Origin of the sequence: Staphylococcus caprae (genome assembly GCF_002902725.1) — a bacterium.
In the GTDB taxonomy this organism is placed as follows: domain Bacteria; phylum Bacillota; class Bacilli; order Staphylococcales; family Staphylococcaceae; genus Staphylococcus; species Staphylococcus caprae.
Genome location: NZ_PPRT01000010.1, coordinates 1 through 48,615, shown reverse-complemented (window position 1 = coordinate 48,615; position 48,615 = coordinate 1). Strand labels below are relative to the sequence as shown.

The following is a 48,615-nucleotide window of genomic DNA, read 5'->3' as shown; positions in this document are numbered from 1 at the left end:
TTTTACAACCTTTGACTGTTGTAAGCTTTTGCCATTTTAGAAGAAGGACTTTTTACTACTTTTTCATTAATCGAAAGCCCACTCGTCACAATAATATACCCACTTTTTGAAGATTTTTTATAATTAATCTCTCTTTTTACGATTTTCTTGTTATGGATCACTAAAACATACTTGTTATCTACAATGCTGGATTGTGGAAGTTCAATATCGTTCGAAATCAAACTTATTTTAAAGTGTGTTCCAATAGGGTATTTGGCCTGAGTGGTCAGCACAACCTGAAAGTAAGATATATGATTTTTAACTTCAGAAGGAATCATTGAGATTGATTTAACTTTGCTAATGAATTGAGTAGCGTCACTAGTAGTTATAGAAACATTTTGATTAATTTTTAATAAATTCACTTCAGATTCTGATATATTAGCATGAATGACACGTTCCTCGCTATCAATTTGCACTACCTTATCATCTGCCTTTGCAGGATGTGGATTTATAATAGAGACATTGCCATTAATAGGAGAAACTTGTGTTGTGTAGATTGAATTTTGTTCTTGAAGAAGCTGAGAATACAGTTGTGGTGCGGATAGATAGGGGTTAGCTTTTAAATGTGAAGGGGCGTTCGTAGGGAGTTTAATTTGGTTAAGAACACCTTTAAAACTGTTTACTTTTATTTCTTTTTCAGAATTATAATATTCTAAAATCGGTCTTTTGGCGGTTATTTTTTCGTTATTTTTAACTAAGATACGGTTAATTTGCCCTAGTGAAGGATTAAAGTGGAAAGTGTAGCTTTGCTTAGGTGTTTGAATTCCTGTGGTGGAGAGAAGTATTTTGGGTTTAACTTTGATTATTTTTATGGAATTTAAGTCGTCAGTATTAGATTTTAACTTTGAATAGGTGTGATATCCAAATCCTAAACTGGTTAAAAGAAAGACTAAAATTAAAATAAATAATGTTATACGCTTTGTATTCATAGATGTTCACCTCTAGATGTGGAGTTAAAGGTATTATACAATATTAATTTAATAATAAGTAGATATTTTTAGTTTAAATGAAAATAGTTTGATTTAGACATTCTGATTTTATCAATATTTGAAAAAACATTAATACTTTACCTTTAAAAAGAAAAAATTGGGATTGAAACATTTAGCACAATATATTATGTCAATACTTCGTATTGCCTAGCTCCCTTGCCGCGGGCATGGCTTGGGAGTGATACAGAATTCTAGAATTTAAGAATTCGTATTATCACCCCCGCAAGGATGATTAGATGTTGAGCCATTTTATGAGCTCAATATCAATCAGCTACTGCGTAGCCTGTCTTTTAAAAATCAACTGACTTACAAGCATGCTATTCCTGCAGGCGTGTCGCCATCAATACTTCATTTATTATTAAGTAAAAAACTTTTTTTCTTCTACAAAATCAACGATAGCTCAGTCTACAATTTGTCCGAACTCCAAAATTGAATTTTTATAGTGTGAAATCTAAGTCTAAAATAATCTTAATAAGACGATGCCAATGGCGATACATATTAAGCCACATACTTTACGTACGGTGATTTTATTTTTAGGAGAACCGAGTAATCCGAAGTGATCGATGATGATACCCATCAACATTTGTCCTAACATTGCGACAATCGTTGTAAGCGCAGCGCCTAAGAAAGGCATTAAAATAATATTTGCTGTAACGAATGCCATTCCTAAAATGCCACCGATAAAGTAAACAGGCTTTATCTGACCTAACTCTGTATGGAAATGTTGAATTTTTAAACTACGATGAAAAATCAATGTAAGAATAAATAGAGCAGTCGTCCCGACGGTAAATGAAATTAATGATGCAAATATAGATGAGTGTGTCTGTTGAGCGAGTGCGCTATTGATTGTTGTTTGAATAGGTGGTGCAGAACCAAACACAAGACCAATAGCTAACCATAATAAAAAGGTTGAATCAGACTTTTGTTGCACCTTCTGTTTAGGGATATAATTCATCAATAAGATACCAAAAAGTAAAAATATAATACCGATACCTTTGAAAAAAGTGAATGAATGTTGCGTAGCCCCAAATAATCCAAAGGTGTCGATGATCACTCCCATGAGAATCTGACCTGTGACAGTCATCACGACGGTAAGTGCAGCCCCTAATCTAGGTAATAACAATAGATTTCCTGTTAGAAAGATGACACCTAATAATCCACCCAAGAACCATGTATAGTTGAACGATTGATTTGAGAAGAATGATGGCGTAAAAATATGAGGATTGATAATGAGATTAAGTATAAATAAACAAATTGTTCCGACTGCAAACGAAATCGTTGATGCATAGAATGTGGAACGTGTAAATTGTCCTAATCTTGAATTAATTGAGGTTTGAATAGGAAGTAACATCCCCACAAATATCCCTAAAAAGTATAAAAATAGCATTGCCATACCAACTTTCCCAAATTTAATCATATTCATGATACCATTCATTTTTAAGATTCTAAATAGCCGATGATTGATTGATGAATAGAACCTCTTCATTGATTAACACGTTTATATATGTAAATTGCATCTTTCAACACAACAAAAAACACCATCAATGATTCTATTTTTATACTCATTAATGATGTTTACTGAATTATAAATAGTGGTTAAGTTTATTTTTTATCTTCGAAAATAACTGTCGTAGTCTTATCAATCACTTGAGCTGAATAAGCTTTTACTGGCTTACCCACATTCGATTTTAGTATATCTAATTCTAGAATTTGGTTCATACTGTCTTTAACGACTTGTTCTGTTAGGACAGCATCGAATTGTGGTAATTGTAATTTTACCGGCTTGTTAAGGTTAGATTTGAAGATAAGTTCTAACGTTTTTGACATAATAATCCTCCTCTTTAAATTAATGCTTCTGTCTTTACAACTTCTACTTTGTCGTACTTTTCACCAGTTAAACGTTCAATAATTGTACTGAAAGTTCTTACTTGGTTATTAGAAGCTGATGGGTTCAAGTTTGCGAAACGACGTTTATGTTCGACTGCTTTTCCTTCAGAATTATGTTTGATTTCTGTGAAGAGTGCTGTCATTTGGTTGACTTCGTTCATCTTTATAACCTCCTTTCACTCTATATATCGTTTGAGAATGAAAAAAGGGACACCTTTTCTACAAAAAAAATAAAGCAAAAATCTTTGATGTTACATAAATATCATTTATCATTGAATGAGAAACTTAATGTTGGAGGACTTATGAATCAGGTAGAGCCAATTAAACATAAAGAAGACATTTATCAAATGTATAAAGTATTACAAGAACGGACGCAAAGGGATTATTTGTTTTTTAAATTTGCAATACATACGGGTGTTAAACTGACAGAATTATTAAATATGAAAGTTAAACATCTTAAAATGACTGAAACAGGGAATATAAAAACTGCTTGGATTGTAGATTATGAGCCCAGTATTAAAATTATGTTACCAACTGAATTGCAACTCGAAATAAAAAGTTACATAGAAGAACATCATTTAAAAGACGAAGATTTGGTCTTTCGGTCAATGAGAACACAACAATGTTTATCAAGACAGCAAGCTTATAGAATTATTCATCAAGCTGCAGCACGACTTGGAATGCGACATATTGGATTGACGACATTAAGGAAGACATTTGCTTATCATGCTTATCAATCAGGCATATCCATCTCAATTATACAGAAATATTTAGGACACCAAACGACACAAGAAACAATGAAATTTATTGGAATCAAAGATAAATCTATTAAGCGTACAGTTATCGCACTCAATTTATAAAATATAGTATTAAATAAAGGAGGCATTAAATGAGTTTGGTATACCTTATGGGCGCGCTCATAGTTATGATGGTTTTAGTGTTGCTTACACTTAGTCATCGCAAGCTTAGAAAAATAGCTGGCTATCTATCATTACTAGCGCCTATACTTTCATCTATTTATTTTATTACTCAAATACCAAATGTTGTTCATCATCATTATCCATCTGTACATATACCCTGGATGTCTTCACTAGATATCAATCTAGATATGAGATTAGACGGACTAAGTTTAATGTTTGGACTCATTATTTCACTTATAGGTGTAGGCGTATTTTTCTACGCAACTCAATATTTATCAACCCAAACAGATAATCTTCCTAGATTCTTCGTCTATCTACTATTATTCATGTTTAGTATGATTGGCATCGTGATTGTCAATAACACGATATTGATGTACGTATTTTGGGAATTAACTAGCGTTTCTTCATTTTTACTTATTTCGTACTGGTATAACAACGGTGATAGTCAATTAGGTGCAATACAGTCTTTTATCATCACAGTATTTGGTGGTTTAGCTTTATTAACCGGTTTTATCATGCTTTATATCATAACTGGTACAAATACAATCTCAGAAATCCTCGAACAACGTCATACAATTGAACATCATTCATTATTTATTCCAATGATGCTCATGTTGTTGTTAGGTGCTTTTACAAAATCGGCGCAATTTCCGTTTCATATATGGTTGCCGAAAGCGATGGCAGCACCAACACCTGTCAGTGCTTATCTTCACTCAGCCACAATGGTAAAAGCAGGAATCTTTCTATTATTTAGATTTACACCTTTATTAGGACTCAGCGATGCTTACATTTATACAGTCACTTTTGTAGGGCTGATTACAATGCTTTTCGGTTCTTTAACAGCATTGCGACAATATGATTTGAAAGGTATTTTAGCCTATTCCACAATTAGTCAACTTGGTATGATCATGTCAATGGTTGGTATAGGTGGGGGCTATGCACAACATACGTCTGATGGTTTATCAAAATTTTATGCGTTAGTGCTCTTTGCCGGCTTGTTCCATTTAATGAATCATGCCATCTTTAAATGTGCATTATTTATGGGCGTTGGAATCATTGACCATGAATCAGGAACAAGGGATATCCGCTCACTGAATGGGATGCGCAAAGTCTTTCCTAAGATGCACATAGTCATGTTGTTTGCCGCTTTATCTATGGCTGGTGTACCACTTTTAAATGGTTTCCTCAGTAAAGAAATGTTCTTTGATTCACTCGTCAAAGCGATTGAACTTGAACAATTTGACATGACACTCACAGTAATGATTGTGGCTCTCGGTGTGATTGCGAGTATTTTTACGTTTACTTATGCACTTTACATGATTAAAGAGACTTTTTGGGGAAAATTCAATTTTGAAAAGTTTTCAAAAAAACAAATTCACGAACCATGGTTATTTAGTCTACCAGCCGTTATTCTAATGGTGCTTATACCTATAGTGTTCGTTATTCCAAACGTCTTTGGACACAATGTTATTTTACCGGCATTGAGATCGGTATCAGGTGTAGGAAGCAAAGTAGATACTGTAGCACCACACATTTCACAATGGCATGGGGTAAACCTTCCATTAATTTTAAGTGTGATTGTAATTATCGTGGGAACACTTTTAGCACTTACAGTCAATTGGAAGTCTATTACGCACAAAGTGATTAAACAGGCTTCAATTACCAATGCTTATCGTAAAGTTTATAGAGAATTTGAATCTTATTCAGGTATTGGTATACGTAGTTTAATGAGTAATAAGCTTAATTATTATATTATCATTACACTCCTTATATTTATTGTGATTGTGGGTTATGGATATATTTCGGTTGGCTTTCCAAAAGTCCATGAACTGCACGTTTCGTCTTTCGGACCTTTAGAGGTAATTCTTTCAGTTGTGACTGTCATCATAGGGATTTCGCTTATATTTATCCGTCAGCGTTTAACTATGGTTATTCTTAACGGGATTATCGGCTTTGCTGTCACATTGTATTTTATCGCGATGAAAGCGCCAGATTTAGCGCTCACGCAACTTGTGGTAGAAACAATTACAACAATTTTATTTATTGTGAGCTTTTCAAGATTACCAAATATTCCAAGAGCTAAAGCAAATATGAAAAAGGAAACACTTAAAATAATCGTTTCACTTATCATGGCATTATCTGTAGTTTCACTCATCTTTATAGCACAACAAGCAGATGGAATGGCGTCCATTTCGAAATACTACAAAAATGCCTATCAATTAACAGGTGGAAAAAATATCGTGAATGCCATTTTAGGCGATTTCAGAGCGCTAGATACATTATTCGAAGGCTTGGTTTTAATCATCGCAGGATTAGGTATTTATACGCTACTTAACTATAAAGATAGGAGGGGACAAGATGAAAGAGAATGATGTTGTACTAAAGACAGTCACTAAGATTGTTGTCTTCATACTGTTAACATTTGGATTCTATGTCTTCTTCGCTGGACATAACAATCCAGGTGGCGGGTTTATTGGCGGACTTATATTTAGTTCAGCTTTTATTCTTATGTTCCTCGCCTTTGATGTTAAGGAGGTATTAACAAGTTTACCAATTGATTTCAAAAAATTAATGATACTTGGGTCATTAGTTTCGCTTGCTACGGCAATTGTTCCTATGTTCTTTGGTAAACCTTTCCTATATCAAACAGAAGCGAACGTGGCATTTCCATTATTAGGTCACGTTCATATTACGACTGTCACGTTATTTGAATTAGGCGTCTTACTTACAGTAGTAGGTGTCATTGTTACAGTGATGCTATCCATAAGTGGTGGTAAGTCATGAATTTAATACTATTACTTGTGATAGGTTTCTTAGTATTTATAGGAACATACATGATCCTATCTATTAATTTAATTCGTATCGTTATTGGTATATCAATCTATACACATGCTGGTAACTTAATCATTATGAGTATGGGGAAATATGGCTCACATGTGTCGGAGCCATTAATTCAAAATCATCATACCCATTTCGTTGATCCGTTATTGCAAGCGATTGTGCTCACTGCAATTGTCATAGGGTTTGGTATGACAGCATTCTTACTCGTGTTAATTTATCGAACATATCGTGTAACGAAAGAGGACGAAATTAGTGCATTGAGAGGTGAAGAAGATGATGAGTAACTTATTAATTTTACCTATGCTTCTTCCTTTCCTATGCGCATTGATTCTTGTATTTACGAAAAATAAAAACCAAACGTCGAAAATACTTTCTATTATGACAATGGTTGTTACAACGTTAATTTCTTTAGCATTATTAATATATGTAGTGAATCATAAGCCGATTACATTAGACTTCGGTGGGTGGAAAGCACCTTTTGGAATTCAATTTTTAGGTGATTCACTGAGCTTATTAATGGTGACCGTATCATCTTTTGTTGTGACACTTATTATGGCTTATGGATTTGGGCGTGGAGAGAAGCGGGTAAATCGTTTCCATTTACCAACATTTATCTTATTGCTCACTGTTGGTGTGATTGGGTCATTTTTAACATCAGATTTATTTAACTTATATGTCATGTTTGAAATTATGTTACTCGCGTCATTTGTACTTGTGACGTTAGGACAATCGGTTGAACAATTACGTGCAGCAATTATTTATGTTGTGCTTAATATCATTGGTTCGTGGTTATTCTTACTTGGTATCGGCATGTTATATAAAGTAGTTGGTACGTTGAATTTCTCTCATATCGCAATGCGTTTAGATCATATGGAAAGTAATCAGACTGTGACTATCATATCTCTCATCTTCTTAGTAGCGTTCAGTTCTAAAGCTGCGCTTGTAATATTTATGTGGCTACCTAAAGCTTATGCTGTACTAAATACAGAACTCGCTGCATTATTTGCTGCATTGATGACGAAGGTGGGGGCGTACGCGTTAATACGATTTTTCACATTAATATTCAATCATCATTCTGGTATTACACATCCGTTACTAGTATTCATGGCGTGTCTCACGATGATTATCGGCGCATTAGGTGTAATTGCGTATAAAGACATTAAGAAGATAGCAGCCTATCAAGTCATATTGTCGATTGGATTTATCATTTTAGGATTAGGCTCTAATACATTCGCAGGTGTCAATGGTGCAATTTTCTATTTATCTAATGACATTATTGTTAAAACGTTATTATTCTTTATTATTGGTAGTTTAGTTTATATCTCGGGTTATCGAAATTATCAATATTTAAGTGGTTTAGCGAAAAGAGAACCCTTCTTTGGTGTGGCGTTTGTGGTTATGATATTCGCCATTGGTGGTGTGCCACCGTTTAGTGGATTCCCTGGTAAGGTGCTTATCTTTCAAGGTGCCATTCAAAACGGTAATTACATTGGTCTTGCGTTAATGATTGTGACAAGCCTCATTGCAATGTACAGTCTATTTAGAGTAATGTTTGTCATGTATTTTGGTGATTCTGATGGTGAAGAGGTCAAATTTAAGAAGATTCCAGCACATCGTAAAGGCATTCTTGGTCTTCTTGTCGCAGTCGTACTAGCTATGGGAATCGCAGCGCCAGTTATTTTAAAAGTGACAGAAAATGCTACAAACCTCAATATGAAGGAACATGTTTTTCAAGAAAATGTAAATCCGCATTTGAAGGAGGTTGAAAAATAGATGAAACAAGTCGTGTTGAATATTGTCATCGCATTTCTATGGGTGTTATTCCAAGACGAAGATGAATTTAAATTTACAACCTTCTTCTCCGGATTTCTAATTGGTTTAATTGTGATTTATATACTACATCGATTCTTTGGTGAAGAATTTTATTTGAAAAAGATATGGGTAGCAATCAAGTTTTTAGCAGTTTATATATATCAATTATTAACATCTAGTATAAGTACGATTAATTACATTCTATTTAAAACGAAAGAGATGAATCCTGGTTTACTTACTTATGAAACCTCGTTAAAAAACGATTGGGCAATTACGTTTTTAACTATTTTAATTATTATTACACCGGGGTCAACAGTTATTCGTATTTCTAAAAATACTAATAAATTCTTTATTCATAGTATTGATGTTTCTGAAAAGGATAAGCAAAAACTTTTAAAAAGTATCAAACAGTATGAAGATTTAATCTTGGAGGTGACACGATGATAGAGGCGATTACACAGTTCTTTATAATAAGTGCATTAATTATATTTGGCATCGCTTTGATCGTCTGTCTCTTCAGATTAATCAAAGGGCCTACAACGGCAGATAGAGTTGTTTCATTTGATGCGACAAGTGCGGTTGTCATGTCGATTGTAGGAGTGATGAGCGTAGTGCTCAATTCGGTTTCATTCTTAGATTCCATCATGTTAATTGCGATTATTTCTTTCGTCAGTTCCGTATCTATTTCTAGATTTATTGGGGGAGGTCGTGTCTTTAATGCAAATAACAAAAGAAATCGTTAGTTTAATTTCGGCCATTCTCATTTTTCTAGGAAGCGTCATTGCGTTGATTAGTGCAATTGGTATCGTTAAATTCCAAGATGTCTTCTTACGTAGCCATGCTTCAACAAAAAGTTCGACGTTATCCGTACTCTTAACTATTATTGGCGTTTTGATATACTTTATTGTCAATACCGGGTTCTTTAGTGTTCGATTACTCTTATCTTTAGTATTTATCAATCTTACTTCCCCAGTAGGTATGCATTTAGTTGCACGCGCTGCATATCGTAATGGTGCCTATATGTACCGAAAGGATGAAGGCCCAAGACAATCGTCTATTTTGTTAAGTCAAAATGAGTTTAATTCACCCGAAGAATTGAAATCTCGTGCCAAGTTACGTGAACAGCAGAGAGAAAAACTTTATTACAAAGAACGAGAAAAAGAGAAAAAATTTGAAAATCATGATTAATTATTACCGTTAACATACTAGAGTTGGTATCTAGGTGTTGACGGTTTTTCTTTTTATTGAGACTAAAGTACGAATTATAAAAGAAAAGAGTGCGATTTATTTAAGCATTGATACGATTAGTGATAAAATTGTAGACAAGAATAATTGTAAATTTAAGTAGTAAAATGTTGATTCAATGAGATTACACATAAACATTTTCTCGTTTGAAGAAGCGAGTTCAAGTGCATAGTCGTTTAAAATGTTCATGTTTGATTTCACTGATAGTGGAATATGCATCATTAAAATTGATAAAATATTCTAAATAATTAATTTATATTTGTTGATCTAACCAATAAGAGTAAGCAATTTCTCTTCATTCTTCTTATTTACTTCCTCGTTTGTAAATCATTTAGTTGATGCACCACTCTAATTTTCAACATCGAGAGAGACATTTATATTTGATATTTATTACTTAATTTTCAATTAAAAATTAATAGAGAGGTGAAAGTTTGGAGATATTTGAAACTTTACTCATTTTTACTACAGTAGTTATTGTAAGCTCCTTTGTCCATACTTTCATACCTAAAGTACCTCTTGCATTTATCCAAATCGTTCTTGGGATGTTGTTATATCTCACTCCAATTCCAGTACAATTTAACTTTGACTCTGAGTTGTTTATGGTAACGCTTATCGCGCCGTTATTATTCGTTGAAGGGGTTAATGTTTCAAGAGTACATTTAAGAAAGTATATTAAACCCGTAATGATGATGGCCCTAGGTCTCGTTATTACAACCGTCATTGGGGTAGGTCTATTTGTACATTGGATCTGGCCGGATTTACCAATTGGCGCTGCATTCGCGATAGCAGCAATATTATGTCCTACTGATGCGGTTGCAGTTCAAGCTATTACAAATGGGAAGGTATTACCAAAAGGGTCGTTAACGATTCTCGAAGGTGAATCACTACTTAATGATGCTGCCGGTATCATTTCTTTTAAAATTGCTGTTGGCGTGTTAATTACAGGTACGTTTTCAATCTTCGATGCAGTTCAACAATTTCTTATCGCATCTATTGGTGGTGCAATTGTAGGTCTACTTATAGGTATGGCACTTGTTCGATTCCGTCTCACATTAATGCGACGCGGTATTGAAAACATTAATATGTTTACCTTTATTCAGTTATTAACACCATTTGTAACGTATATCATTGCTGAACTTTTCCATGCATCTGGTATTATTGCGGCGGTCGTTGCAGGTCTTGTACATGGCTTTGAACGTGATCGTATCGCTCAAACGCGTACGCAGTTACAGATGAGTTATAACCATACTTGGAATATTTTAGGTTACGTTTTAAATGGTTTTGTCTTTTCAATACTAGGATTCTTAGTTCCTGAAGTCATTGTGAAGATTATTAAAACTGAACCACACAATTTATTATTCTTAATCGTGATTACAGTACTTGTGGCCTTAGCAGTATACTTGTTCAGATTTGTATGGGTCTATGTCCTTTATCCTTATTTTTATTTATCAGTCAGTCCATTCCAGAAAATGATTTCTAAAGACGATGATGATAAAAAGACAGAGAAAAAACCTAAGAGAAGCTTATATGCACTGATTATGACGCTCTGTGGGGTACACGGGACAATTTCATTAGCTATCGCGTTAACATTACCTTATTACTTAGCCGATCATCACTCATTCCAATATAGAAATGATTTATTATTTATTGCATCTGGCATGGTTATTATTAGTTTAGTGATTGCTCAAGTTTTACTCCCTCTTGTAACGCCAGATAAACCTAAAGTGAAAGTAGGAAATATGACGTTCAAAGAAGCCAGAGTGTATATTTTAGAGCATGTCATAGATTACTTAAATCAGAAATCAACGTTTGAAACAAGTTATCGTTATGGCAATGTGATTAAAGAATATCACGATAAACTCACGTTCCTTAAAACAGTTGAGAAGGAAGACGAAAACTCTAAAGAGTTAGAACGACTTCAAAAAATTGCCTTTAATGTTGAGACTAAGACATTGGAAAAACTTGTTGATGATGGAGACATTACTGATAGTGTGCTTGAAAACTATATGCGCTATGCTGAACGTACGCAAGTGTATAAGCAAGCCTCACTCTTCCGAAGAATTACGGTGGCATTAAGAGGAATGTTATTAAAACGTCGTGTTAAAACGAAAATTAATTCAGCATCATCATTAAGCGTAACGGATAACTTGCTCGAATTAGGTAAGATTAATAAATTAGTTCACTATAATGTAGTAAGTCGACTTTCAAAAGAAGCGACAACAGATAACAAGTTAGAAGTAGGTATGATTTGTGATGGTTATCTCATGCGTATTGACAACTTAACGCCGAATAATTTCTTTAATTCTCCAAGTGAAGATACCATTACACGAATTAAGTTAAATGCTTTAAGAGAGCAACGTCGCGTTTTACGAGAGTTAATTGAAGATGAAGAAATTACAGAAGGTACAGCGTTGAAATTAAGAGAATCCATCAACTATGACGAAATGGTTATTGTTGATAGTAAGACATAATCTTATTTAAAAAACGATAGCTTAATCTGTAAATATTGATTGGATAGAGAAATGAATAACTATGATATGAGCAATAAGATGGTTTCAACTAGAATCCATTTTATTGCTTTTTTATACATTCAATTCTACGTTACTTATTGTATGTTTTGGCTTTTTCAAAAATTCTACTTCGTATTTTTTCAATTTATTTGGTATTTAAATTTTATGATTCACGTATAAATGCAAAATAAAAAAGTTGCACTAATCTCAACATAATTAGTGCAACTGGGTACTCCATGGGGGAGGATTAAAAATACCATGGAGATAGCTTAGTGATAGATGAAAGCTATCACATCAAGTGATTATTTGTGGCTTCAGTAACTACTCAGAGTTGAATAGAACTGATATGTACTACTTGAGGGATGTTATAGATGTTAAGTAACAGTAGTACATGTTGTTAGTAACATTACTATTGTTTATCGCTCAGAAACAAAGTAATGCTTGAGTTGTTTTCGCAGTGATTATAACTCCGTATTTTTTAGTGAGAGAGTGGGGCTCTATTATGTTTGTGCGAAATATACTCCTAACTAACACCACCATATCGTGTGTAAAAAGATGTAGTTTATATTATAGGAGGGTAATATAAATGAAAAACACACGATATGGGACTGCTAGTTATATTCTTACAACATATGTATGTTTGATACATTAGAATCACTCAGGATGAACATAATCATGGAATGGTTGTAAGTAGTCACATCACATTTTATTGTGCGTCCAGTATTAAATGTATGAACGGAAGTGATAGTGACATAGACTAAATATGTTCATCCGAGAATTCTAAATATTTCTATATACCTCTACTACTTCATGCTGCCATGAATTGTATCGATATTGGATTTCATCATTTTGTAGTATGAATCTCCTTTTGTTCCTTCTTTACCAATAGAATCTGTAAATACTTCTCCGTAAATATCTTTATTTGTTTCTTCAGATAGACTTTGCATCGCTTTTTTATCAACACTTGTTTCGACTAATAGATGTTTTAAGTGATTGTCTTTAACAAAGCGAATCGCTTGTTTCATTTGTCCCGGAGTTCCTTGTTTCTCAGTATTAATCTCCCAGATGTAACCTGGTTTGACGTTAAATTGTTTAGCAAAGTATTTAAATGCACCTTCACTTGTCATCATGGCACGTTGATCTTTAGGAATATCATCGAATTTGTTTTTACTATTTTTATTTAGTTTTTCAAGTTCAGCCAAATAGGCTTTACCATGCTTTTTAAATGTTGATTGGTGTTGTTTATCATAATGAATTAAAGTTTGTTGAATTGTTTTAACATATTTAATACCGTTATCTAAACTCAACCATGCATGTGGATCTTGTTTGCTCTTGTTGCCATTTTCACCATTTAAGTAAATAGGATCGACGTCTTTAGATGTTGCAATCACACTCTTATCTTTCGTAGACTTTCCTGCTTGTTTAAGTGCCTTTTCAAACCAACCGTTGCCAGTTTCAAGATTTAATCCATTATAGAAAATGACATCAGCATCAGTGAGCGCCTTGATATCTTTAGGTTTCACCTCATATTCATGTGGGTCTTGTCCGACCGGAACAATGCTATGAACGTCCACTTTATCGCCACCAACATGCTTAACCATGTCGTAAAGAATTGAGTTTGTTGTTACAACTTGTAACTTACCACCATGAGAGCTATGCTCATTGTGCTGATTCCCACATGCTGCAAGAATCATGATAAATGCTAATGCTAAAGCAAAGATTTTCTTCAAGTTAAAGCGCCTCTTTTCTGTCTGTTTATAATTCTAGTGCTAGCTAATGTAATTACGTAAATTGTGAATGTACAAAGGACGATTGTTGCGCCACTTGGTACGTTATAAATATAACTAAAGTACAATCCGATAATTGAACTTACTACACTAATGATGCTTGCTATAATCATCATGCTGTACAACTGCTTACTGATTAGAAATGCTGTTGAAGCAGGTGTGATGAGTAAAGCTACAACAAGGATAATTCCTACGGTCTGAATACTTGCGACTGTTACAAGTGCAAGTAAGAGCATGACGAAGTAATGAATTAATGTAGTGTTTAGTCCACTCATTCGGCTAAATGTTTCATCAAAGGTAGAAATCATTAAAGGTCTGTAGAATATAATAATGAGTGTAATCACACTTATACCGATAATGATTGTTGTCCAAAATGATTGATTCGTAATGGCAAGTAAATTACCGAATAAAATGTGATATAGGTCAGTTGTACTGTTAATTAAGCTAATAATAATGACTCCTGTAGCTAGGAAAGCTGTAAAACTAATCCCTATAGCAGCATCTGGTTTTGTCTTACTCTTAGAAGTGATAAAACCGATAAATAAACTTGCGATCATTCCTGTCACTAATGCTCCGATAAACATTGGAATATTGAAGAGGAATGATAATGCCACGCCAGGTAGTACGGCATGACTCATAGCGTCTCCCATTAAAGATAGTCCTCTAAGAACGATAATGCTTCCCACTGTACCGCACACAACCCCTACTAGAATAGAAGTGATTAATGCACGATTTAAAAATTGATAACTTAACAAATGATTAAAGAAGTCTAACATTTAACACACGCACTCCCTTGTGTAGATTCAAGTGGTGATAAATGATTATCAAAATTCATGAATGTTGCATTTAAACGTTCAGAAGATAACGCTTCTTTAGGTGCGCCTAAGTATCTTATAGTCTGATTGAGCAATAAAATACGATCGAAGTATTGTTCAGCTTTTGATAAATCATGATGCACAATCAAAATTAATTTCCCTAAATGTTTAAGATGTCTAATCTTATTCATGATGAGTTGTTCACTGTAAATATCGATGCCAACAAAGGGTTCATCAAAACAGTAGATATCACTATCACTCATTAATGCTCTTGCGACAAGTACACGTTGTAATTGTCCACCACTTAATTGAGAAATTTGCCTATGACGTAACTCGTCTAATTCTAAATCTTTGAGCAATTGATTGAGTTTAGTCTTTTCGGTGATTTCTGGTCTTTTAAACCATCCGATGACTTGATAGCAACCTGAAAGCACAACTTGTTCTACTTTGATAGGAAAATCTAAATCTAATTGTGCTTTTTGAGGAATGTATGTGATATATCTTAGTTGAGTATGTATAGGGCGGTCATATAGCAACTTTGTCCCTGTGGCTTTAAATTCCCCAATAAAAGCTTTCAGTAATGACGATTTCCCAGCGCCATTAGGACCAACGATGCCAACAATTTCACCACTTATAGGTAAAGAGAAAGAGACATTTTTAAGTACATGCTTTTTCCCTAGAAATAGATTTAATTGGTCTATTTTTAACAAAAATTATAACCTCCTAATTAAAAGTTTAGGTTAACCTAATTTATTTTATAATAAACGTTGAAGTTTTAACATGTCAAGTGAATTCATGATACAATAAGGTGAATGCGTGTGAGGTGAAATGATGTTAACTGAAGAAAAAGAGGATTACTTGAAAGCAATTTTAACGAATGACGGCGATGTATCCTTTGTGTCAAATAAACAATTATCTCAATTTCTAAATATTAAACCACCATCTGTCAGTGAAATGATAGGACGCTTAGAAAAGGAAGGCTATGTAGAAACAAAACACTATAAAGGTGCACGTTTAACAGAAGCGGGTCTTAACCAAACGCTCGATATCATTAAACGTCATCGTTTATTGGAGTTATTTTTAATAGAAATCTTACAATACAACTGGGAAGAGGTTCATCAAGAGGCGGAAATCCTTGAACACCGCATTTCCGATTTGTTTGTAGAACGTTTAGATAAAACATTGAATTATCCTGAAACGTGTCCTCATGGTGGTGTGATTCCAAGAGATCATCAATATAAAGAGTTATATACGACATCTATATTAGAATTTGAACCTGGGGATCATGTTGTAGTGAGACGTGTACGTGATAAAACAGAGTTACTTGTATATCTTTCCAGTAAAGACATTTATATAGGCAATGAAGTCGAAATCGTTTCAAAGGATGACACAAACAAAGTGATTATCATTAAACGAAACGATATAGTGACGATATTAAGTTATGAGAATGCGATGAATATCTTTGCTGACAAACAATAAAAGCTTAAGTTCTTAATGAAAAAATGTGTAAATCATTAAGAGCTTAAGCTTTTTTATAAAATCGTATATTTGATGAGTAGATAAACTGTATAGAGATTGAAGGCAATCCATAACACACTATAAATGACTGTAGGGACTCTAGTAATCTCAGTTAAAGCACTGCCATCCCAACTCGGCTTAGGACGTTGGAAGGTTAGGTTAAATATCGTCCATGAGGATTGAAGAATTTCCCCTAAAAGGACACCTAAAATGAAATGATAACTTAGTGACACAATATCATACATTATCATTTGATTATCATGTTGGAATAAAAAGTAAAGTAGTATTCCAATAAGCAATATGACTATGATAGGTGATAATTTACGAGATGTTAGAATTAAAAAGTAAATAAAAATAAATAGATATGATACTAGGAAAATACTTGGATGTTGATAATGTGCGGCTACTAAGCCAATTAAAAACATAATCGGTGGCATTAAATAGCCGCCAATGGTAGTAATGAATTGTCCAAGGTAACTTCTCGATTGTGTAATGGCGTAGCCTTGTTGCAAGGTTGATTGTCGTTCTTTAGGACTTGTAACAATAACAAGATCTTTAGCGCGTCCACCTGCAAGTCTATTAAATAAAACATGTCCGAACTCATGTGTTAAAACTGGAATATAATTAAGGTAAACATCTAAAAATTGATTGATACTTTTATGTCGATGTTGATGAATGACGATGTATACAATGCTTATCAATATGATTAAATAAATATTTAAATGAATGACTGTTGTGAAAAAGTTTTCTAGGTATGTCATGAATGTGAACCTCGTGTAATAGATTTTATTATAATCACTTAAAATTTATTATAAATGAAAATGTAGTTTATGGCTTTTGGACTTTAGATGTAAATTAGGACGTAAACATTTCTAGTTTAATTTTCGATGTGGTAAAATAGACCGTACATTTTTAAAGAGAAAGTAATTAAAATTCTAATGATAAATAATACAAATAGAATAATACACGAAGTGAAGTGGGGCTTTAGGGATGAATAACGAGCAATTCAATAACAGTAAAGTAAATATACTAGGTGTTCAATTTAACAACACGACGATGTTGGAAATGACTAAAAATATTAAATCATTTTTTGAAAAAAATGAAAGTCAAAATTTATTTATAGTGACAGCTAACCCTGAAATTGTAGATTATGCAACAGAGCACCCTTCATATATGGATTTAATCAATGAAGCAGATTATGTTGTAGCTGATGGCACGGGGGTTGTTAAAGCCTCTAAACGTTTGAATGAACCATTAAGACGACGTGTTCCAGGAATTGAATTACTTGAAGAATGCTTAAAAATTGCTAATGCTAAGCACCAACGTGTTTATTTGCTTGGTTCCAAAAATGAAATTATTGAAGCGGCTGAACGTAAGTTGAATTTAAAATATCCTGATGTCACTTTTGCACATCATCACGGTTACATCAATTTAGAAGATGAAACGGTCGTCAAACGTATAACAAGTTTCAATCCAGATTATATTTTTGTAGGGATGGGCTTCCCTAAACAAGAACAATGGATCCATAAACATCACGATAAATTTAAACAAACAGTAATGATGGGTGTTGGAGGTTCTTTTGAAGTGCTAAGTGGTGCCAAAAAGCGTGCGCCTAAGTTATACCAAAAGCTAAATATTGAATGGGTATTTAGATTACTCATTGATTGGAAGAGAATTGGAAGAATGGTAAGTATTCCAAAATTTATGCTAAAAGTATCAAAACAAAAAAGAAAAATGAAATCGAAATAATTAAAAATAGAGAGAGGTGGTTCAGGGAGGCCACCTCTCTCTTTCTATTTGAAAAGGGATAACATTATTTTAAGGTTTTGACTACTCAATTACTTCACAGGGAAGGGGTAGAAAGTAATTGAGTGTGTAATTAGATTTATAAATAATATCAAGGTTGTTGAAAGCTTGTTCAATGTCTTAGTGTAAGCGAACAGGGGAACTTACACGGCTAATAACAATTTTGATTTTTGGGAAAGGTATAACGTTAACGCATTAGCCTTCTAGACATTGACTTAAGCACAAAGAGTACATCGTAACTATTAAGTCTGATATGGCGCTTTTAATAGCCATGCCTCTTTTTAATATTTCATTTGTAGTTAGGGTTGTAATTATTGAAATAGTTGAGTTTTTATTTTGAACAAAAATGAATCAGAATAACATTTATTTTTCCGTTATAGTGCAATTATTTAGCAGTATAGCTTGAGCTTGAAATTTTTCCGCTAGAAACAATAACATCTTTGTCTTGGAATGCTTCATTATTAAAGAAACGATTTAAGATATCTTTAACACCATCTTCAATACGTTTTTGAGATTCTAAAGTCATACCTGAATAGTGAATAGTCATACCGTTTCTAGGCATAGTTCTCCAAGGGTGATCTGCTGGAGCTGGTTGTGGGTACCATACGTCACCGGCATAACCTTGAATTTGACCACTATTAACAGCATCAACTAATGCTTGTGTGTTCACGATTTTACCACGTGCAGTATTAACTAAATAGCTACCTTTTTTCATTTTGCTTAACACATCTTCATCGAATAAGTTATCTGTAGAAGGTGTTAATGGTGCGTGAATAGTGATTGCATCACTTGTTTTTACAAGTTCTTCGAATTCAACAAATTTAGAGTTTTCGTTATCTTTTTGATTGATTGGGTCATAGTGTTGCATAGTTACATTGAATGGTTTTAAGCGCTCAGCAACTAATTGACCAATACGACCGAAACCAAAGATACCGATTGTTTTATTTTGTAGTTCGCGAGCTTGGTTACCAACTTTAGATAAATCCCATTCGCCTTCAACTGATTGACGGTGTCCTTCCATAAAGTTACGTAATACAATAAGTAAGTCCATTACGGCATGTTCAGCAACACTTACTGTATTACTACCAGTTACTTCAACAACACCTACATCGTGTTTACTTGCTGCATCTAAATCAACATGGTCAGAACCTACACCAGCTGTGATAGCTAATTTTAAGTTTGGTGCTTTTTCGATTCTTTCTTTAGTCATATATGCAGGGTAGAATGGAGCACTGATAACAATGTCCATGTCACTTAAGTGTTTATCTAAATCTTCCTCACCATTTTTTAAGATAACTAATTCATGGTCTGAATCTTTTAAGAATTCTCTAAGACCGATTGCTTTGTCAGTGTTTAATAATTGGTTATCTAAAACTTCATCTGTTTCTGGGAATAATGCTACAATTTTCATAATCTATACACTCCTAAATTTAGAATTTTTTACTAAAACTTTAGTAATTCTATGATGAGAGCACTTATAACGTTTATAAAAAAATACTCAGCCTATTTGTTTTAACCACCTCCTCAAATATATGTATGACTCACATAATTATTCGAACAAAGTGGGTTAGCAAACAGCACTGAGTACCTTACACCAATCCCGTAATATTTAATTTATTCTTCAATTGATCTATCAAAAACGAAAATCGACACTACTTCGTCGTCTTCTAAATTAACATCTGTAAAAAGTTTTACGAATTTTGCTCCGACAAGTTCCTCCATCTCTACAGGAGGATTTTGTTTATATAATTCTTTAATTTCTTCAGTACGTCCGTATTTAAGCATACTCTCAAAATCTTTATTTCGCAAATAAAAATTTTCAACCTTACTTAAACTTCCAGACATATGACAAACTGCCCAATTATCTTTGAAAAAGACTTTAACTTGTTCTGGGCCTTTACCAATATAAGATTTACGGTAAGAGCGTACTAAATTCGCAAATTGTTGGGTTTTCTTATTAGATACTATCTCTGTCACCCTCTTTAATTTACGCTTTATTTGTGACAACTTTGTGTAACTCTTATTTTCATCATAATACGAGTTTCATATTTTGAAAAGGGATAAGCTCAAATTAATTGAAAATAATTATTTGACCACGAAACGTGTTTCGTCTAATTCATTTCTAAAGGCTTTTTGTTCAGCTTTTGATTTCTTCTTAAATGATTTTAAAAATTCTTCATATTTAGGTAAGACGTCCTCAAGTTCGCCAAAATCTTTAAGTTTGCCGCCTTCAATCCAAGCAATCTTAGTACAGAATTCTCTAACTTGGCGAATATTATGGCTAACAAAAAATATAGTTTTTTTAGCCTCTTTAAATTCATAGATTTTATCTAAGCATTTTTGAGTGAAAGTTTGATCCCCAACAGATAATGCTTCGTCAATAACTAAAATATCAGGATTAACAGTAACATTAATTGAAAAACCTAACTTCGCACGCATACCACTTGAATATTTTTTAACAGGTTGATAAATAAATTCGCCTAATTCACTAAAATCAATAATCTTTGGCATTAATTCTTTGATTTCTTTACGTTTGAATCCCATGCATAACATTTTAAATTCAATATTTTCAACGCCTGTCAATTGTCCATTAAGACCTGCATTAATGGCAATCACACTAACGTCGCCATGCCTTTCGATCTCTCCTGAAGTAGGGGACAATGATCCACCAATCATATTACTTAATGTAGATTTGCCTGAACCATTGATACCCACTAATCCAATGACATCACCTTCATGGGCAGTGAGTGAAACGTTATCTAAAGCGAAGAAAGTTTTATTTTTATTTTTAGGTATTAAGGCATCTTTGATACGATCTTTATTATTTCTATATATACGGTATTCTTTTGTTACATTTTCAATATTTACCGAAACACTCATTTTGGTACCTTCCTTATATACATTTGTATAGATTATAATATACAACACATCAGTTGTTAAATTTATTAACCTGGTGTAAAGTGTATAGGTGATTTTGTTAAAACTAAGTAAAATTTAAATCATCATATACTTATTTTAAGAAATATGTGAAACGAACGAATGTATTAAAAATTTTGTCATTCCTTTAAGCATCTTATTATACACATAAAATTTAAAGATGATGATCGTTACAGTTTTTAACGTAAATGATTGTATAATATAATAAGCTTGTAATAAACAATAAGCTATCATTTCAAATAAAGTTAAATTGAAAAAGTAAGTTTAAAAGACTCATTATTAAAGTTTTACAATAGATCGTGTTCTATTGCATTGAGAAAGCGTGGTTGGGTTTAATGTCAGCAGTTGGAACTGTTTTAAAAGAACATATTAAAAACTTCTATTTAATTCAAAGACTGGCACAATTTCAAATTAAAATCTCAAATCATAGTAACTATTTAGGTATGGCATGGGAAATTTTAAATCCTGCCTTACAAATTATGGTTTACTGGATTGTTTTCGGTCTAGGAATTAGAAGTAATGCACCTATTCATGGTATTCCATTTGTATTTTGGTTACTCGTAGGAATTAGTATGTGGTTCTTTATTAACCAAGGGGTACTTGAAGGTACCAAATCTATTTCACAAAAATTTAATCAAGTTGCTAAAATGAATTTCCCTTTATCAATTATTCCAACATATATTGTTACAAGTAGATTCTATGGTCATTTAGGACTGTTAGTCATTATTATCATAGCATGTATGTTTAAAGGGATTTTTCCTACCATTCATATTATACAATTATTGATTTATGTGCCTTTTGCATATTTATTAACATCATCTGTAGCACTTTTAACGTCTACATTAGGGATACTTGTTAGAGATACGCAAATGATTATGCAAGCATTAATGAGAATATTATTCTATATGTCTCCAATTCTTTGGGTACCAAAGAACCATGGTGTAAGTGGTATTATTCACAAAATTATGATGTTTAACCCAGTGTACTTTATCGCTGAGTCATATCGTGCAGCAATTTTATTCCATCAATGGTATTTTATCGACCATTGGAAGTTGATGTTATATAACATTTGCATCATCATCGTATTCTTTATTATTGGTTCAATACTTCATAAACGTTATAGAGATCATTTTGCTGATTTCTTGTAATACTATATACCAATTGCCTTGGTCCATTTAGGATCGAGGCATTTTTTGAAAATGAAACCATCTAAGACTTATTTACGAGCATGAAAGTGGCGGCTATCATTTTCTAAGTGAGAGAGAATCGTATATAATTTAGAAATACGATTGAGTAATTAAAGACGGTGAAAACATGAGAATTCTAATTAAAAAAGTATATATGATAATGATTACGTTATTAAATATGATATATAAGCCACTAAAGTTAAAGCGTGACCATATTGTTGTGATGATGACCTTCAAGCAGGATGTACTTCCGATTATCGAAGCGCTTCATCAACAGGGTTATCACTTAACAATTATTGGTAAAATACAAGATCACTCACTTATTGAAGGCTTGGAAAATACAACATTCATTCCAGCGGGGAATAAAAATATTGTGAGTCACATGAAAGCGTTAAGTACAGCAAAAGTGATTGTTATCGACACTTATTACTTAATGATGGGTGGATATCATAAGAAAAAAGGGCAAACAGTTATTCAAACATGGCATGCTTCGGGGGCACTTAAAGATTTTGGACTTACTGATCACCAAGTTGATTTGAATAATAAAGCGATGGTCGAGCAATATAAACGTGTTTATAATGCAACAGATTATTACTTGGTTGGTGGAGATGAAATGGCACGTTGTTTTGAAGCATCGTTTGAAGCTCAACCTGAACAAATGTTAAAGTTTGGACTTCCTAGATTAGTGAAATATTTGAATATGAATATTGAAAAAGAACAACAAAGATTAAAAGAGAAGTATCATATTAAGAACAAATTAGCTGTTTACGTACCGACATATAGAGAATCGAAGGTTGCAAATCGAACAATAAATAAAGAAATATTTGAGCAACAATTACCAGAATATACATTAATGAGTCACTTGCATCCTTCCATTAGCGAAAGAGATACTTCTCAAGATATAGATGTTGCTTCATTAATGGTGATGGCAGATGTCATTATAAGTGATTACAGTTCATTGCCTATTGAAGCTAGTCTATTAAATAAACCTACGTTTTTTTATAACTATGATGAGAAAGACTATGAAAAAGTAAGAGGTTTAAATCCTTTCTATTATGAAATTCCGAAAAAATATAAATTTGCTGATGAAACAAGTTTAATTCAGGCATTAGGGAAAGCGGAGAAAGAATTTCAACCTCTATTTCACTCTTGGCATCAATATAATACGAAAGCAAGTTTAAGCCAGTTAGTTAATTTTATAAATAAGTTGGTGAAACAATGAAATTAGCAATAATTATTCCGGCGTATAATGCTGAAGATACGATAAAACGTGCGATACTCTCAGTTGATACACAATCAGATTATGAAATTATATGTGTTAACGATGGTTCGACTGACAATACGAAACGCGTTCTTACAGAACTTCAAAAAGTACATCCAAATATTAAGGTCATTAATCAAGATAACCAAGGTGCAGCACGTAGTAGAAATGTTGGTTTAGATGCAATGTCTGATGACGTTGAAGGATTCCTGTTCTTAGATGCAGATGATGAATTTCTACCAAGTAGAATTGATTTATTGGTAGAAGCCTTTCAGAAAAATGAAGAAACGGACGTAGTGATAGGACAAATTGCTAGAGGTGTAAATGGAGAATGGAAAGTGATTCCTACTCATGAAGATATAGTGGAAGATGCGTTAGTTACACTTGATCGTAAGCCTGAAATTATGCAATCCATTGGCCCTGGAGCGAAGTTGTTCAGTGCTAAGTACGCAGGATTACGTTTTGATGAAGATGTCGTATTTTGTGAGGAACATACATTTATCGTGAGGGCATTTTCTAAAGCACGAGATATTCAACTCATATCTAACATCGTTTATGGATATAATGAGAGAGAAGGGTCAGTCACTGCTCAACGCGCTGATACGTTTTTACCTTATATGAAAGATGCCTTGAAGGTCCGCCAACGTGTGATGGATTTATTATTATTGACTGATGAAAAGACATATTATAGTTATCGAATGGATAATTTAATTGTCAGCTATCTCATTCAAGCGCACTTAATGAAGAATAGCCAAATGACCCAATCATTGATGGATAGCGTGATATCATATATTCATTCCATGCAACATACACATTATTCCGGAAATGCTATGTTTAGAATTGTTAGAGCTGTTGAACAAAGCGCGACAAATTGGACAAAGGATTTGTATCAACAGTGGAGGAAGGCTTTAAGTGAAGTAGGCATCGGACGTCCGGGTTACTTACGCTTTAAAGTGTCAGTGCTACCGAAACGTGTATCATTTTCAGGGAAGCAATCACTCAAGCGTGTGTTGAGAAAGTAGTCAATAAACATTAAATTTCGGTTTAGAGCACATTTATAGTGTGAAAAACCAAGTAATCAACTATTATTGAATTAATGGTAAGGGTTAAATATTTATGCTACATTAAGATTGTAAATTTTTATTAAATTTTAAGTTAAGGAGAATACGTATCATGAAACGAGTAATTACTTATGGTACATATGATTTGTTACATTATGGTCATATCGAATTATTGAGAAGAGCACGTGAAATGGGCGATTACCTTATCGTTGCACTCTCTACAGATGAATTCAATCAAATCAAAAATAAAAAGTCTTATTATGATTATGAACAACGTAAAATGATGCTAGAGTCAATTCGTTATGTTGATTTAGTGATTCCTGAAGAAGGTTGGGGTCAAAAAGAAAAAGATGTTGATCGCTTTGATGTTGATGTCTTTGTTATGGGCCACGATTGGGAAGGCGAATTTGATTTCTTAAAGGATAAATGTGAAGTGATTTATCTTAATCGTACAGAAGGAATCTCAACAACTAAGATTAAACAAGAATTATATGGTAAAGACGCGAAATAATTTAGAATATCAAACAGATGTACTATCCAAAGATGGTATGTCTGTTTTTTATTATTTAAAAGTATAAAAGAATAGGGAAACACTTTCGTCAGTTCAATCAAAAGGTGTTATAATAACAATTACGAAGAACATAGTTATAATGAACGTAGAACAAGAGGTCGGGACAAAAGAGTTTAGGATTTGATCAGGACCGAACAGTGAGTAAAATTGTTTCTCAATTCTTATCGAATTGTGAGTGTTACTGCCGAAAATCCTGCTTTTGGGACGCCGTTAATCGGTTTTCCCAGAGCATAAATGTTAAAGGTCCCAGCCTCGTATATATATGAGTAAGTGCTAGTTATTTTTAAGAATAAATCTATCCAATGAAGCTAAATGTTTTCTTTAATAAAATAAATTGCGAATCACTTTATTATTTGGGATTGAGATGGATATATAGTATGATTGAGCAAAATGAAAATATGACAATTAAAGACGAGGTATAACAAATGAAACAACAAAACCCTTTATTTTTCTTATTTAAAAGGCTTTCGTGGCCATACGGGTTAATCATTGCAGCGGTCATTATTACTTCGTTAGGAAGTTTAAGTGGTTTATTAGTGCCTCTATTTACAGGACGTTTAGTTGATAAATTTTCTGTAAGTAGTATGAATTGGGGCATGATAGCTATCTTTGGTGCAATTTTCTTAGTCAATGCATTGCTGAGTGGTGTTGGTTTATACTTACTCAGTAAAATTGGTGAGAAAATTATATATGCCATTCGATCAATATTGTGGGAACATATCATCCAATTAAAAATGCCGTTCTTTGATAAAAACGAAAGTGGTCAATTAATGAGCCGTCTCACTGATGACACAAAGGTTATTAATGAATTTATTTCTCAAAAGTTACCTAATTTATTACCATCTGTATTAACTTTAATAGGTTCATTAATCATGTTATTTATCATGGATTGGAAATTAACATTGCTAACCTTTATCACCATACCAGTATTTGTCTTTATCATGATCCCATTAGGACGTGTGATGCAAAGAATTTCTACAAATACACAAACTGAAATCGCTAATTTTAGTGGTTTACTTGGTAGAGTGTTAACTGAAATGAGACTGGTTAAAGTTTCTAATACTGAAAGATTAGAGTTAGATAATGCACATGTAAATTTAAAGAAAATCTATCATCTAGGTTTAAAACAAGCTAAAATTTCAGCAATTGTTCAACCAATCTCAGGCGTCGTGATGTTACTTACGATTGCGATTATTCTTGGATTTGGTGCATTAGAAATCGGAACAGGTGCTATTACACCAGGTACATTAATTGCAATGATTTTCTATGTGATTCAATTATCTATGCCATTGATCAATCTGTCTACTTTGGTTACAGATTATAAAAAAGCAGTCGGAGCAAGTCACCGTATCTATGAAATCATGCAAGAGCCAATTGAACGAACTGAAGCACTATCTGAGTCTGAAAATGACCTTGTAGAAGATGGTGAATTAAGCTTTGAACATGTAGATTTCAAATATGACATCAAGAAGATTCTTGATGATGTATCATTTGATATACCTCAAGGTAAGGTGAGTGCCTTTGTAGGACCTTCTGGTTCAGGTAAAAGTACTATTTTCAATTTAATTGAGCGTATGTATGAGATTGAAAGTGGTGACATTAAATATAACGATCGTAGTATTTATGATATTCCACTATCAAAATGGCGTACTAAAATCGGTTACGTGATGCAGTCTAACTCAATGATGAGCGGTACGATTAGAGACAATATTTTATATGGTATTAATAGAGAAGTAACAGACGAAGAATTAATTGAATATGCCAAATTAGCAAATTGTCATGAATTCATTATGCAGTTCGATGAAGGTTATGACACTATGGTTGGTGAACGAGGACTTAAATTATCTGGTGGCCAACGTCAACGTATTGATATAGCTAGAAGTTTCGTTAAGAATCCAGATATTCTTTTATTAGATGAAGCTACCGCTAACTTAGATAGTGAAAGTGAAGTTAAGATTCAAGAAGCACTTGAAACATTAATGGAAGGTAGAACAACTGTTGTGATTGCGCATCGTCTTTCTACTATTAAAAAAGCAGGTCAAATTATTTTCATTGATAAAGGTCAAGTTACTGGTAAAGGTACACATGGAGAATTAATGCAATCCCATGAAAAATATAAAAACTTTGTCACATCTCAAAAATTATCAGATTAGCATCAAGTCACGTTCCACGAAAATGTGGAGCGTGTTTTTTTAGTATTATTTACGTAAATATTTTGTAAAACCGTTATTTTAACCCAAATTTACAAGTGGTATAATGAATTTTGTAAGATTAAGAGAACTTTTTATATACATAATGTCAAATAGTACGGAAAACAAACGTTTTCAAAATATTAAAGTCTTATATTGTTCAATATTTATAGGGATAATTATGATTAAATATTTGATGGTCTTACAGTTTTGAGTGAGTTTTAAATAAATATATAAATGACAAATATTAAATAGGTAGGTGCCAAATGTTTTTATTAATTAATATCATTGGGTTAATCGTCTTTCTTGGTGTGGCTGTGTTATGTTCAAGAAATCGGAAAAATATCCAATGGAAATCGATATTAATCTTAGTTATTTTGAATTTATTCTTAGCATGGTTCTTTATTTATTTTGATTGGGGAAGAAATGGAGTTAAAGGCGCGGCTAATGGTATTGCTTGGGTCATAGAATCCGCGCATCAGGGTACAGGATTCGCTTTCGCTAGTTTCACATCTGGAAAGCAAATGGATATGGCTGTAAGTGCCCTGTTTCCTATCTTACTTATCGTACCTTTATTTGATATATTAATGTATTTCAATATACTTCCAAAGATTATTGGGGGAATTGGCTGGGTGCTCGCGAAGATTACACGTCAGCCTAAATTCGAGTCATTCTTTGGTGTTGAAATGATGTTCTTAGGAAATACTGAAGCGTTGGCTGTATCTAATGAACAACTGAAACGTATGAATGAAATGCGTGTATTGACAGTAGCTATGATGTCTATGAGTTCAGTCTCAGGTGCGATTGTCGGGGCTTATGTACAAATGATTCCTGGTGAGCTTGTTCTGACAGCGATACCACTTAATATTATCAACGCAATAATTGTATCGTCTATTCTAAATCCTGTTTCAGTGGAAGAAAAAGAAGATATCATCTATAGCATTAAAGATCATCAAATCGAACGTCAACCTTTCTTCTCTTTCTTAGGAGATTCAGTTTTAGCAGCAGGTAAATTAGTACTGATTATTATCGCTTTTGTTATTAGTTTCGTCGCATTGGCAGACTTAATCGATCGTTTCATTAATCTGATTACCGGTCTAATTGCTCAAGGTTTTGGCTGGAAAGGAAGTTTTGGTCTAAACCAAATTTTAGGTGTCTTCATGTATCCATTTGCTTTATTATTAGGTCTACCTTTCAACGAAGCATGGGATGTCGCACAACAAATGGCTAAGAAGATTGTAACTAATGAGTTCGTTGTTATGGGTGAGATTTCTAAACAAGTGAATTCATTCTCACCACATCATCGTGCTGTGATATCAACGTTCTTAGTATCATTTGCGAACTTCTCAACGATTGGTATGATTGTAGGTACGTTAAAAGGAATTGTTGATAAGAAAACATCAGATTTTGTATCTAAGTATGTACCGATGATGCTTCTTGCAGGTATTTTAGTGTCATTACTTACTGCAGCATTTGTAGGTTTATTTGCTTGGTAATATGATTTCTAATAAATAGAGTATGAAAAAGAGTGAACGTCGTAGGTAGCGAACGTTCACTCTTTTGTATTTTATGAGGTATATTTATATTTAGGAAAATGATAAAAACCAAGTATAGAAAGTGAGGAGACACTTCTTATACTTGGCTTTTATGGGAAATGAATATTAATGTACTTGTAACGGTAAGGACTAGGTACTGTCACAGTACTTCGAGCAAAATTTGTTTTGTTACTATAAACAACACAAAGGAGATAACTTCTCTTTCAAGAAGTTAAAATCATTATAGCAGACCTTTCTTTAAAAGTAAATTAAAAATTCAGAAAATTTAAATTTATTTGTCTATTGGCGTTTTATTAACCTGTTTTTTTACGAGCTAGCACAGTATGGATAAAAAAATAATTTATTTGTGTTCTATAATTAATGCTTTTCTTAAAAATAAAATTATTTGTGAGTATATTATTGTGAGAAATTATAAGCGTATGCTACCATTTTGATACATGAGAGAAAAACTAAAGGGGTGATTGAATGAATAAAACAATTCGAGATATATTATTAGTTATTGCTGGTTCATTCATATTCTCAGCAGGCGTTAATGCGTTTATTATTTCTGGTAATTTAGGTGAGGGAGGCGTTACCGGAATAGCGATTGTGTTATATTATGCATTCCATTTATCACCTGCGATTACTAACTTTGTAGTCAACGCTATTTTAATCATAGTTGGATATAAGTACTTGAGTAAGCGCAGCATGTATTTAACGATCGTTGCGACGATTCTTATTTCCATATTTTTAGATTTAACAGAATCTTGGCATGTTCATACTGGTAACTTGATTGTTAACGCAGTATTTGGTGGAATATGTATCGGCGTCGGTATAGGAGTTATTGTATTAGCAGGCGGAACTACTGCTGGTACAGTAATCTTAGCAAGAATTGTTAATAAATATCTGGATATTAGTACACCTTATGCATTACTATTCTTTGATTTACTTGTGGTATTGATTTCACTAACTCAAATATCATTAGATAAAGCACTTGTCACAGTGATTTCGCTATATATTGGAACGAAGGTAATGGAATATGTGATTGAAGGACTCAATACGAAAAAGGCAATGACAATTATTTCAAGTACACCTGATGAAGTTGCAAAAGCAATCGATGAACAAGTGGGTAGAGGTTTAACAATTTTAAACGGCCATGGTTATTATACGCGCGAAGAAAAAGATGTGCTCTATGTAGTGATTTCTAAAACACAAGTTTCACGTGCAAAACGTATCATTAGAAATATTGACGAAAATGCTTTTCTCGTTATTCACGATGTACGTGATGTGTATGGTAATGGCTTTTTAGTAGATGAATAAATTTAAATAAAAATGACGCTAGAATTGGATATTGATCCTGAAATATTAGCTCTAAGATGATTTTAAGAAATTGTCTTAGAGCTTAATTTTTTATCCATAATTTAATCATCTATTTAGTATTAAATTTCTCGTTGCAACTTCGTTTTCGTTAGTCTAGTTTTCGAAAAAATTAAAATGTATTAAACAATTCATATCAATATTTGTTAGTCAATCTTGAATAGAGATGTTATAATATAGTCTATGATAATGATTATCAATTACAGTTGGTAATCAAATAAACGATAAACTTTTAACGAAAATACTATGTTTTTACGATATAAATGCATTATTTATAAATGAAAGTAGGGGAACTATGAGTCGTTTAAACGGAGAACAAGTGAAAATTGGTTATGGAGACACTACGATTATTAATAATTTAGATGTAGAAATACCAGATGGTAAGGTGACTTCTATTATTGGGCCAAACGGTTGTGGGAAGTCAACATTGCTCAAAGCGCTATCTCGTTTATTATCCATTAAAGATGGCGCAATTAATTTAGATGGCGAAAGTATTCACGCGCAATCCACAAAAGAAATTGCTAAGAAAATCGCAATTTTACCTCAATCACCTGAAGTTGCTGATGGTTTAACAGTTGGTGAGTTAGTTTCTTATGGACGTTTCCCACATCAAAAAGGCTTTGGTCGTTTATCAGCTGAAGATAAAAAAGAAATTGATTGGGCGTTAACAGTTACAGGAACAAGTGATTTCCGTCATCGTTCAATTAATGACTTAAGTGGTGGTCAAAGACAACGTGTGTGGATAGCAATGGCTCTAGCACAACGTACTGATATTATCTTTTTAGATGAACCTACCACTTATCTAGATATTTGCCACCAATTAGAAATTTTAGAACTCGTCCAAAAATTAAATGAAGAACAAGGCTGTACGATCGTGATGGTATTACATGATATTAATCAAGCAATTCGTTTCTCAGATCATCTTATTGCAATGAAAGATGGAAATATCGTTGCAAATGGCTCAACACAAGAAGTACTTACGAAAGACATTTTAGAAAAAGTATTTAATATTGATGTTGTTCTTGATCAAGATCCGCGAACTGGTAAACCCCTCCTTGTTACTTATGATTTATTTTGCAAGACGTATTCGTAATAGGGAAGGCAAAAGGGATAAATAACCATGTTTGAAAAAAATAAAAATGAAAACATCAAGTTCGTTTCTCTCATAATAGGAAGTATAATAGTGCTAATTCTAGCACTATTTCTTTCTATTATATTTGGAAAAGCACATGTTAGTATTCCAACTATTTTTGATGCAATTTTCAATTATAATCCAAAAAATCAAGATCATAATATTATTAGCGAAATTAGAATCCCTAGAGATTTAGGTGCAGTATTAGTTGGTATGGCTTTAGCGGTTTCTGGTGCAGTTATCCAAGGTGTTACAAAAAATGGACTTGCTGATCCGAGTTTAATAGGTTTGAATTCAGGCGCTACGTTTGGGCTGGCGATGACTTATGCCTTCTACCCAGAAGCGCCGTTTTTATTATTAATGGTTTCAGGGTTTCTAGGTGCATTACTCGGTGGTTTTATCGTTTTAATGATAGGACGTTCTAGACGAGATGGATTTAACCCAATGAGAATCATTTTAGCAGGTGCAGCTATCAGTGCGTTGCTTACAGCTTTAAGCCAAGGTGTTGCACTCGTATTTAGATTAAATCAGTCACTAACATTTTGGAGTGCAGGGGGCGTCTCTGGTACGACATGGGGACAATTAATTTGGAGTGGCCCCATAGTTATCATTACGTTAATTTTCATCTTATTAATTAGTAAACAACTTACAATTTTAAATTTAGGTGAATCACTCGCTAAAGGTTTAGGTCAAAATGTTTCAGTCATTCGTGGGATAAGCATGATTTTATCTATGATACTTGCTGGCGTAGCGGTTGCGATGGTTGGCCAAATTGCCTTTGTAGGTTTGATGGTGCCACATATTGTTCGTTTTATTATAGGTACAGATTATTCTAAAGTCATTCCACTTACAGCATTATTTGGAGGCATTTTAGTTCTGATTGCCGATATGCTTGCAAGATTATTAGGTGAAGCCCCTGTAGGAGCGATTATTTCATTTATTGGCGTGCCATACTTTTTATACCTTGTTAAAAAAGGAGGGCGCTCAATATGATAGATCCTAGATTAAGACGCAAGCAAATCATTACTTTCATCATATTTGCTGTTCTACTTTTTGCAGCATGTACATGGAGTATCGCTTCTGGTGAATATAAAATTCCAGTGTCTAACTTCTTCAAAACACTATTAGGTCAAGGAGATTATACAGATTCGCTCATTCTTATCGATTTCCGTTTACCTCGAATGCTCATTACGATTTTAGCGGGTGCTGCATTAAGTTTGAGTGGTGCTGTTATTCAAAGTGTAACGAAGAACCCTATTGCAGAACCTGGCATTCTAGGTATTAATGCAGGCGGTGGTTTCGCGATTGCTTTATTTGTGACAATCGGTCAAGTGAAGCCAGATAACTTCGTATACGCATTACCTGTGATTAGTTTAATTGGCGGCATTGCTACAGCTTTAGTGATATTTGTGTTCAGTATCAATAAATATCATGGGCTAACTCCAGCAAGTATGGTATTGATCGGTGTTGGTATGCAAACCGCACTATATGGTGGCTCTATAACACTGATGTCAAAATTTGATGAAGATCAATCTGAGTTTATGGCCTCATGGTTTGCAGGTAGTATATGGGGAGACGATTGGACATTTGTTATCGCATTTATTCCATGGATGATCGTCATTGTTCCGTATCTTCTATTTAAATCTAATGAATTAAATATTATTAATACGCATGAACATATAGCGAAAGGATTGGGTATTAAAGTTGAACGTGAAAGAATAATCTTGTTCTTTATCGCTGTTATCTTATCTTCAGTAGCTGTAGCCGTTGCTGGTGCGATTTCATTTATTGGTTTAATGGGACCTCATATTGCTAAACGCATCGTGGGTCCTCGTCATCAACTTTTCTTACCTATAGCGATTTTAGTTGGTGCATTTTTACTTGTATTCTCTGATACATTAGGAAAAGTCATCTTACAACCATCTGGCGTGCCCGCAGGAATTGTTGTTGCCATTATTGGAGCACCATACTTCTTATATCTCATGTATAGAACAAAAAGCGTATAAATTTGTTATAGCCGTCATTAAAATCAAATCGATTTTAATGGCGGCTTTTGTATATATTTCAAACAAGATGAAATCATTTTTTAGAAAAGGTAAGTCTATTTGTGAACATTTTATAGAAGACACACATAACATTAGCGATGATATATAGACGTGTTTTATACTGATGATAAATTAATAAGGAGGGGTTTTCATGAAGAAATTAATAAAAGATAGACAACAATTTTTAAGTGACATGTTAGATGGCCTAAAAATTGCAAATCCTGAATTAGATGTAATTGAAGATACGGTAGTGGTACGTAAAGATAAAAAACAATCGGGCGTTGCACTTGTATCTGGAGGAGGAAGTGGTCATGAACCTGCACATGCGGGTTACGTAGCTCAAGGTATGTTAGATGCAGCTGTTTGTGGGGAAGTCTTTACTTCGCCTACTCCAGATAAAATATTAGAAGCAATCAAAGCAGTAGATAATGGCGACGGGGTATTACTTATAGTTAAAAATTATGCTGGCGATGTCATGAATTTTGAAATGGCACAAGAAATGGCTGAAATGGAAGGCATACAAGTTGAAACGGTTATAGTTAGAGATGATATTGCTATTAGCGAGCCTGATCAACGTAGAGGTGTTGCAGGTACTGTTTTGGTTCATAAGTACGCAGGATTTTTAGCGGAAAAAGGACTAGCATTAAATGAAATAAAAGAAAAAGTAGAAATATTGCTACCAGAAATTAAAAGTATTGGAATGGCTTTAACACCTCCAATGGTTCCTACGACAGGTAGATATGGTTTCGATATTGAAGACAATGAGATGGAAATTGGTGTTGGTATACATGGAGAAAAGGGTTTACATCGTGAATCCATCCAACCAATTAATCAAATTATTTCAACATTAGTTGAAAAATTAGAACAAGAAATCTCTGCCGATGATTATATTGTCATGGTCAATGGTATGGGAGGCACACCTCAATCTGAACTGAATATTGTAACGAAATATCTGAGTGAATTATTTAATGACAAGCATTACGGGGTAAAACATTGGTACGTAGGTAATTTCATGACGTCACTTGATATGCAAGGCTTCTCAATCACACTTGTACCTGCTAAAGAAGAATGGCTTAAAGCCTTTTTAGCACCTACAACAAGCCTTTATTTTAATGCGTAAAAGTAAATGATGAATAATTATACAATGTAGAGGTGTCAGAGATGAACGTAAAAGAAATGAAAGCACAATTGCTAAGTTTAGCAGATACTTTTAAAGAAAAAGAAGAGGAATTAACAGACTTAGATAGAGCCATTGGTGATGGTGACCACGGTGTGAATATGGAACGAGGTTTCTCTCATTTAGAGGGCAATATTGACGATAGTGACATGGCTTCACTATTTAAAACAACTGGGATGACGCTTATGTCTAAAATTGGTGGTGCCTCAGGTCCGTTATATGGCTTTAGTTTCGTCAAAATGGCGAGTGTCGTTAAAGACGAAATTGATAATGATAATTTAAAAGAGTTACTAAAAACGTTTGCGGATGCGATTGCGCAAAGAGGTAAAGTTGAATTAAATGAAAAAACAATGTACGACGTGGTTGAGAGAGCGAATGAAGCACTTCAAAAAGATGAAAAATTAAATTTAGAAAAATTACAAAGTTATGCGGATGATACTAAAGATATGGTAGCAACGAAAGGTCGTGCGTCATATTTTAAAGAAGATTCAAAAGGATATATTGATCCAGGAGCGCAAAGCATGGTTTACATTCTGAACGCTTTAATGGGAGATGAGTCGTAATGACAACGATTGTATTAGTTAGTCACAGTGCTGATATTGCAAAAGGTACAAAGGATTTACTTGAACAGATGGTAAATAATGTCGACATCAAGGCTCATGGTGGTACAGAAGATGGTTCGATTGGTACGTCATTTGATGAAATACAAAAGATGATTAATCATATAGAAGATGATGCACTATGCTTTTATGATTTAGGATCTTCGGAAATGAATTTAGATATGGCAATTGAAATGTATGAAGGTCAATATGAGATTGTTAAAATCAATGCACCTCTTGTTGAAGGTAGTTTTACCGCGGCAGTGAAGTTATCAACTGGAGGCAATATGAAAGAAGCTATCGAAGAGGTAAACAATACTCATTTTTCGAGTGAAACTTAGCTTTAAGTATGATATTATTAATATAACTGTTAAATAAAATCTGGGTAATAGGAGGACATAGCCATGCAACATCTTATAAAGAAACATGTATTGAATGGCGAATTTGAGCAGGTAAGACAATTAATGTCCGAAACAGATTTTATGGAATTTGAAGAGGCATATATTTCTAGCGCTCATGAAGTAGAAAGTATGATGTTTTACACATGTATTCTGGATATGATTAAAGTTGAAGAATCATCAGAATTGCATGATTTGGCATTTTTATTACTTGTATATCCGTTGAGCGAATATGAAGGTGCTTTAGATTCAGCTTATTATCATGCTGATTCTTCCATAAAACTCACTAACGGAAATGAAGTTAAAAGTTTACTACAAATGTTATTGCTTCATGCTATTCCTGAACCAGTCATTTCTGACAAGAAAGCATTCGATGTAGCTAAACGAATTCTTAAACTTGATCCAAATAATAATGTAGCACGTAATGTGCTTAAAGACACTGCAAAACGTATGGACAACATTGTTGTTGATATTAATGAATTAAACAAACATAGAGATGCACGTTAAGTAATTATATAACATTCTCGATATAGTCATTAGAGTTACCCAACTTTAATGGCTATTTTTATACACTTTTTCTAAGATTTATACATTTCGTTATAAGTTGATCAAGCAGGGTTGAAAATAAAAAACAGTACGTTATAATGCTCACTGTGAAAATCTAAGGAGGTTATCTTTTAAATGGGGCTGAATAAAGAAGCAATAAAAATAGGCTTTGCATACGTTGGCATCGTTGTAGGTGCGGGATTCTCAACAGGACAAGAAGTCATGCAATTCTTTACACCGTTTGGATTATGGTCGTATATCGGTGTTTTAATTTCAGGTTTCATTTTAGGATTTATTGGTAGACAAGTAGCTAAAATTGGTACAGCCTTTTCAGCTACGAACCATGAATCTACATTACAATACATTTTTGGCGAAAAATTTAGTAAAGTTTTCGATTACATTCTTGTCTTTTTCTTATTTGGAATTGCCGTAACAATGATTGCCGGTTCAGGTTCAACGTTTAACCAAAGTTTTAATATTCCCACTTGGTTAGGCGCCCTTATTATGACAATCATTATTTATTTAACTTTATTACTTGATTTTAATAAAATTGTAAGAGCTCTAGGTATTGTGACACCATTCTTGATCGTTATGGTTATATTGATTGCTGTATATTATTTATTTACAGGAAATATTTCTATAGCGGAAGTTAATAGTACGGTACCTGACACAAGCATTTGGAAAGGTATTTTCTGGGGGCTTGTTTATGGTGGACTTGCGTTTGCAGTTGGATTTAGTACGATTGTTGCTATTGGCGGCGATGCATCTAAACGTAGAGTTTCCGGTGCTGGTGCATTGTTCGGCGGTGTCGTTTATACCATCTTACTCGCATTAATTAACTTTTCACTACAAACAGAATATCCGAAAATTAAAAACGCAGATATTCCTACATTAAATTTAGCTAATGACATTCATCCATGGATTGGGCTTGTTCTAACATTTATCATGTTAGCTGTAATGTATAATACAATTTTAGGATTGTGCTATTCATTCGCAGCACGTTTCACGATACCATATAGTAAGAAATACCATGTCTTTATAGTCATTATGATGATTGCAGCCTATGTATTAAGTTTCGTAGGTTTTGCTGATTTAATTAATGTACTATATAAATTTATGGGTGTCGTAGGTCTCTTCATTGTTGTAGCAGTACTCATTAAGTACTTTAAACGTAAAAATGATGATGAAGACCATATTGCATAAGTTGTTACTTTGCATACACTTTACAATTTAAAACGATTGATTTAATCTTAAAAGCAATTCGTCTTTCATTTAAAAGGTGAATTGCTTTTTCTTTATTTTCTGGAAAAGTAATAAGCCTGAACAAGTTTAGACATAAATAATATATAGAAAGTCATGACGTGAGAGGATTATCAATAATGAAAGAAAAGTATAAATGGTTGTTGGTGACGTCACTCATCATTATCTTAGTTGCAGTGGTATTAGGTTTGCACTTGAAAAGTCATTATGACAAAGGACAAGAAAAGCAACAAGGTAGAGAACACGTACGAATCAATAATAAGAATGTAAAATTATTTCAAAATATCTCTTATGGCGAGGGATTACCTAATAGTAAATTAGATATTATAACACCTTCAGATATGAGTAAGGATACGAAATTACCCGTCATCTTCTGGATGCATGGAGGTGGATTTATAGCAGGAGACAAGCAATATAAAAATCCTCTACTATCTAAAATAGCTGAACAAGGTTACATCGTCGTGAATGTTAATTATGCATTAGCGCCACAATATAAATATCCAACACCTCTTGAACAACTTAATCAAGCAGTCAAATTTATAAAGAAAAATAAACATGAACTTCCAATTGATTTCAACCAAGTTGTGATTGGCGGTGATTCAGCGGGGGCTCAATTAACAAGTCAATACGTTGCAATGCAAACGAATAAAGACTTACGTAAAGAAATGCATTTCGAACAACAATTTGAGCCTTCTCAGATTAAAGCAGCCATCTTCTTTGGCGGTTTCTATGATATGAAAACAGTGAAAGCGACAGAATTTCCTAGAATTCAACTATTTATGAAAAGTTATACTGGAATGAATAATTGGGAAACAAATTTCAAGAATTTATCTCAAATGTCAACGATTAATCAAGTAACTAAACAATATCCGCCAACGTATTTATCAGTTGGAGATGCTGATCCATTTTACAGTCAGAATAAGTCATTTTATAAAGCACTTAAATCAGAAAATGTACCTGTCGATACACTATTTTATAATGGTACACATCATTTACATCATCAGTATCAATTCCATTTAGAGAAGCCTGAATCGAAAGAAAATATTAAGAAAGTACTATTATTCTTAAGTAGAAATACTTCATCTTCAGGTGTAGAAAGTGGAGAATCTACAGATGTGAATTCTGGTAATCAAACCAATAACAGTGTGTCACTATATCCATACGAATAAACTAGAAAAAGAGGCAAATCGTTATCATGAATTTAAATGATAGCGATTTGCCTCTTATTATTTATCATCATTCAAATTAGATGTCACAACGAAAATATTATCAAACTTCAATATTGATGGAGCGTTGATTGATAGCAACAATCTTTAAATTGATAGCGTTATTTAAAATTTCTAATATGTGGTAAAATTTGAAATGAGACAAAACATTAATTCAATATTTTTGCCATTACGTATTCATTGTAATAATGTCCGTTGATATAGAGCTTGTCTTTAAGTTCGCCTTCAATTTGGAATCCTGTCCCTTTGAAGAGTTCAACGGCACGTCCATTTTCAGTGACAACTGTGGCTTCAATGCGTCGGATTTTATGATTGAGTGACCAGGCTTCAATGGCGTTAATTAACGCTTGGCCGACACCATGTTTTTGATAGTACTTTTTAACACCGAGATAGATGACAGCTTCATGTTGCGTTCGTTCGTATGTTTCGGTATTGACAAAGGCGTATCCAACAAGCTGTTCGTCACTTTCTGCTACATATATAGCTTTAGACGGCGAGGTAATGTAGTTTTCTAAATTTTGACTAGCCGACGCTATACTAGGTGAGTATTCACCAGGATTATAAAATGTAAATTCTGATTCATCATAAATCTTGCTTAACAAATCTATAAAGTTTTCAACGTCTTTTATACTAATTTCACGAATTACGTGGGCCATGAAAACACTCCATTTTCAGTTAAGTAAATTGTAGTTTCTATTATAGTATAGTTTGGGACTTTGTGCTTGAATCAGTAATAATTATTAAATATAAGGAAATTAAGGAGTCGATAACCATGAAGCCTAAGGTTTTACTTGCAGGTGGTACTGGCTACATCGGTAAATATTTAAGTAGCGTGATTGAAAATGATGCAGAGCTCTACGCATTATCTAAATACCCTAAGCCAGATAAAGGTTCGGCAGAAGAAATAACGTGGTTAAAGAGCGATATATTTAATTATGAAAATGTTGTTGAGTCAATGGCAGGTATGGATATAGCAGTATTTTATTTAGATCCAACTAAAAACTCTGCGAAATTAACACAAGCGACTGCAAGAGATTTAAATTTAATTGCAGCAGATAATTTTGGTAGGGCTGCAGCATTGAACCAAATTAAGAAATTAATCTATATACCTGGAAGTCGCCATGATAATGAAACAATGGAGCGCTTAGGTGCTTATGGTGCACCTGTTGAACGAACGAATGTTGAAGTTAAACGGCCGTATATTAATGTTGAACTACAACCATCTAAATATGATGATGTCCGAACTGCTATGAAAATGGTATTACCGAAAAAATGGACTTTAAATCAACTTGTGGACTACTATTGTCAATGGTTGGATGAAACGAAAGGGACTTTCGTCCATGCTAAAAAAGAAAATGAAGATTACATTATTTATCGCAAAAATAGTAAAAAGCCATTAGCAATTTTCAAGAAAACAAAAACAGCTGAAGATATTATTACATTACATTTAGTTGGCGGTAAATTGGTCAAACCTAACCTGAAAAAGCAAGGGAAACTAGAGTTTAGACTGCTGAAAGGTAGCTCATTAGTCATGGTGCATTTATATGATTATATACCTAAATTATTCTGGCCGATTTATTACTTTATTCAAGCACCTATTCAAGGACTGTTTATGAGAGGATTTGAAATTGATTGTAGAATCAAACATTTCCAAGGGCGTGTCCAGTCAGGCGAGAAATTCAAATATACAAAATAGATATCGGGTGATGTTTTATGCAAATACTTCTGGTCGAAGATGATAATACGTTATTTCAAGAATTAAAAAAAGAATTAGAACAATGGGATTTCAATGTTGCAGGGGTAGAGGATTTTGGCAATGTGATGGATACATTTGAAAAATTTAATCCAGAAATTGTTATTTTAGATGTTCAACTCCCTAAATATGATGGATTCTATTGGTGTAGAAAAATGAGACAGGAATCTAATGTCCCTATTTTATTCCTATCTTCAAGAGATAACCCGATGGATCAAGTGATGAGTATGGAGCTCGGTGCCGATGACTATATGCAAAAGCCTTTTTACACGAATGTACTTATCGCAAAGCTACAAGCAATTTATAGACGTGTATATGAATTTGGTGTAGAAGAAAAACGGACACTAAATTGGCAAGATACTGTGGTTGATTTATCCAAAGATAGCATTCAAAAAGGTGATAAAACCATCTTTCTATCGAAAACGGAAATGATTATTTTAGAAATGTTGATTAACAAACAAAATCAAATCGTGACTCGTGATACTTTAATTACAGCTTTATGGGATGATGAAGCCTTTGTAAGTGATAATACTTTAACTGTAAATGTGAACCGTCTCAGAAAAAAATTGGCAGATATCAATATGGATGAAGCGATAGAGACTAAAGTTGGTAAAGGATATATGGCACATGAATAATTTACAATGGTTTTGGTTATTTGTAAGATCACGCATTAACTGGATTATGTGGATTATATTCCTTAACCTCGTCATGTTAGGTATCTCGTATATTGATTATGATATCTCTGTCGAAAGTGTTGCTTACATCGTGTTCTTAAATCTTGGGTTGAGCGTGCTCTTCTTGTTATTTACCTTTGTTAAGGAAGTACGTTTGTCGAAACATTTTTATAAAAATAAGGAAATTGAGGAAATCAAGCATAAAGATTTAGCTGAAACACCATTTCAACAACATATGGTCGATTATTTGTATCGTCATATTGCAACGCAAAAAGATAAAGTCGTTGAACAACAATTACAAATAAAAAATCATGAACAAACGATAACTGAATTCGTGCATGATATTAAAACACCCGTGACCGCAATGAAATTACTGATTGATCAAGAAGCGGATGATCAACGTAAAAAAGCTTTATTATTTGAATGGGCTAGAATTAATGAAATGCTAGATAAACAGCTATACTTAACGCGATTGGAATCACAGAATCGTGATATGTACTTCGACCACGTTAAATTGAAACGTATGGTTATTGATGAAATTCAATTAACTCGCCATATTAGTCAAGCGAAGGATATTGGGTTTGAATTAAACTTTGAAGATGTTGATAAGGTTTATACAGATGTGAAATGGTGCAGAATGATGATAAGACAAATTCTCTCCAATTCATTAAAATATAGTGAAAATACGACTATCGATTTATCTAGTTATATGGCAGATGGTCATGTCATATTAAAAATCAAAGACCATGGTAGAGGAATAAGTAAAAAAGATTTACCTAGAATCTTCGACAGAGGATTTACATCTACGATGAATCGAAATGAAACGGCATCTTCTGGTATGGGACTTTACTTAGTTCATAGCGTCAAGGATCAATTGGGTATTGATGTGAAAGTAGAGTCAGAAGTCGGTCAAGGAACAACATTTTATTTCATTTTCCCACAGCAAAATGAAATTGTAGCACGCATGTCTAAAGTGACAAGATTGTCATTTTAAACATGCGTTTTGTTACTTACAATTATCACATTTGTAATTTATTGTCGTTATAATAAAAGAGTATAAATAACAAATAATAGTCATGTTTAGCTTTGACTTTTAAAAGAGATAAGTTGTGTGAAGTAAGACAGGAGTGATAATTTGGCGATTCTAGAAGTGAAACAATTATCAAAAATTTATGGCAGTAAAAATTTAGCTCAAGAAGTTTTGAAAGATATTAATTTGAGCGTTGATGAAGGTGAATTCATCTCTATTATGGGACCATCAGGTTCAGGGAAAACGACGTTATTGAATGTACTCAGTTCAATAGATTATATGACGAAGGGCTCTATTACTTTAAATGGTAAGCAACTTGAAAAGCTATCGAATAAACAATTGTCTGAGATCAGAAAAAAAGATATTGGTTTTATTTTCCAAGATTATAATATTTTGCATACATTGACAGTAAAAGAAAATATTATGCTTCCATTATCTGTTCAAAAAGTCGATAAAGAAGAGATGAATCGACGTTATCATCGTATCGCAGAAGCATTAAATATTAGTGATATCAGCGACAAATATCCATCAGAATTGTCAGGTGGACAACGTCAACGCACATCTGCTGCAAGAGCGTTTATTAATGTTCCATCCATTATCTTCGCTGATGAGCCGACGGGCGCTTTAGATTCTAAAAGCACCCAAGATTTACTTAAAAGATTAAAACTAATGAATGAAAAATTTAATACTACAATCATCATGGTTACCCATGATCCAGTTGCTGCAAGCTTTTCTAATAGAGTTGTGATGCTAAAAGACGGTCAGATTTTTACCGAAATTTATCAAGGTGACGATGATAAACAAACATTTTATAAAGAAATCATCAGAACTCAAAGTGTACTTGGTGGAGTCAACTATGAGTTTTAATGAGATTATATTTAAGAATTTCAAGCAGAATATTGCACATTATGCCATATATTTATTGTCACTCATTATCAGCGTTATACTCTATTTTAGTTTTGTCACATTAAAGTATGCTCACCATCTTCACGGCAATCAATCCTATCCCATTCTTAAAGAAGGCTCACAAGTTGGAAGTTATTTTCTTTTTATCATCATCGTCGTTTTTTTACTTTATGCTAATTTTTTATTTATGAAAAGACGTGGGCGAGAACTATCGCTATTGCAAATCATTGGTTTAACACGATCGAATATCATGAGAATGATTATGATAGAACAACTTATGACTTTTGTAATGACAGCCATCGTTGGTATTATTTTAGGCATTTTTGGTTCGAAGATACTCCTAATGATTGTGCTACGTTTACTAGGTATTAACATTAGTGTATCTATCATATTTAGTTATCACGCTATTATAGAAACACTTGTACTCATTTCTGTAGCATATTTACTTGTTATCATTCAAAGTTATATTTTTATTCGCAAACGTTCTATTTCAGAACTTGCATCAGATTTAACTAAAAAAGAAGTGAATGAAACAAAAATTACGTTTAGTGAAATCACATTAGGATTACTAGGCATTATTATGATAGTGGGAGGATATTTTTTATCTACTAAATTAATAGAAAATATCGACTCTATCTTACAGCCATTCATTATATTATTTCTAACGGTGCTAGGGTCGTATTTCTTTTTTAGAAGTACAGTGTCTTTAGTATTTAAGACGATTCAGCACTTCAGAAATGGCAATATCAGTGTGACGGATGTCATGTTCACATCCTCAATTATCTATCGCATCAAAAAGAATGCTTTTTCACTAACGGTAATGGCCATCGTTTCAGCAATTACAGTATCCGTACTTTGTTTCGCTGCATTAAGTCGAAGTACATTGACTAATGAAGTAGTACTTAATTCGCCGCACGACGTTACATTGAAAAGTCAAAAGCAAGCAAATCAATTGGCATATGATCTCAACAATCGTAACGTTGAACATTATTACAATTATAAAGAAGTCGTTTATGCTAAATTATACAAGGATCATATGTTTACAGAAGGTATTGCGAGACCAAGTTTCATTGCTGTGACAAGCGACAAGTACATTCCTAACGTTAATATTGATAAGGGACAAACTGATATTATTATTCCTAGAGGGTCTATTAAAGACGTTGTAAAAGTAGATAAAAAAGGCTCGACTTATATTGGTTCGAAAGCACATCATGTCAAAGTAAAATTAAGAAAAGCTATTAACAAAGTTTATTTCATGGCTGATGTAGATTTAGGTGGGGCTACATTAGTGTTAAATGATGAAGATTATCAAAGTCTTAGAGCGCACGCTAAAGGTAAAAATATTGTATCTCAATATGGATTTGATATTAAACATAAGAAAGACCTGCCAGAATTAGAGAATATTGTGCAAAATATTAGTAAAAATATCGAAACACGTAGTGAAGCAGCAAGTGAAATCACAAGCTTAACAGGTGTCTTGCTATTTGTTACATCTTTCTTAGGTATTACGTTCCTCATTGCAGCTGGCTGTATTATATATATTAAACAAATTGATGAAACTGAGGATGAACTTGAAAATTATTCTATTTTGCGAAAACTTGGATTTACGCATCAAGATATGTCGAAGGGACTTAAGCTAAAGGTCATATTTAACTTTGGTTTACCATTAATTGTTGCTTTATTACATGGCTATTTTGCATCTCTCGCATACATGCATATTATGGGCGTAACCAATCAACTACCTATTTTTATTGTTATGGCTGTGTATACTGGTATTTATGCAGTATTCGCAGTGATTGGCTATAATCATTCGAAACGCACAATTAGACATTCAATTTAATATAGAAATGACAGGAACGGATTATTACATTTCTGGAAAATAAAGGCTTAGCATGTAAATTTAATTTTGATGCTAAGCTTTTTATTTTGTTTAATTCGCTTGTCGTGAATAAATAGTTGAATTTTATTAAATGAATCGTTAACTTTGTCATGGAACACATATATCAATTTATTTTCACTTAATAGCGGTTGGGAACGTTATAAGTAGGTATTAAGTATTGATATATAGGTTTCTTATTTGAATGGTTCGGACTTTCGACACATTGATCAGAAAAATATGTAAAATTTAAGTTTCTTATTTGTTAAGAATTTGTAAATAGAATTGTAGTTATGTAAATTTTGTGATATTTTCAAGTAGGGACAAAACGGTATATTTAAGAACGTCCGCAATGTTTTACTTTATAATAAATTTACATAGTATTTACAATGAGAAAGTTGCTTACTACTTTTTTCTGAAAATTGTAAATAAGTTCCTAAACCACTTGTCTTATGGATTAAAAATTTACGAATGTGATTGGTGACAATCGCTCAAAATGGAGGATTTTGAATGTTTAGTAAGAAAAAGGATAAGTTCATGGTTCAATTAGAAGAAATGGTGTTCAACCTAGATCGTGCAGCAATTGAATTCGGTAAGATGGATTTTAATACACACCTAGATTTGAAAGCTTATTCTGATAATATTAAAACGTATGAGTCACATGGTGATGAATTAATGCATCAAGTTATCACTGACTTAAACCAAACGTTTATTACACCAATCGAGCGTGAAGATATCCTATCTTTATGTAATGCGATCGACGATGTTTTAGATGCGATGGAAGAGACTTCTGCTATGTTTGAAATGTATTCAATTGAGTACACTGATGAGTACATGGCTGAATTTGTTGAAAATATCCAAAAAGCAGTAGCTGAAATGAAGCTTGCTGTAGGATTATTAGTAGATAAAAAGTTATCTCACATGCGTATTCATTCTATTAATATTAAAGAATTTGAAACAAACTGTGACGGAATCTTAAGACAATCAATGAAACACATCTTCAACAGTGAAACAGATCCAATCACATTAATTAAAATAAAAGATATTTATCAAAGCATGGAAGAAATTGCTGATAAATGCCAAACAGTTGCTAATAATTTTGAAACTATAATCATGAAAAATAGCTAAGGGAGTCTTCATTTATGTCATATATTTTAATTGTCACGATAGCTATAGTTATATTTTCATTAATATTTGACTTTATTAATGGGTTCCATGATACAGCTAACGCTGTCGCAACTGCGGTTTCAACAAGAGCGTTAACACCTAGAACTGCTATTTTGTTAGCAGCAGTTATGAACTTTATTGGTGCTTTAACATTTACTGGAGTAGCTGGAACTATTACTAAGGATATTGTTGATCCATTTAAGTTACAGCATGGTTTAGTTGTTGTATTAGCAGCGATTATTGCAGCAATTATTTGGAATTTAGTAACTTGGTTGTATGGTATTCCAAGTTCTTCTTCACATGCGTTAATCGGATCAATTGCAGGTGCAGCTATCGCGTCACAAGGATCATTCGCTGTTCTACATTATCAAGGTTTTACGAAGATTATTATCGTATTGATTATTTCACCAATCATTGCATTTTGCGTTGGTTTTATCATGTATTCCATCGTGAAAGTCGTGTTTAAGAATGCGAATTTAACACGTGCAAACCGTAACTTTAGATTTTTCCAAATCTTCACAGCAGCATTACAATCATTTTCACATGGTACTAACGATGCTCAGAAATCAATGGGGATTATCACTCTAGCATTAATCGTTGCAAATCTTCAGAATGGTGCTAGTGTAGAACCTCAGTTATGGGTAAAAATTGCTTGTGCCACTGCAATGGGTCTTGGTACAGCAGTAGGTGGTTGGAAAATCATCAAAACTGTAGGCGGTAATATCATGAAAATTCGTCCAGCTAACGGTGCAGCAGCGGATCTTTCGTCTGCATTGACAATTTTCGTAGCATCATCACTACATTTCCCATTATCAACAACACACGTTGTGTCTTCATCAATTCTTGGTGTAGGTGCTTCTAACCGTGCGAAAGGCGTTAAATGGAGTACAGCACAACGTATGGTAGTGACTTGGGTTATTACATTACCAATTTCAGCAATCTTAGCTGGAATTATATACTTTATCATTCATCTATTCTTAAAATAAAGATACAAAAATATATGCTATCTCATATACAAAGATGAAGTTCTTATTAGATGAACTTTGTATTGATATCGAGTGAGAGCATGGAATATCATTCCAGAAATAATAGCAGTAAGAGGATTCCTAATGGAAATCTTCTTACTGCTACTTTTATATTCAATACTTCGTATTAACATGTAATTGAGCCCTTAAATACTATTAAGATAAGGTGCTTTCGTATCATTTAACTAACACTACTAAATTGAATGAGTGATAGCTGGATATATCCTCTCTATCTAGATCTAATTAACAAAAATAAGCTCTAAGACGCTTTCGCGAAAGTGTCTTAGAGCTCTTATTTTGAATTTATGTGATGATCACAAATTAATGAATATATGCATAAAGTGATACTTCAGAAGCTGGAATTGTACGATAATCAGTGTTGTAAGGTCCGTTAGTATAATTCATTTCAGAAATTAAAATACTTCCGTCACCATTCACACGTTCAACATAAGCCACGTGGCCATATGGACCAGGTGTACTTTGCATAATCGCACCAACTGAAGGTTGGTTATCTACTTGATAACCGTCATTAGCTGCATTATCTGCCCAAAATTTAGCGTCTGACCAGTATGTGCTAATTGATTTACCAGCTTGCGCACGTTTATCAAATACGTACCAAGTACATTGACCTTCAGTGTATAGGTTTTGGTGATTAAAAGTAGGTGAGTTATAACTACCATTACCAGTTTGAGTAGTTGCAGCTCCACCAGAACCTGAACCGCCACTAGGAATTTTTAAAGTTTGTCCAGGTGTAATTAAATAACCATTTAAATTATTAGCTTTCATTAAAGCATTTACTGAAACACCATATTTATTTGCAATGATGTTTAATGATTCTCCAGATTTCACATTGTGTGTAGAAACTGAACCAGAGTTTGAAGAAGTGTTTGAATTTGAGCTTTGTGAAGCACTTCCACCTACATTAATGACTTGTCCAGGGAACACCATGTTGCTATCTAGATTATTATTTTGTTTAATACTATCTACTGAAGTATTGTATTTTTGAGCAATGCTCCATAATGATTCTCCTGACTGAACTTTATGTTGTGTCGAAGCTTCAGCATCATGGTGTGAAAGTACTGCGGCTGCACCTGAAGCGGCTGTTACTGCAAAGGCTAACTTTTTCAAAGTGACTCCTCCTTAAATGTAATTAAAATTTTTAATTGAGTTTAATATGTAGACCTATTGTCCCTAAAAGTCTTTTTTCATGAATCGAACTCTTTAATTACTTTTTACTATACTTTCTTATTACGTACCCAATACTAACAAAAATAATAGCGTCTGTGTGCTTTGTTATTATCTTGTAATATTGTTAACATTTTGTATACTTTAAGTCTTTGATGTGTGATGGTTGATTTTACAGTGTTTGTAGGAAGTTTAATTTAATTAAGCGAAATTAAAATTTTCGAAATTGTAATAATGTAATAATTATTAATAACAAATTTTCGAAAACTTCAATATATTTAGACATTATTAAATCAAACACTTTTGAAATCTTACATATTGTTGTAAAC

At 33.3% G+C, this 48,615-nt stretch carries 47 protein-coding genes and 1 pseudogene; 35 read left to right on the top strand and 13 right to left on the bottom strand.

Features of this window, described 5'->3' with window-relative positions:
• Positions 1-2: 2 nt before the first annotated feature.
• From CD155_RS02490 to sroA, 4 genes are all read right to left on the bottom strand, one after another.
• Entirely contained in the window at positions 3-968 is a 966-nt protein-coding gene (locus CD155_RS02490) for an efflux RND transporter periplasmic adaptor subunit (RefSeq protein WP_103212420.1), read from the bottom strand.
• 517 nt (positions 969-1,485) lie between these two features.
• Complete coding sequence (locus CD155_RS02485) at positions 1,486-2,415, bottom strand: DMT family transporter (RefSeq protein ID WP_103212421.1); 930 nt, start codon at positions 2,413-2,415, stop codon at positions 1,486-1,488.
• Between the two features lie 215 nt (positions 2,416-2,630).
• The gene (locus CD155_RS02480; protein WP_002441269.1) at positions 2,631-2,855 is read right to left on the bottom strand and encodes a DUF2922 domain-containing protein; all 225 of its coding nucleotides are present in this window, start codon (positions 2,853-2,855) and stop codon (positions 2,631-2,633) included.
• 14 nt (positions 2,856-2,869) lie between these two features.
• Complete coding sequence (sroA, locus tag CD155_RS02475) at positions 2,870-3,076, bottom strand: sigS mRNA-stabilizing protein SroA (protein WP_002441271.1); 207 nt, start codon at positions 3,074-3,076, stop codon at positions 2,870-2,872.
• A gap of 141 nt (positions 3,077-3,217) precedes the next feature.
• Here sroA and CD155_RS02470 point away from each other — a divergent pair, with 141 nt between their 5' ends.
• The 9 genes from CD155_RS02470 to CD155_RS02430 all read left to right on the top strand — a co-directional run bounded on the left by CD155_RS02470 (position 3,218) and on the right by CD155_RS02430 (position 12,204).
• Complete coding sequence (locus CD155_RS02470) at positions 3,218-3,775, top strand: tyrosine-type recombinase/integrase (protein ID WP_103212419.1); 558 nt, start codon at positions 3,218-3,220, stop codon at positions 3,773-3,775.
• Positions 3,776-3,804: 29 nt separating this feature from the next.
• A complete protein-coding gene (gene mnhA2, locus CD155_RS02465; RefSeq protein ID WP_103212418.1) occupies positions 3,805-6,207 on the top strand; it encodes a Na+/H+ antiporter Mnh2 subunit A in 2,403 nt (800 codons plus the stop codon).
• Positions 6,194-6,619, top strand: a complete 426-nt coding sequence (gene mnhB2 / locus CD155_RS02460; protein ID WP_002441276.1) for a Na+/H+ antiporter Mnh2 subunit B — start codon at positions 6,194-6,196, stop codon at positions 6,617-6,619. The genes mnhA2 and mnhB2 overlap by 14 nt, the downstream gene beginning before the upstream one ends.
• Entirely contained in the window at positions 6,616-6,960 is a 345-nt protein-coding gene (gene mnhC2, locus CD155_RS02455; protein ID WP_002441278.1) for a Na+/H+ antiporter Mnh2 subunit C, read from the top strand. Before mnhB2 ends, mnhC2 begins: the two co-directional genes overlap by 4 nt.
• Entirely contained in the window at positions 6,950-8,449 is a 1,500-nt protein-coding gene (gene mnhD2 / locus CD155_RS02450) for a Na+/H+ antiporter Mnh2 subunit D (RefSeq protein ID WP_002441280.1), read from the top strand. The genes mnhC2 and mnhD2 overlap by 11 nt, the downstream gene beginning before the upstream one ends.
• Positions 8,450-8,932 (top strand): Na+/H+ antiporter Mnh2 subunit E, encoded by a 483-nt coding sequence (gene mnhE2 / locus CD155_RS02445; RefSeq protein ID WP_044466942.1) that lies wholly within the window; start codon positions 8,450-8,452, stop codon positions 8,930-8,932.
• On the top strand, positions 8,929-9,231 hold the full coding sequence (gene mnhF2 / locus CD155_RS02440) for a Na+/H+ antiporter Mnh2 subunit F (protein ID WP_002441286.1): 303 nt from the start codon (positions 8,929-8,931) through the stop codon (positions 9,229-9,231). Before mnhE2 ends, mnhF2 begins: the two co-directional genes overlap by 4 nt.
• On the top strand, positions 9,206-9,676 hold the full coding sequence (mnhG2, locus tag CD155_RS02435; protein WP_002441288.1) for a Na+/H+ antiporter Mnh2 subunit G: 471 nt from the start codon (positions 9,206-9,208) through the stop codon (positions 9,674-9,676). Before mnhF2 ends, mnhG2 begins: the two co-directional genes overlap by 26 nt.
• A 488-nt stretch (positions 9,677-10,164) precedes the next feature.
• Positions 10,165-12,204 carry a cation:proton antiporter gene (locus tag CD155_RS02430; RefSeq protein ID WP_002441291.1) on the top strand — a complete coding sequence of 680 codons (2,040 nt, stop codon included), beginning with the start codon at positions 10,165-10,167 and terminating at the stop codon, positions 12,202-12,204.
• A gap of 842 nt (positions 12,205-13,046) precedes the next feature.
• On the opposite strand, the gene mntC is transcribed toward CD155_RS02430, so the two are convergent.
• The 3 genes from mntC to CD155_RS02415 are packed head-to-tail and all read right to left on the bottom strand — an operon-like array spanning position 13,047 to position 15,555.
• Entirely contained in the window at positions 13,047-13,973 is a 927-nt protein-coding gene (gene mntC / locus CD155_RS02425; protein ID WP_002441293.1) for a manganese ABC transporter substrate-binding lipoprotein MntC, read from the bottom strand.
• The gene (locus CD155_RS02420; RefSeq protein WP_103212417.1) at positions 13,970-14,806 is read right to left on the bottom strand and encodes a metal ABC transporter permease; all 837 of its coding nucleotides are present in this window, start codon (positions 14,804-14,806) and stop codon (positions 13,970-13,972) included. Before CD155_RS02420 ends, mntC begins: the two co-directional genes overlap by 4 nt.
• Positions 14,800-15,555: a metal ABC transporter ATP-binding protein gene (locus CD155_RS02415; RefSeq protein WP_002441298.1), complete on the bottom strand. Its 756-nt coding sequence runs from the start codon at positions 15,553-15,555 to the stop codon at positions 14,800-14,802. The genes CD155_RS02420 and CD155_RS02415 overlap by 7 nt, the downstream gene beginning before the upstream one ends.
• A gap of 121 nt (positions 15,556-15,676) precedes the next feature.
• On the opposite strand from CD155_RS02415, the gene CD155_RS02410 reads away from it, so the two are divergent.
• Complete coding sequence (locus tag CD155_RS02410; RefSeq protein ID WP_070832559.1) at positions 15,677-16,324, top strand: metal-dependent transcriptional regulator; 648 nt, start codon at positions 15,677-15,679, stop codon at positions 16,322-16,324.
• Positions 16,325-16,377: 53 nt separating this feature from the next.
• Here the strand turns inward: CD155_RS02410 and CD155_RS02405 are convergent, their stop codons facing one another.
• Positions 16,378-17,124 (bottom strand): M50 family metallopeptidase, encoded by a 747-nt coding sequence (locus CD155_RS02405; protein WP_070832556.1) that lies wholly within the window; start codon positions 17,122-17,124, stop codon positions 16,378-16,380.
• Positions 17,125-17,353: 229 nt separating this feature from the next.
• Here CD155_RS02405 and tarA point away from each other — a divergent pair, with 229 nt between their 5' ends.
• Positions 17,354-18,112 carry an N-acetylglucosaminyldiphosphoundecaprenol N-acetyl-beta-D-mannosaminyltransferase TarA gene (tarA, locus tag CD155_RS02400; protein WP_103212416.1) on the top strand — a complete coding sequence of 253 codons (759 nt, stop codon included), beginning with the start codon at positions 17,354-17,356 and terminating at the stop codon, positions 18,110-18,112.
• A gap of 442 nt (positions 18,113-18,554) precedes the next feature.
• On the opposite strand, the gene CD155_RS02395 is transcribed toward tarA, so the two are convergent.
• From CD155_RS02395 to tagH, 3 genes are all read right to left on the bottom strand, one after another.
• Positions 18,555-19,580, bottom strand: a complete 1,026-nt coding sequence (locus CD155_RS02395) for an NAD-dependent formate dehydrogenase (protein ID WP_103212415.1) — start codon at positions 19,578-19,580, stop codon at positions 18,555-18,557.
• Between the two features lie 203 nt (positions 19,581-19,783).
• Entirely contained in the window at positions 19,784-20,146 is a 363-nt protein-coding gene (locus CD155_RS02390) for a Na-translocating system protein MpsC family protein (protein WP_037541156.1), read from the bottom strand.
• Between the two features lie 108 nt (positions 20,147-20,254).
• Positions 20,255-21,049, bottom strand: a complete 795-nt coding sequence (tagH, locus tag CD155_RS02385) for a teichoic acids export ABC transporter ATP-binding subunit TagH (protein WP_037541157.1) — start codon at positions 21,047-21,049, stop codon at positions 20,255-20,257.
• Between the two features lie 392 nt (positions 21,050-21,441).
• Between tagH and tagG the strand changes: the two genes are divergently transcribed.
• The 17 genes and pseudogenes from tagG to CD155_RS02300 all read left to right on the top strand — a co-directional run bounded on the left by tagG (position 21,442) and on the right by CD155_RS02300 (position 38,613).
• Positions 21,442-22,254 (top strand): teichoic acids export ABC transporter permease subunit TagG, encoded by an 813-nt coding sequence (gene tagG, locus CD155_RS02380; protein ID WP_002441312.1) that lies wholly within the window; start codon positions 21,442-21,444, stop codon positions 22,252-22,254.
• Between the two features lie 166 nt (positions 22,255-22,420).
• On the top strand, positions 22,421-23,515 hold the full coding sequence (gene tarB / locus CD155_RS02375; RefSeq protein WP_103212414.1) for a teichoic acid glycerol-phosphate primase TarB: 1,095 nt from the start codon (positions 22,421-22,423) through the stop codon (positions 23,513-23,515).
• Positions 23,512-24,576, top strand: a complete 1,065-nt coding sequence (locus CD155_RS02370; protein WP_103212413.1) for a glycosyltransferase family 2 protein — start codon at positions 23,512-23,514, stop codon at positions 24,574-24,576. Before tarB ends, CD155_RS02370 begins: the two co-directional genes overlap by 4 nt.
• A 151-nt stretch (positions 24,577-24,727) precedes the next feature.
• A complete protein-coding gene (gene tagD / locus CD155_RS02365) occupies positions 24,728-25,126 on the top strand; it encodes a glycerol-3-phosphate cytidylyltransferase (protein ID WP_002441318.1) in 399 nt (132 codons plus the stop codon).
• A 485-nt stretch (positions 25,127-25,611) separates the two neighbouring features.
• Positions 25,612-27,339, top strand: a complete 1,728-nt coding sequence (locus CD155_RS02360; protein WP_002441320.1) for an ABC transporter ATP-binding protein — start codon at positions 25,612-25,614, stop codon at positions 27,337-27,339.
• A gap of 302 nt (positions 27,340-27,641) precedes the next feature.
• On the top strand, positions 27,642-28,871 hold the full coding sequence (locus tag CD155_RS02355) for a NupC/NupG family nucleoside CNT transporter (RefSeq protein ID WP_103212412.1): 1,230 nt from the start codon (positions 27,642-27,644) through the stop codon (positions 28,869-28,871).
• A 220-nt stretch (positions 28,872-29,091) separates the two neighbouring features.
• Positions 29,092-29,183, top strand: a pseudogene (locus tag CD155_RS02350) (hypothetical protein).
• A gap of 213 nt (positions 29,184-29,396) precedes the next feature.
• Positions 29,397-30,230, top strand: coding sequence for a YitT family protein (locus CD155_RS02345; protein WP_002441324.1), 834 nt, complete (start codon positions 29,397-29,399; stop codon positions 30,228-30,230).
• 352 nt (positions 30,231-30,582) lie between these two features.
• A complete protein-coding gene (locus tag CD155_RS02340) occupies positions 30,583-31,380 on the top strand; it encodes an ABC transporter ATP-binding protein (RefSeq protein WP_002441326.1) in 798 nt (265 codons plus the stop codon).
• 27 nt (positions 31,381-31,407) lie between these two features.
• Entirely contained in the window at positions 31,408-32,412 is a 1,005-nt protein-coding gene (locus tag CD155_RS02335) for a FecCD family ABC transporter permease (protein ID WP_002441329.1), read from the top strand.
• Positions 32,409-33,425, top strand: coding sequence for a FecCD family ABC transporter permease (locus CD155_RS02330; RefSeq protein ID WP_002441332.1), 1,017 nt, complete (start codon positions 32,409-32,411; stop codon positions 33,423-33,425). The genes CD155_RS02335 and CD155_RS02330 overlap by 4 nt, the downstream gene beginning before the upstream one ends.
• Positions 33,426-33,615: 190 nt before the next feature.
• A complete protein-coding gene (gene dhaK, locus CD155_RS02325; RefSeq protein ID WP_002441334.1) occupies positions 33,616-34,584 on the top strand; it encodes a dihydroxyacetone kinase subunit DhaK in 969 nt (322 codons plus the stop codon).
• A 41-nt stretch (positions 34,585-34,625) separates the two neighbouring features.
• A complete protein-coding gene (gene dhaL / locus CD155_RS02320) occupies positions 34,626-35,204 on the top strand; it encodes a dihydroxyacetone kinase subunit DhaL (RefSeq protein WP_002441336.1) in 579 nt (192 codons plus the stop codon).
• Positions 35,204-35,581 carry a dihydroxyacetone kinase phosphoryl donor subunit DhaM gene (gene dhaM / locus CD155_RS02315; RefSeq protein ID WP_002441338.1) on the top strand — a complete coding sequence of 126 codons (378 nt, stop codon included), beginning with the start codon at positions 35,204-35,206 and terminating at the stop codon, positions 35,579-35,581. The genes dhaL and dhaM overlap by 1 nt, the downstream gene beginning before the upstream one ends.
• 63 nt (positions 35,582-35,644) lie before the next feature.
• Positions 35,645-36,145 (top strand): hypothetical protein, encoded by a 501-nt coding sequence (locus CD155_RS02310; protein WP_002441340.1) that lies wholly within the window; start codon positions 35,645-35,647, stop codon positions 36,143-36,145.
• Between the two features lie 174 nt (positions 36,146-36,319).
• On the top strand, positions 36,320-37,387 hold the full coding sequence (locus CD155_RS02305; protein WP_002441342.1) for a YkvI family membrane protein: 1,068 nt from the start codon (positions 36,320-36,322) through the stop codon (positions 37,385-37,387).
• A 176-nt stretch (positions 37,388-37,563) separates the two neighbouring features.
• On the top strand, positions 37,564-38,613 hold the full coding sequence (locus tag CD155_RS02300) for an alpha/beta hydrolase (protein ID WP_002441344.1): 1,050 nt from the start codon (positions 37,564-37,566) through the stop codon (positions 38,611-38,613).
• Positions 38,614-38,819: 206 nt separating this feature from the next.
• Here the strand turns inward: CD155_RS02300 and CD155_RS02295 are convergent, their stop codons facing one another.
• On the bottom strand, positions 38,820-39,326 hold the full coding sequence (locus CD155_RS02295; RefSeq protein ID WP_002441345.1) for a GNAT family N-acetyltransferase: 507 nt from the start codon (positions 39,324-39,326) through the stop codon (positions 38,820-38,822).
• A gap of 116 nt (positions 39,327-39,442) precedes the next feature.
• Between CD155_RS02295 and CD155_RS02290 the strand changes: the two genes are divergently transcribed.
• The 7 genes from CD155_RS02290 to CD155_RS02260 all read left to right on the top strand — a co-directional run bounded on the left by CD155_RS02290 (position 39,443) and on the right by CD155_RS02260 (position 47,062).
• Entirely contained in the window at positions 39,443-40,366 is a 924-nt protein-coding gene (locus CD155_RS02290; protein ID WP_037541160.1) for a Rossmann-fold NAD(P)-binding domain-containing protein, read from the top strand.
• A gap of 17 nt (positions 40,367-40,383) precedes the next feature.
• Positions 40,384-41,058: a response regulator transcription factor GraR/ApsR gene (graR, locus tag CD155_RS02285; protein ID WP_002441351.1), complete on the top strand. Its 675-nt coding sequence runs from the start codon at positions 40,384-40,386 to the stop codon at positions 41,056-41,058.
• Positions 41,051-42,091, top strand: a complete 1,041-nt coding sequence (gene graS / locus CD155_RS02280; protein ID WP_103212411.1) for a histidine kinase GraS/ApsS — start codon at positions 41,051-41,053, stop codon at positions 42,089-42,091. Before graR ends, graS begins: the two co-directional genes overlap by 8 nt.
• Before the next feature lie 141 nt (positions 42,092-42,232).
• Positions 42,233-42,994, top strand: coding sequence for an ABC transporter ATP-binding protein VraF (gene vraF, locus CD155_RS02275; protein WP_070832512.1), 762 nt, complete (start codon positions 42,233-42,235; stop codon positions 42,992-42,994).
• A complete protein-coding gene (locus tag CD155_RS02270; RefSeq protein ID WP_180991828.1) occupies positions 42,984-44,873 on the top strand; it encodes an FtsX-like permease family protein in 1,890 nt (629 codons plus the stop codon). Before vraF ends, CD155_RS02270 begins: the two co-directional genes overlap by 11 nt.
• Positions 44,874-45,419: 546 nt before the next feature.
• The gene (locus tag CD155_RS02265; protein WP_002433514.1) at positions 45,420-46,037 is read left to right on the top strand and encodes a DUF47 domain-containing protein; all 618 of its coding nucleotides are present in this window, start codon (positions 45,420-45,422) and stop codon (positions 46,035-46,037) included.
• Between the two features lie 14 nt (positions 46,038-46,051).
• On the top strand, positions 46,052-47,062 hold the full coding sequence (locus tag CD155_RS02260; protein WP_002441360.1) for an inorganic phosphate transporter: 1,011 nt from the start codon (positions 46,052-46,054) through the stop codon (positions 47,060-47,062).
• A 360-nt stretch (positions 47,063-47,422) separates the two neighbouring features.
• Here CD155_RS02260 and CD155_RS02255 read toward each other — a convergent pair whose 3' ends face one another.
• Positions 47,423-48,229, bottom strand: coding sequence for a LysM peptidoglycan-binding domain-containing protein (locus CD155_RS02255; RefSeq protein ID WP_002441362.1), 807 nt, complete (start codon positions 48,227-48,229; stop codon positions 47,423-47,425).
• Positions 48,230-48,615: the final 386 nt, after the last annotated feature.

What these genes read in the sequence shown, in the direction of transcription:
- CD155_RS02490 (WP_103212420.1), bottom strand. Translation starts at nt 968, where the DNA reads ATGAATACAAAGCGTATAACATTATTTATTTTAATTTTAGTCTTTCTT.
- CD155_RS02485 (WP_103212421.1), bottom strand. Translation starts at nt 2,415, where the DNA reads ATGCTATTTTTATACTTTTTAGGGATATTTGTGGGGATGTTACTTCCT.
- CD155_RS02480 (WP_002441269.1), bottom strand. Translation starts at nt 2,855, where the DNA reads ATGTCAAAAACGTTAGAACTTATCTTCAAATCTAACCTTAACAAGCCG.
- sroA (WP_002441271.1), bottom strand. Translation starts at nt 3,076, where the DNA reads ATGAACGAAGTCAACCAAATGACAGCACTCTTCACAGAAATCAAACAT.
- CD155_RS02470 (WP_103212419.1), top strand. Translation starts at nt 3,218, where the DNA reads ATGAATCAGGTAGAGCCAATTAAACATAAAGAAGACATTTATCAAATG.
- mnhA2 (WP_103212418.1), top strand. Translation starts at nt 3,805, where the DNA reads ATGAGTTTGGTATACCTTATGGGCGCGCTCATAGTTATGATGGTTTTA.
- mnhB2 (WP_002441276.1), top strand. Translation starts at nt 6,194, where the DNA reads ATGAAAGAGAATGATGTTGTACTAAAGACAGTCACTAAGATTGTTGTC.
- mnhC2 (WP_002441278.1), top strand. Translation starts at nt 6,616, where the DNA reads ATGAATTTAATACTATTACTTGTGATAGGTTTCTTAGTATTTATAGGA.
- mnhD2 (WP_002441280.1), top strand. Translation starts at nt 6,950, where the DNA reads ATGATGAGTAACTTATTAATTTTACCTATGCTTCTTCCTTTCCTATGC.
- mnhE2 (WP_044466942.1), top strand. Translation starts at nt 8,450, where the DNA reads ATGAAACAAGTCGTGTTGAATATTGTCATCGCATTTCTATGGGTGTTA.
- mnhF2 (WP_002441286.1), top strand. Translation starts at nt 8,929, where the DNA reads ATGATAGAGGCGATTACACAGTTCTTTATAATAAGTGCATTAATTATA.
- mnhG2 (WP_002441288.1), top strand. Translation starts at nt 9,206, where the DNA reads ATGCAAATAACAAAAGAAATCGTTAGTTTAATTTCGGCCATTCTCATT.
- CD155_RS02420 (WP_103212417.1), bottom strand. Translation starts at nt 14,806, where the DNA reads ATGTTAGACTTCTTTAATCATTTGTTAAGTTATCAATTTTTAAATCGT.
- CD155_RS02410 (WP_070832559.1), top strand. Translation starts at nt 15,677, where the DNA reads ATGTTAACTGAAGAAAAAGAGGATTACTTGAAAGCAATTTTAACGAAT.
- CD155_RS02405 (WP_070832556.1), bottom strand. Translation starts at nt 17,124, where the DNA reads ATGACATACCTAGAAAACTTTTTCACAACAGTCATTCATTTAAATATT.
- tarA (WP_103212416.1), top strand. Translation starts at nt 17,354, where the DNA reads ATGAATAACGAGCAATTCAATAACAGTAAAGTAAATATACTAGGTGTT.
- CD155_RS02395 (WP_103212415.1), bottom strand. Translation starts at nt 19,580, where the DNA reads ATGAAAATTGTAGCATTATTCCCAGAAACAGATGAAGTTTTAGATAAC.
- tagH (WP_037541157.1), bottom strand. Translation starts at nt 21,049, where the DNA reads ATGAGTGTTTCGGTAAATATTGAAAATGTAACAAAAGAATACCGTATA.
- tagG (WP_002441312.1), top strand. Translation starts at nt 21,442, where the DNA reads ATGTCAGCAGTTGGAACTGTTTTAAAAGAACATATTAAAAACTTCTAT.
- tarB (WP_103212414.1), top strand. Translation starts at nt 22,421, where the DNA reads ATGAGAATTCTAATTAAAAAAGTATATATGATAATGATTACGTTATTA.
- CD155_RS02370 (WP_103212413.1), top strand. Translation starts at nt 23,512, where the DNA reads ATGAAATTAGCAATAATTATTCCGGCGTATAATGCTGAAGATACGATA.
- tagD (WP_002441318.1), top strand. Translation starts at nt 24,728, where the DNA reads ATGAAACGAGTAATTACTTATGGTACATATGATTTGTTACATTATGGT.
- CD155_RS02360 (WP_002441320.1), top strand. Translation starts at nt 25,612, where the DNA reads ATGAAACAACAAAACCCTTTATTTTTCTTATTTAAAAGGCTTTCGTGG.
- CD155_RS02355 (WP_103212412.1), top strand. Translation starts at nt 27,642, where the DNA reads ATGTTTTTATTAATTAATATCATTGGGTTAATCGTCTTTCTTGGTGTG.
- CD155_RS02345 (WP_002441324.1), top strand. Translation starts at nt 29,397, where the DNA reads ATGAATAAAACAATTCGAGATATATTATTAGTTATTGCTGGTTCATTC.
- CD155_RS02340 (WP_002441326.1), top strand. Translation starts at nt 30,583, where the DNA reads ATGAGTCGTTTAAACGGAGAACAAGTGAAAATTGGTTATGGAGACACT.
- CD155_RS02335 (WP_002441329.1), top strand. Translation starts at nt 31,408, where the DNA reads ATGTTTGAAAAAAATAAAAATGAAAACATCAAGTTCGTTTCTCTCATA.
- CD155_RS02330 (WP_002441332.1), top strand. Translation starts at nt 32,409, where the DNA reads ATGATAGATCCTAGATTAAGACGCAAGCAAATCATTACTTTCATCATA.
- dhaK (WP_002441334.1), top strand. Translation starts at nt 33,616, where the DNA reads ATGAAGAAATTAATAAAAGATAGACAACAATTTTTAAGTGACATGTTA.
- dhaL (WP_002441336.1), top strand. Translation starts at nt 34,626, where the DNA reads ATGAACGTAAAAGAAATGAAAGCACAATTGCTAAGTTTAGCAGATACT.
- dhaM (WP_002441338.1), top strand. Translation starts at nt 35,204, where the DNA reads ATGACAACGATTGTATTAGTTAGTCACAGTGCTGATATTGCAAAAGGT.
- CD155_RS02310 (WP_002441340.1), top strand. Translation starts at nt 35,645, where the DNA reads ATGCAACATCTTATAAAGAAACATGTATTGAATGGCGAATTTGAGCAG.
- CD155_RS02305 (WP_002441342.1), top strand. Translation starts at nt 36,320, where the DNA reads ATGGGGCTGAATAAAGAAGCAATAAAAATAGGCTTTGCATACGTTGGC.
- CD155_RS02300 (WP_002441344.1), top strand. Translation starts at nt 37,564, where the DNA reads ATGAAAGAAAAGTATAAATGGTTGTTGGTGACGTCACTCATCATTATC.
- CD155_RS02295 (WP_002441345.1), bottom strand. Translation starts at nt 39,326, where the DNA reads ATGGCCCACGTAATTCGTGAAATTAGTATAAAAGACGTTGAAAACTTT.
- CD155_RS02290 (WP_037541160.1), top strand. Translation starts at nt 39,443, where the DNA reads ATGAAGCCTAAGGTTTTACTTGCAGGTGGTACTGGCTACATCGGTAAA.
- graR (WP_002441351.1), top strand. Translation starts at nt 40,384, where the DNA reads ATGCAAATACTTCTGGTCGAAGATGATAATACGTTATTTCAAGAATTA.
- graS (WP_103212411.1), top strand. Translation starts at nt 41,051, where the DNA reads ATGAATAATTTACAATGGTTTTGGTTATTTGTAAGATCACGCATTAAC.
- CD155_RS02270 (WP_180991828.1), top strand. Translation starts at nt 42,984, where the DNA reads ATGAGTTTTAATGAGATTATATTTAAGAATTTCAAGCAGAATATTGCA.
- CD155_RS02265 (WP_002433514.1), top strand. Translation starts at nt 45,420, where the DNA reads ATGTTTAGTAAGAAAAAGGATAAGTTCATGGTTCAATTAGAAGAAATG.
- CD155_RS02260 (WP_002441360.1), top strand. Translation starts at nt 46,052, where the DNA reads ATGTCATATATTTTAATTGTCACGATAGCTATAGTTATATTTTCATTA.